This window comes from Microbacterium sp. CJ77 (assembly GCF_002911615.1).
In the GTDB taxonomy this organism is placed as follows: Bacteria; Actinomycetota; Actinomycetes; order Actinomycetales; family Microbacteriaceae; genus Microbacterium.
On record NZ_PQBR01000013.1, the window covers coordinates 1 to 56,476 of the forward strand.

The window sequence follows — 56,476 nt, forward strand, 5'->3', positions numbered from 1 at the left end:
TCTTGCTGACGACTGACCTCGAAGTCTGGGTGTCCTTGCTGTTGATCTGTCGTCCGTCAGGAGGCGCATCACCCTCGTGGTGCTGGCCGGGCGGGCGTGACCTCATAGGAGCCTGATCGCAACAGTCCCATCACAGTCCCGTCCACCCGACCGGCCAGTGTCACTCACCCTGTCCTGATCTGGTTGGAGCGAGCACTATGAGCATGCAGCAAGTCCCCTCTCACCGTCGAGTCGTTGTCGGCGTCGACACTCACAAACACGTCCACGTCGCCGTCGCGATCGATGAGCTCGGCGCGGTCCTGGATCGCCGATCTTTCGCGGCGGATTCCGGTGGCTACGGCCAGCTGATCGACTGGGGCGAATCGTTCGGCGGGAAACTCACCTTCGGGATCGAAGGCACCGGTTCCTATGGTGCAGGCCTGGCCGGCGCAGTGCGCCGTCGTGGAATCGGGACGCTGGAGGTGATGAGAACGGACCGTCGCGACAGGCGACTACGAGGCAAGTCCGACACCATCGATGCCGAGAACGCAGCCAGGGCAGTCCTCGCGGGCCTGGCGACGGCCATCCCGAAGTCAGCCGATGGAACAGTGGAGATGATCCGTCAGATCAAGGTCGCCAAGGACGTCGCCGTCAAGGCGAGAACATCCGCGATGATCAGCCTCAAGCAGGTCATCGTGAACGCCCCCGACGATCTGCGTCAGGAGCTGCAACCGCTATCGAAGATGGCGCTCATCCATCGCTGCGCGGCGCTTCGTCCGGGCCAGGTGACCACAATCATCGCGTCGACCAAGCACACGTTACGATCGATCGCCCGTCGCTGGGAAGTACTGGATGCCGAGATCTCCGGGCATGAGAAGCTCCTGGCAGAGCTGACCGCGCAGATCGCTCCCGACCTCGCGAAAGCCTTTGCGGTCGGTCCTGACACCGCGGCCGAGATGCTGATCGTTGCCGGCGACAATCCGGAACGGATCCGTTCGGAGGCCGCGTTCGCCCGGCTCTGCGGTGTCGCCCCGATCCCTGCATCGTCAGGGATGACCACCCGACACCGGCTCAATCGGGGCGGTCACCGGCAAGCAAACGCCGCACTCTACCGTGTCGTCATCGTTCGCATGCAGCACCACGAACCCACTAAGGCCTACGTCGCCCGCCGGATCACCGAAGGAAAGACGAAGTCCGAGATCATCCGGTGTCTGAAACGTCTTCTCGCCCGCGAACTCTGGGCCGCGATGCGCCCCATCCGCGAAGCCCGACCACCCCTCCAAATCGCGGCTTGACAGATATAGGAGCATCAACGCCCTCGCCGAGAGCGTCGTCGGCCTCTACAAGACCGAGTGCGTGAAGATCGACGGCCCGTTCCGCAGCGCCGACGACCTGGAACTGGCCACGCTGTCCTGGGTGCACTGGTTCAACGAGAACCGACTGCACTCCTCGATCGGATACCTCACACCCATCGAGAAAGAGAACGAGTACTACCGTGAGATCAACTCCCAGCACCAGCCGGCGCTGGGAGAACTCGCCCTCCACTAAACCCGGGGCGATTCAGCGGATGGATGCTGCGGGGCGGGGATTCCGGGGATGGATGCAACGGGTCTTTTGCGTTGGCGGACGTGCGGGATCAGTAGGGCTTCAGGAAGAAGTTGGCGGCGGGATCGGCGATCCCCGCCGTGAAGGCCTCGAGCGAGTCGGCGCGCGAGTCGATCCGCCAGTCGTTCGTGACCCGTTCGCCGCCGGTGATCGTGGTGACGGCCAGGTTGAACCACGACAGTCCGATCAGGTCCGAGTTCTCGGGGCGGGTGAACGCGTCGAGAACGTCGGCCACCCAGGCGGCCTTGTTTCCGCCGGTTTCGGATGCTCCGATTTCGGCCAGGATGATCGGCTTGTCGGTGATCTGGCGCAGCTGGGCGAGGGTCGGTCCGAACGTGTAGTCGAAGGTGAACTGCTGGTTCGAGGCGTATGGGGGGCGGAGGTATCCGGAGATTCCGATCCAGTCGACGTACTCGTCGCCCGGGTACAGGGCGGTGAGGAACTCGACCGACTTGTTGCGGCTCGGCAGGTTGTTGATGATGTTGGGCGCCCAGGTCCAGATCACGAACTGGTTGGCGCCCTCGGCCTCGAAGATGTCGTGCACGTGCCGCCAGACCGCGACGTAGTCGCCCGGCCGGTTGCCGTTGATCGCGCTGCCGTTGCCGAAGGTCTCGGACCACGGGTACCAGATGCCGTTCATCTCGTGATTGAGACGGATGCCGAGGGGCAGTCCGGTCGCCACGATGTCGCGGGCGTACTGACGCAGGTAGTCGTCGAACGCCCCGGGGACACCATTGGCGGGATCGCCGAGGATCCGCGGCAGCGAGTAGTCGGGCTCTTCCACCGCGTCGTTCTGCGCGGCGATCGGCCGTGACTCCCAGGTGAGCATGGGGAGCAGACCGCGTTCCCAGGCCCGCGTGACTGCGTCGCCGCGGTAGGTCTGATCCCAGCCTCCGAAGTATCCGACCATCGACTGACGTGTGCCCGCCTTGAGCGCCGCGTCGTCGAAGGTCGCGAAGTTGAACGGCGCCTGGGCCGTGTACATGCCGAAGTGCCGCTGCGTCGGGTTCAGGAGGGTCTCGAGCGCGGGCGCGGTCACCGGTGCGACGCTCGGGGCGGCGGGAGCCGGCGGAGGCGCGACGGGCCGCGGTTGCACGGGCGAGGTGACGTTGCGGTAGATGACGACCCGGTCGGGCCCCTCGGGCTCCGTTTCTTCCTCCGGGGTCGGGGTCGGGGTGGGCGTCGGGGTCGGCGCCGCCGTGGGGGTGGCGGACGGTTTCGGGGTCGCCGTGCGCTCGGCGGCCGCCTGGGCCGCGTCGAGCTGTGCCTGCAGCGCGGCCTTCTCGGCCTCGCTCGCGGCGAGCTGCTCTTCGAGCGTCAGCGGGCGGGGCCCGGCACCGGGGCTCGCCCAGACGGCCGCGCTCGTGACGCTCAGCGCCAGGATCAGGACGGCGCCGCCCAGGGCCGCACCTCGGGCGGATCTCGGGGTGGCCGCCCACCAGCTACGGGGTCCGCTAGACAATGAAGATCGCCTCCAGTGCGAAGATGGCCAGGCCGATCACGTACGGCCAGGCGGCTTTGGGGTTCAGGCGTCGCCGGGGCGGCGCGATCTCGGCGGCGCTCCCCGCGGTGCTCTCAGCGATGGCGGCCACCTCGGTGCTCGTGACGGTTGCTGCCTCGGCGCTCACGGGTGTGGGCCCGGTTGCCGAACGAGCCCGGTCCTGCCGGAGTGCGACCCGCGTCGGCGCCTCGACCATCACCTGGCCCTCTTCACCGCGGCGCAGGGGGCCGTACGGGACCGAGGTCGGTCCCGTCTGCGGGGCGGAGGGCGAGCGCCGGGACGAGGCATCCGTCCCGTCGGGCTCGATGCCGAGCTTCGCGAGTTCTTGATGCATACGGTCGCTCTCGGGGTCCGTTCCGAGCAGCTCATCGTCGCTCGTCGGCGCCGCACCACCGGCATAGGCACCCGCTCGGGTCCCCCAGCCGCTCGCGTGACCCATCCGGAAGAATCCGATGAGGCGGATCGGCATCAGGAAGGCCGTCGAGGTGATGATGAAGATCGGCAGCCGCAGGAAGTCGCTCGGGCGTTCGGCCAGGTGCCGCAGCTGGCGGATCGCCATGCTGAGCACCGACGAGAGCACGATCAGTCCGACCACCCAGATCAGCCCCGAGCTCATGCCGAACTCGTTCAGGATGGCGACATAGAAGTTGTGCCCCTCGCCGACCGCGGCGCGGTAGATCCAGCCGCCGATGACCCCGGCGAGCAGGAACGGAAGCACGATGTCCATCACCATGAACATGGTGAGCAGGGGCGCGTGGCCGAGCATCCACGGCAGCATCCGCAGCGTGTTGTACTGGCTGCCGCGCGCCCACCGCAGCTGCTGCTTGTAGAGCTTCTTCACCTTCAGCGGGGCGTCCGTGTAGACGAGGCTGGTGTGCTGGTAGACGGTGCGGTAGCCCTCTTTGAGGGTCAGATTCGTGAGCGTGCGGTCATCCGAGATCTCCAGGAACACGCCCATGAACTTCTCGTTCATGAACTTGTCCATGACGCGGACCAGGATGTCTCGGCGGAACGCGATCGTTCGGCCCGGGAGGCAGCCGACCTGGCCGAGAACGCTCTGTGCCGGCATCGAGTACAGCGATCGGGTGTTCTCGAGCCAGTCGGCCCACCGGGTGATCCAGCTGCGCTCGGGATCGAGGATGCGCTGGCGGGTGGTCGCGCCGCCGACACGCTTGTCGCCGAACGGCTTGACGAGTTCTTCGAGGGTTCCGGGCGCCCAGACCGTGTCCGAGTCGACCAGCACCGAGATCTCGTACTGGGACAGTTCGACACCGACCTTCACCGCGTTGCGCTTGCCGGCGATCGGCGTGTGCACCCAGCGCACCTTCGGGGCGAACTCGGCGCACACCTCTTCGAGGCCGAGGTTTCGAGCGCCGTTGATCACGACGATGATCTCGTCGGGCTCCTGCTCGATGATGCGCCCGAGGACGTCGCGGAACAGGTCGAGTGGCTCGTCGACCACCGGGATGATCACGCTCGTGGTGGCCTCGTGCCGCTCGGCGAAGGGCCGATAGCGCTGGCTGATCAGAAGCTTCGTCAACCACAGGCCCCAGATCAGGAACGAGTAGACCGCGAACAGGTACAGCTCGGGATACCCCTCGAGCATGTGCCTGACCTGCAGCAAAAAGATGAACATTCCGCCCCCTCGAATAGGTGCTTGCGTCCCGCGGCGCTGGGGGTTGGTGCTGACTTTCTCTGTCTCGAGTCTTCGATCAGGCTGAAGCGACCTGCAAGAAGGCACCGGGGGTGTTTACACGATCGAAACGGATGCCTCTGGGCGCATATATCTGGCGCGAACAACGAATCACCAGGCCAGGAGGTCTTCTTCGACGGCGGCGCGTAGCACGACGCGACCCTCGCTCCCAGACACCGTTCACGCGGCCGTCAAGAGCCGGAATCATGCCGGAATCATGGGGATTCTCGCTCTGTCCCCCACCCGGCGGACAGGCTCTCAGAGGCCTCGTCCACCGTTCGGAGGACACTGTAGCCCATTCGGGGGACACGTGCGAACTCCGGAATGTTCGCGTCGCGGAGCAGTGTTCTCGAGCGGGTCGCTTCGACCCCCTCGGCGGCCGGCCTCATGTTGTCCGAACCCAGACCTGACGGTCCCTGAGCCTGTCGAAGGGAGCATTGCGACCCCAGCGAGTGGGACCGTGCCCTGCACGGACGACGACTGCGGGCACAATAGAGCCGTGCCACGTTCGAGATCGACTCGCGTCCTCCGGGGTGCGAGCGCGGCCACGATCGCGACATTCGTCGCGCTGGTCTCGCACGTGTCGGGTGGCGGCGAGGTCCCTGGTCCACTCGGGATCGCGGCGCCGTGGATCCTCTCGGTCATGGTCTGCACGCTCCTCGCCGGCCGAGTTCTCTCGCTCACGCGCCTGTCGATCGCGGTCGTGATCAGTCAGGCGCTCTTCCACGTCCTCTTCGTCCTCGGCACGACTCCCGGCGCCGCGGTGACAACCGGGCACGTGCACGACCACGCCGCGATGCTCGACACGGCGCTCGACACGACGCTCAACACGATGGCGACGGCCGCGCCCCTGACGGCGTCGGGCACCTCCGCCGCTCTCGCCGCGGGTTCCACCATGTGGTTCGCCCACGCCCTCGCGGCCGCGGTCACGGTTGCCGCCCTGTACCGCGGCGAGCGCGCCCTGCGGCGCCTGCACGACCTCGCCCGGCACGCCCGAAGCTGGCTCGGCCGTCTCGTGACGGTTCTCGAAACGCCCACGCCGGAGCATCCCTCCCTCGCGCCCGCGCGCGCGCGTCGCATGGTTCTGCTGCATCCGCTCGACCATTCCGCGTCGTCGCTGTCGCGGCGCGGACCACCCGCCCTCCCCGTGATCTGACTTCTGCACGTCGCCGCACAGAGCGGCGACGCGTCCATCACGTGCCGCGGATGATCCGTGGCGACGTCCGCGCACCCCTCATGATCGAGACCGCGCGGACGGGGAAGGAACGCATGTCTTCGCGAAAGACAATCCTGCGCGGCACCGCAACCGTTGCTGCGGCGATGCTCACGGCAGCCGTCGTCGTCCTCGGCGCGGCTCCGACTGCGCAGGCCCACGACGAGCTGCTCGACAGCACGCCCGCGTCGGGTGAACGTTTGAGCACAGCACCCGCGTCGGTCTCGCTGACCTTCTCGGCCGACGTCCTCACCCTGGGAGCGGTAATCATCGTCGTCGACGCTGATGACCGCGACTGGGTCACGGGCGACATCGCCGTACAGGGTGGTGTCGTCTCGGCGCACATGGCCGAGGGGATGCCCGCTGACGGCTATGAGGTGCGTTGGCGGGTCGTTTCGGGCGACGGGCATCCGATCAGTGGGGTCATCCCCTTCACGGTCGGTGACGGCGCTCCGATCGTCCGACAGCCGGTGGCATCGGACGCGGCGACGGGCCCGACCGCGGAGACGAACGCGCAGGCAGACAGCCAGATCACACAAGAGCCGGGACTCGCGCGAGTCCTGGTCGTGGGCGCGATCGGAGCGGCCATAGCTGCCGTCGTCGTCGCGCTCGCCTTCTTCATTCATCGCCGCCGGTCACGCACGGGCGGCACCGACACGCCGTCGACGTGACGGCCGTCGAATCTCCGAAAGGTCTCTTGTGATCACTCGTACGAATGCGCGCTTCGGCGCGCTTGCACTCATCGCCGCTCTCGCCCTGACGGGCTGCGCGACGACCCCATCCACGAACGCTGCCACCGAAGCCGACGGCGTCACGATCACCGACGCGTGGGTGAAGTCGGCCGACGCGGGAATGTCGGCCGCCTTCGGTGAGCTCTCGAACACCGGCTCAGAAGACGTGACGGTCGTGTCCGCGACAACGAAGGCGTCGAGCATGATCGAACTGCACGAGACGGTCGAGAACGACTCGGGCGAGATGGTCATGCGCGAGAAGGATGGCGGCTTCGTCATCCCCGCCAGCGTATCCTTCATGCTCGAGCCGGGCGGCAACCACATCATGCTGATGGACCTCACCGCCCCTCTCGTCGCCGGCGACGACGTCACCGTCACCCTCACGTTCGCGGATGACTCGACGCTCGAGTTCACCGCTCCCGTCAAGGACTACTCGGGCGCGAACGAGACGTACGAGGGCGACGAAGACATGGACATGGGCAACTGATGTCGCCCGACCGGGATGCACGTCCCGGTCGTCCCGGCTCGACCCGGCGGCAGTTCCTCCTCGGAGGGGCTGTCGTCGGGGTCGGCGCGGCCGCGGCGATCGGAATCGACTACGCGGTCGCCGGGGCGGCCGGGGCGGCCAGCGTTCCCCTGAACGGTGAGGTGACGGTGCCGTTCCACGGCGCCCATCAGGCGGGGATCGACACGGATGCGCAGAGTCACGCGACTTTCGTGGCCCTCGATCTGCTTCCCGAGACGGATCGCCCGAGCCTCGGTCGGCTCATGCGGATCCTGACCGACGATGCCTCCCGCCTGACCCAGGGCATCCCGGCCCTCGCCGATTCTGAGCCTGAGCTCTCGGTCGCGCCCGCGCGCCTGACCGTGACGTTCGGCTTCGGCCCGGGCTTCGTCGCGCGGGCGGCCGGAGCCTCGCCCGCGTGGCTGCGGCCCCTGCCCGCCTTCGCGATCGATCGGCTCGATCCGGCGTTCGGCGATGGCGACCTGCTGGTTCAGGTTGCGGCCGACGATCCGCTCACCGTCGCGCACACGACGCGCATGCTGCTGAAGGACGCGCGCAGCTTCGCGACCGTCCGGTGGACGCAGACCGGATTTCGGCGGGCGCACGGCACCGTCAAGCCGGGAACGACCATGCGCAACCTGTTCGGGCAGGTCGACGGCACCAGCAACCCGTCGCCGGGCACCGTGGAGTTCGACCGCATCGTGTGGAACCGCGACGGATGGCTCGCGGCTGGCACCGGCATGGTGCTGCGCCGCACCCACATGAACCTCGACAAGTGGGACCGCCTTGACCGCAGCGGCCGCGACCAGTCCGTGGGGCGGTACCTCTCGAACGGTGCACCGTTGACGGGAACGGACGAGTTCGACGAGCCCGACTTCGAGGCGAAGACCGCGATCGGGTTTCCCGTCATCCCCGAGTTCTCGCACCTGCGCCGGGCACGCAGCGAGAATCCGGACGAGAGGATCTTTCGGCGCGGGTACAACTACGACGATCCCCCGCCCGCAGGTCAGATCTCGGACTCGGGCCTGATCTTCGTGTCGTTCCAGGCCGATGTCGACCGCCAGTTCGTGCCGATCCAGCGTCGCCTCGCCGACCTGGACCTCCTGAACGAGTGGACAACGCCCGTCGGTTCGGCGGTGTTCGCGGTCCCTCCCGGGTGCGCGGCGGGTGGCTACATCGGCGAGACCCTGCTCGGCTGAGGCGCGATCCTCCGCGCCCGGGCGTACATCTGGAAGGAACGACGAGCGCTCAGAGGGCCGTTTCGGCCACATCCGGGCTCACAAGCCCCAACGTTCCTTTCAGATGTACGCCGGGGCCGCCCGCCGCGGACGAGAGGGGGCGGCGCCGAACTCACCGACCGAGTGGGGTCCAGCCCGACGGCAGGGGCCCGTCCGGGTCGCCGCGCTCGCGATCGACCGCGGCGGACCATCCCTGCGCGGCATCCACCGCGTCGAATCCGCCACGCGCGAGCCGAAACCCGACGTCCTCGTGGGTCGCCCGCGGGGGCCCACCCCGCCGGGTCGAGGCCCGTACGCTCCACGCGTCGTCGGCGAATCCGCCACCGCGGAACACCCGGTAGTCGGCGTAGCGGGCGGGGTCGAGCAGGTCCCAGCACCACTCCCAGACATTGCCGAGGGTGTCGAACAGACCATTCAGGTTGGGCAGCTTGCCGCCGACGTTCTGCGGGGTCGCCGTCCCATCGCCGCTCGTCCACGCCACCTCGGCGAGCGGTCCGTAGTGCGCACCGGTCGACCCGGAGCGGCACGCGAACTCCCACTCGGCCTCGGTCGGCAGACGGTAGCCGTCGGAATCGACGTGCCAGGAGACATCCTGACCCTCGAACGAATACGCGGGGTCGAGGCCTTCCCATTCCGACGCTGCATTGCAGAATCGGATGGCACGCAGCCAGCTCACCTCGACCGCCGGGCGCCGGGGGTGGACGGATGTCTCACCCAGGATCTCGGCCAGCTGCTCCTCGGTCACGGGATACACCCCGATCTCGAAAGGCTCGAGGTCGACGGTCCGGCGTGCTTTGCGTCGCGCATCGTGGAGCGTGACACTCCCCGCCCCGATCCGGGCCATCTGGATGTCGTCCACGGGCCTCCGTCCGACCGGGATCGAGCAGCTGGTTTCTGCGGTTCAGGCTCCGGCGGCGTCCGACCCGCCCGGGGCAGACACGGGCGCAGCGACGGGCGCGCCCGCCGACCCCTCGGCGATTCCGCGCCCCAGCGCCTGCCCCTGGATGATCGCGCTCAGGTCGAGACCCGTCGCGGCCTTCACGCTCTCGAACGTCGCCGAGAGGCTGGTCGACTGCTCGCGCGCCATGTGGGTCCCCGCGGTGTCGCCGCCGACCAGCGTGATGTTGCCGATCTTCTGGTAGCCCTTGGCGAACTCGGCCATCAGCTGCGGCAACTGACCGATGATCTCCTTGGCGAGGATCGCATCCTGGTTCTCGCGCAGCGCCTCGGCCTCGGCGGCGATCGCCTCGGCCGTTGCGGTACCGCGCAGGCGGATCGACTCGGCCTCGGCCTCGGCCTGCACACGCACGGCCAGGGCATCGGCTTCCGCCTGCACCCGAACCGCCGCGGCCTCGGCGGACGCCGCGGCCTCGCGGGCCTTGGCCTGCGCGTTGACGGCGTAGGCCTCCGCGTCGGCGCGCTCCTGGGCGACCTTGCGCTCGGCCTCGGCGTTCTTCTGGCGCTTATAGGCCTCGGCGTCGGCCGCGGTCTGCTGCTGGTACGCCTGGGCTTCGGCATCCGTCTGCTGCTTGTACTTGTCGGCGTCGGCGACCTTCTTGACCTCGGCGTCGAGGCGCGCCTGCGTGTTGTTGGCTTCCTGCAGGAGGACGCCCTGCTCGGCCTCGGCGCGGGCGAGGTTCTCGGACTGCTCGGCGAGCGCGTTGGCGCGGCCGACCTCCGAGAGAGCCGCGGCCTTGTTCTTGTCGAGCGCGGTCTGCTCGATCAGGTTCGCCTCGTCGGCGGCGAGCTGACGCTTCTTGACCTCGCGCTGCGCGTCGATCTCGGCGACATCCGCCTGACGGCGCACGCGCTGCACCTCGACCGCACCGAGCGCCGAGATGTAGTTGTTCTTGTCGGTGATGCCCTGGATCGCGAACGAGTCGAGCACGAGCCCCTGCGCGAGCAGGTCGCCCGAGATGCCCTCGGCGATCTCGTCGCTGAGCTTCTGACGGTCCTGCATGACCTGTTCGACCGTGAGCTTCGCGACGACCCCACGCAGCGCACCCTCGAGCTGCTCCGTGGTGAAGATGACGATGGCCTCGTCCTGCGACGCGAAGCGTTCCGCGGCGCGGCGCACCTGATCGGGCGTCGAGCCGATCTTGACGAGCGCGACGCCGGTGAGGTCGATCGTGACACCGTTGATGGTTTGCGCGGTCGGCTCGAACTTGATCTGGCGGGATCGGAGCGAGACCTTGTCGGATCGCTGCGTGAGCTTGTTGACGAGAGCGCCGCGACCGCTGATCACGGTCATCTTGTTGGCTTCGCCCTCGGTGCTGTCGCGGGCCTTCTTTCCGACGATGACGATGGCCTCGTCCGCCCGCGGCACCTGGTACCAGAGGCGGAACAGGATCAGCACGATGATCAGGACGACGAAGACGATTCCGGCGCCGACGGCGAGGGCGATGAGGGCGAACAGATCCATGCGGGTGGGTCTCCTTCTTCAGGCCTGCCGCGTGCACGCCCTGCCATCCAACCTATGCGTATAGGGAATTTCGCGCTTCCCCGACTTCCGCCGCGGTCCCCGAGCCCGTGGAAGGGACCCCGGTCGTTGAGCGAACGCAGCCCCACGGTTGCTGAGCCTGTCGAAGCGCCCCACTCGACCCGCGCGCGAACGATATGCTCGTGCCGCGAGCGCACCCGGACGCCCGCCCCATTTGACCCGAATGGATGGCTCGAGTGCTGTCACGCAGACAGTTCCTGCTTCAGAGCGCGCTGCTCGCCGCCGCGACCGGCCTCAGCATCGACGTGCTCGCGCCGCGTCTCGCGGCGGGAGCGGCCGCGGCTAGGACCACCGACATCCCGACGACGCTCCTGCAGACGATCCGCCAGGGCTCGATCGTGAAGGGTCAGTACCGGGGTCTGACGACCGGCCCGGGCGAGCCGTACATCCCCCGGCTCGACGTGCTGCGAGCCACCCCGAGCATGGCGCGCAAGGCATGCCGCCGGTCGCTGCTCTACATGGGGCATCTGTCCGACCTGCACGTGATCGACGCCCAGTCGCCGGGTCGCATCGAGCCGATGATCGTGCAGGACCACTCGGCGTGGGGCTCGGCGTTCCATCCGCACGATCCCCTCAGCCCACACGCCACGGCCGCGATGGTGCAGGCGTTCTCGGATGCCCGCTACAGCCCGCTCACCGGCGCCCCGATGGGCGCGGCGATCGTCACGGGCGACAGCGCCGACATGCATTCGCACCTCGAGCTGCGCTGGTACATCGACCTGATGGACGGCCTCGCCGTCGTCCCCGCCAGCTCCGGCAGGGCATTCCAGGGCGTGCAGGCGTGGGCGGATGCCACGTGGGCCTATCGTCCGGGCGACCCGGCGGGCGGAGCGTTCGGCGACTACGGCTTCCCGCGCCTGCCCGACCTGCTCGCGCAGGCGATCGCCAAGCCCGTCGAGTCCGTGGGCCTTCCGGCGCCCTGGTACGCCGTGTACGGCAACCACGACACCCTCCTGCTCGGTACGTTCGACCTCAGCCCGCAACTGCACGCCATGGCGATCGGCGGACAGAAGTCGTACACGCTGGATGGCACGGCGGGAAGCATCCTGAACGGCTACTCGTCGAGCGGCAGCGTGTTCCAGCAGGCGGTCGACGCGCTCGGCCTCGCGCTCGGACGCCCCGGTTTCCGCAGCGTCACGGCGAACCCCGAGCGGTACCTGTTCGAGCAGCGCGAGTTCATGGCCGAGCACTTCCGGACCCAGTCGGCGCCGGGGCCGATCGGGCACGGGTTCACGCAGCACAACCTCGACACCGGCGAGACGTGGTGGCAGACCGACCTGACCCCGCACATCCGCGCGTTCGGTCTCGACACCTGCAACCAGGTCGCGGGTCCGGATGGTGCGGTGCCCGGGGCGCAGTTCCGATGGCTCGAACGCGAACTCGAGAGGGCACAGACCGAGCAGAAGCTCGTGCTGATCTTCAGCCACCACAACAGCCTGACGCTCGAGAACCGCGCGCAGCGTCCGGGCGATACCGAGGTCCTGTACGGCGCCGAGGAGTTCGTCGATCTGCTGCTGAAGTATCCGGTGGTGATCGGATGGCTCAACGGGCACACGCACCTCAACCAGATCCTCGCCCACACGTCTCCCACGGGCGGGTTCTGGGAGATCACGACGGCCTCGTGCATCGATTTTCCGCAGCAGCAGCAGGTGGTCGAGATCGTCGACAACCGCGACGGCACGATGTCGCTGTTCACGACCGTGCTCGATCACGCCTCGCCGGCCGTGCCGGGGACGAGCGGCAGTGTCGCGGATCTCGCATCGCGCAGCCGCGAGTTCGCCGCGAACGACTGGGCCGAGACGCCCATGATGCGCCGGGGTTCGCCGCTCGATCGCAACACCGAGCTGCTGCTGCGGGCCCCGTTCGATCTGTCGACGATCACGGATGCTGCGCTCGAGAGTCAACACATGACCGAGCACGCTCGACTCGTCGCCTACGAGACGGCGAGGGGCCTGTGAGCGCGCGGCGAGCGTGGGCGCCCGTGGTCTTGGCTGCCGCGCTGCTGCTCGCGGGCTGTTCGCAGATCGCGGCGATCGCTCCGGTCGGCGGCAATCACCTGGCCGAGGTCCGGTACGCGGCGATCGACGTGCTGCTCGATGCCGACGTGCAGATCCTGACGGCGCCCGTGTGCGCGCAGGCGCCCTCCGGCGAGGTCTCATGTCAGGGCGAGACCGCGGACGGCACCGACATCTCGGTCCTCTCCCCCGCCGATGACCAGACGGTCGTTACGGTGACGGTCGGTGACGATGAGCTGTACTCGGGTTCGATCATGGACGTCCTCGACGAGGCGGCGAGGAACGGATGACTCGGCTCTTGGCTCGTTCGTGGCCCGTATTGCTCGGCGCGATCGTCGGCAATGCGCTGCTGCAGGCGACGCTCGTGGCGCCGTTCGTGCGACCGTCACTCACGGTCTTGTTCGTGGCGCTGTTCGTCGCGTCGTTCGTTGCGTTGGTGGCGGCGTTGGCCGTGATCGTCGCGCGGCTGCGCGTCGCCGCCCTCGGCGCGGGTGCGGGTGGCGCCTGGCCGCGATGGTCCGACTCGGCCGCATCCGCCGCAGTCGTGGCGGCCGTTGCTTTGGCTTCGCTCGCGTCGACCTGGCTCACGCCGGTCGCAGTCGTGGCTGCGATCATCGTGCTTGCGGGCATCGCTGTGGGCCGCGGTGCTGCGGGGTTCGCGACGTTCCGTCACGCGCCGGTGCGTGCGATCCTTCTCACCTTGCTCACGATCGTTGTGCTGGTCGTGGTCGGCCCTCCGGGTCTCGGAACCCTGCTGGCAGGCTTCTTCATCACGGGTTGGCCGGGCGCCGCGCTGACGTGGCTCGGCTTCGGCACGGCGGGCGTACTGCTGCTCACGGCCTGGACGGCCCTGGCGCTCCGGTCGTCGAGCGAGAGCAAAGCCCGAGTCGAAACGCCGCGACCTCACGGTCGCTGAGCCTGTCGCAGCGGCACGCTCGACCACGGGCATCCGTCGTCCGTTCGGGAGGATCTGGTCACTCGGGAGGGAGGATGTCGGGGATTCGGCCCTCCCGAGTGACCAAGCCCTTCGGAGCGAACGGGCGGCCGGCGGGCCAAGGCTCGCCACGGTCGGTGGCACCTCCGCGACCGCCGCGGCGCATCCTCAGCCGCTCAGGCGCATCCGCGGTCGCTGAACTGTCGAAGCGACCAGCCCGAGCCCGCACCGCTCACACCCGCAGCACCAGCGCCTCCAGCGCCTCCAGCCGCGCATGGGGATCCCCCGCGATCTCGACCGTGCGGACGGGCTCACTCACGACATCCGGATCGTCGACAAGTTCCCGAAGCACCTCATCCATCCCAGCCCGCAACGCGAGGTGCTCGTCACTGCCCACGTGAATACCATCGCGCGCCTCGAGAGGCAGCACGACCAGCAGGTCAACGTTCGCCATCGCCGCCGCCGTTATCCGCACCGCCCGCGCGAGCAACTCGTCGTCGAGGGGCACACCCGTCAGCTCGGCGGTCGCCAGAAGATAGGCGAGGAAGTCGATCGGTCCGCGTTCCGCGATGACCGCGTCAGCGGGAGCGAGTTCACCGAGCCGCTGAGCCGCGATCCGCAGTTGTGCGGCGAACATGCCCGCGCTCGGCGAGTCATCCGCTTCGTCGAGCATCTCGAACGGATCGGACAGAACGACGAACTCCGGATGCCTCAACACAAAGTCCGAGATGAGGGTGCTCTTGCCGCTTGCATGAGTTCCGGACACCACGATGCGCATAGCGAGACGTTACCGACGTGTCAGCGGAACGGGTTCGGGGTGTCGGAGCCCGAGGCATCCGCTGCTCCCGCGGCATGACCCAGATCCCAGGCATCGCCGCGACCCTCGAGCTCGCGAGAGAGGGCGTCGGCGTCGAGAATGCGCTTGGCCAGACGGACCCAGTCGCCCCAGTGCGCCTCGACGGCGGGAGCATCGTCCGAGGTGCGGAGGGCCCATTTTTCGGGCGCCTCGGCCGGGGCGAGCGAGAGGGTGCCGGTTGAGATGAGGTTGCGACGGGGGTCGGGCATGACGGGCTCCGTGAGGGGGTCAGGTGGGTCGGGCGGGCCGCTTCGGCAGGCTCAGCGACCGGAGGCCGACGCATCCGTAAACAAAAAAGAGCCCGGCCCCCGCGAGCATAGAGCGCGCGGGAGCCGGGCCCCCCAACGTGCGACAACGGCCAATGTGGAGATGGGGGGAATCGAACCCCCGTCCATCACTGTGATTCTGCGCCTTCTACGGGCGTAGCTTGTGCTGACGTTCTGCTCGGCTCCGACCTTTGCCACAAGCATCTAGGTCGACGAGCCCAGCCTGAGAAAAGTCCCGCGTGACGTTCAGGCGCCGTCACACAGCAAGATCCCTAAATGACGCCAGGGTCCGTGTCGGGATCACACACGGTCTGACGGACTATCGGGCTCGCTTACGCAGCGAGGGCGAAGTCAGTGCGCTTGGTTTCGGCACTTATTGTTTTGCAGAGATCGTTTACGAGATAACCCTGCATCCTCGGCCCGCTTCTCGCAGGTTCGCAGGCGATGTCGAAACCGATCATCCCCATGGTCCTTCTTTCGAAGGGGCCGTTGTCGCACGCTGTTGAGTTTCCACACTCGGGATGTGTCTTGCCGACACCCGAGCATCTCAGTTTACAGCCTCGCCGGGCCCCTGGCCACCGCCGGAGCAACTCGGGCTCGCACCACACAGAACACAAACGACTTCCGCGGGCACTGGCGGACACCCGGTCCCACTCAACCCCCGTGGGGGCCGCTCGAAGGTGAGAGAACTCTCATGCGAATGCCTCGTTTCGGCGCGTGAATACGCGGATTTTCGGCCTCGGATGTCGGAGGTCGTTCGTAGAGTATCGAACATGAGTTCGAATCAGACCCTGGACGTGGAGGCGCTCGACGATGCCTCCGTTCTCGGTCTGGTCGAGGGAATCGTGGCGTTGCGCAAACAAGCAGCACAGGTCCACGCGGCCGAGGTTCGGTTGCTCGCGACGGCGGGCGAACTCGCGGCATCCCGTTCGGCGGCGTTGCGTTCGGATTCGCGGGAGCGTGAGATGCACCTGCGCTCGATCGCGGCGGAGCTCGCGCTCGCGGTGCGCGCCTCCGACCGGACGGTGCAACGCCAGATCAACGACGCCGTCGTCCTCGCCGAGGACTTCACCCCGGTGCTCGAAGCCCTCGAAGAGGGCCGGATCTTCGTGGGCCACGCGCGCGTGATCCTCGACGCGGGCACGCCGATCCAGGACCCCGAGGCCCGCCTCGTGTTTGCCGCCGACGCGGTCGCACGGGCCGAGAACCTCTCCCCCGCACGCCTGCGCCCCGCGGTCGAGGCTCTCGCCGAACGCCTCCAACCCCGCACCGTCACCGAACGGCACCGCGACGCCCGCGCCGACCGTGCGGTCACGGTCACCGACCGGCCCGACGGGATGGGCGAACTCATCTACATCGGCCCCGCCACCCTCGTCCACGGCATCTACGACCGCCTCACACAGCAAGCACGCGCCGTCCGCAACGCCGCTCAGCCGGGCGCGTCGTTCGGGCCCGCCGCCGTGGATCCGAGCGCGGGCCGGGGCACGGGTGCCGCCACGACGGATGGTGCGGGTGTCGATACCTCTGACCGCACACCCGAGCTCGCCCCCGACTCGCGCACGATCGACCAGCTCCGCGCCGACGTCTTCGCCGACATGCTGCTCACCAGCGCGCCACAAGACGACCCCACCCTCGACTCGGCCGCCGATCCGTCGCTGGGGTTCGGCGGGCTCGGCGCCATCCGGGCGATCGTGCACGTCACTGTCCCCGCGCTCGCCCTCGCCGGGTTGAGCGACGAGCCGGCCGAACTCGTCGGACGTGCGCCGATCGACATCGACACCGCCCGCCGCCTCGCGGGCCGCGCGACCGGGTGGGATCGAGTGCTCAGCGACCCCGTTCACGGCGGGATCCTCGCCGTCGACCGGTACACCCCCAACGCCGACCTCAAACGCTTCCTCCGCGCACGCGACGAACACTGCCGATTCCCCGGATGCCGCCAACCCGCCCACCGCTGCGACATCGACCACGGCCACGACTGGGCCCACGGCGGCACGACGTGTGCTCACAACCTTCATCACCTCTGTCGACGCCACCACACCCTCAAGCACGCGACCCCGTGGCAAGTCAGGAATCTCGGCGGCGGCGTCCTCGAATGGACCAGCCCGACCGGCGCGATCTACATCGACGACCCACCCTCGCGCGTCCGCTTCGCCCCGACCGGACCCCCACCACCCTTCTAGGCACCACCCCGCCCACCGGTCGTTGAGCCACCAAAGCGAGTCGAAATGCCCGCGCAGCCCGCACACACTCTGACCCTGCCCGACCAGACGGGCACACCGGCCCACCGAACTGTCACAAAACGCTGCATCCAAGCGACAAATCGAGCGTTCGGTGACAGCTCGATGCCACAATCCACGCCCAGACACGCGGCACAACGCTGCGCAGTCACAGCGCGCGGCCGAAACCGCCCATCGCGTATCCAGCCCGAACGCCTAGAGTCGCAGGCATGAGCGACGTCATCATCACGGTCCGCGGCGAACACGAAACCCGCGTCGCCCCCGAGGAGGGGGTCGTACACCTCAGCGTTCGGTGCGACGGACCCGAGCGCGGCCCCGTCGTCGAACGCATCGCCGCCATCGCGGCACCGCTCCGCGAAGAGCTCGCGGCGCGCCAGGCATCCGGCGAGGTCAGCGAATGGTCCAGCCAGCGTGCGAACGTCTGGGCTGAACGCCCGTGGAACAACGAGGGCAAACAGCTCCCCCTCGTCCACCACGCGAGCGTCGACGTCGTCGCCACCTTCACCGACTTCGCCGCCCTCTCGTGGTGGGTCTCGGCCGTCGCCGAACGCGAGGGCGTGCAGGTCAACGGCGTCACGTGGCAACTGACCTCCGCCACCCGCCGCACCGTCGAGGCCGAGGTCGCCGCCCGCGCCGTGCACACCGCCGTCTCGCGCGCCACCGCCTACGCCAACGCCATCGGCCACGCATCCGTCTCCCCGCTCGAGATCGCCGACATCGGCCTGCTCGGACGCCCCGAAGCCGACCCCGGCCCGCGCATGATGCGGGCAATGGCGACGGATGCTTCGCCCACCCTCGACTTCCAGCCCCAGGACATCACGGTCACGGCCGGCGTCGAAGCGCGGTTCGCCGCCCGCTGACTCGCCCGGCCACCTCCCCACACGCAAACCGGCCGTCCCCGCCGTGCCATCCGCACGACCAAGACCGTGACACGCCGTCTCACACACCCCGGCACGGCGTGTCGAGGCATCCGTCGTGCGGACGGCACACGGCCGAGCTCAGAGAACCGTCCGGCCATGGCTAGGGTGTCACCATGAGCGTCGCGACCGAGCCTGTCCCGCCCCGGCCCGGCATTCCTGAACGCCTCAGCCGGATGATCCAGCTGCAGACCGTCAGCGCCGAACTCGACAGCCGCGGACCGGACGCCTTCGAAGCATTCGTCGACCTCCTCGCCGAGCTCTACCCCCTCATCCATGAGCACCTCGAACTCGAGCGCATCACCGACTTCGGCCTGCTATTCCGATGGCCGAGCACGAGCCGCTCGAAGCATCCCGTCGTCCTCATGGCGCACTACGACGTCGTACCCGTCGACCCGAGCGATGCCTGGACCTTCCCGCCCTTCGAGGGACGGATCGCGGATGGCTGGGTCTACGGTCGCGGCACGCTCGACGACAAGGGACCCCTGCTCGTCACGCTGGAGGCCGTCGAGAACCTCCTCGCCGCGGGCTTCACCCCCGCCCGCGACGTGTACATCTCGCTCGGAGGCGACGAAGAAGTCTTCGGTGAGGCCGCCCGGGTCATCGCACAGACCCTCCGCGACCGCGGCATCGTGCCCTGGCTCGTCCTCGACGAGGGCGGCGCGATCGTCGACGCACCCCTGCCCTTCGTCGCGGGACAGGCGGCGATGGTCGGCGTCGGCGAGAAAGGGATCCTGACCCTGCGCCTGACCTCCCGAGGCGACGGCGGCCACGCATCCGCTCCCCCGACCCTCACCGCGGTCGGACGCGTCTCACGCGCCGTCGACCGGCTCGGCCCGCGCACGTTCCCCGCCCACACCCCACCTGCGATCGCACGGATGCTCGGACTCTTCGCCGACGGCACACCCCAGCCCGCACGGACCCTGCTGCGCGTGCTGTCGAGGTTCCGCCCGCTAACGGCACAGGTGTTCGCCGCGCTCGGCGGCGAACCGGCCGCGCTCGTGCGCACGACCATCGCCGCGACGATGCAGGACGGCGGCACCGCCGCGAACGTGTTGCCCTCACAGGCATCCGTCACCCTCAACCTCCGGATCGCCCTCGGGTCCACCGTAGCCGCGACCGTTCGCCGTGTGCGCCGCCGCATCGGCGACCCGCTCGTCACGGTCGAGGTGGTCGAGGGCAGCGAACCATCGCCCGAATCCCCGACCGACAACACGCAGTTCGCGCTCATCACCGAGGCCGTCGCCGCCTCTCACCCCGCGGCCCGCACGGTGCCCTACGTCATGATGGCGGCCACCGACTCGCGCCACTTCCACCGCTTCGCCCCCGCCGTCTACCGGTTCGCACCGCTCGCGATGTCGTCCGCGCAACGCGCCTCGATCCACGGCGTCGACGAGCGGGTCGAGATCGCCGAACTCGAGCGCGGCGAGCTGTTCCACCGCACCCTTCTGCAGCGGATACAGTGATCGCACCCGAACAGAGAGAGCACCGATGAACCCTCGTGCCGGAGCGCTGGGCGCGCTCGCCAGCGTCGTCGGATTCCTCGCGTTCGTCGAGTTCACGAGCGGCATCCTGCAGGGGTACTACACCCCGATGCTCACCGACATCGCGCGCAACCTCGACATCCACGACGCCGACGTCAACTGGCTCGAGGGTTCGCAGCTCATGCTCTCGGCACTGGTCGTGCCGGCGCTCGCGAAGCTCGGCGACATGGTCGGACACAAACGGATGCTTCTGGTGTCGACCGCCGTGACGGCCGCTGCATCCCTCGTCCTGCCCTTCACCGACTCGTTCGCCATCTTCCTCGCGGCGTGGGCGCTGCAGGGGTTCTACGTGGTCTGGCTGCCGCTCGAGATCGCCCTGATCTGGTCGCGCTCGCGCTCGATGCCGGGCCGCGCGATCCTCACCGCCCGTGCCGCGGGACTCCTGGTCGCGGCGCTCGAGTTGGGCGCGATCAGCGGTGCGCTCATCGGCGGGGCGCTCGTCGATGCGCTCCCCCTGACCGTCGTCCTGCTCATCCCGGCCATCGCCGTCGTCCTCTGCTTCTTCGTCATCCTGTTCGGGGTCAAGGAATCGCCCGAACCTGTCGGCGGGCGCTTGGACACCGTCGGGCTGGTCCTCATCTCCTTCGCCCTGATCGCATTCACGGGCGGCCTCAGCTTCCTGCGCCTCAACGGCGTCGGCGACGTGCTGTCGTGGGCCCTCGTCGCCCTCGGCATCCTGCTCGTCATCCCCTTCGCGCTGTGGGAACTGCGCCACGACGACCCGCTCATCGACGTCCGCATGTTCCGCTCCCCCGCCCTCGGCCCGGTGTTCCTCACCGCGGGACTCTTCGGTGTCAGCGTCCTCGGGGCCCAGGCGCCGCTCTCGACCTTCGCGCGCACCGACCCCGAGGTCTACGGGTACGGCCTCGGCACGGCCGGCTTCACGACCTCACTCATCATCGGCGTGTACCTGATCGCGATGATCATCGGCGCCCTGCTGTTCTCACCCATCGCCCGCAAGATCACGCCGCGTCTGACGCTCATGGGCGCCTCGACCCTCGTAGGCGTCGGATTCCTGATGTTCCTGCCCTTTCACGACACCTACGCGCAGGTCCTGACCAACATGATCATCGTCGGCTTCGGGTCGGGAGCGCTGGTCGCAGCCCTTCCCGCGGCCGCGGCATCCGCCGCCCCCGCCACCCAGACCGGCGTCGCCACGGGGCTGACCAATTCGGTCAAGACGGTCGGCGGCGCGATCGCGTCGTGCGTCTTCGGCATCGCGCTCATCCAGGGCGCGACGGGCGCCGCGGCCGAGGGCACCGCCGGATCGTTCGCGGGCTACGTCACCGTCTGGGTGGTGTGCGGCACGACGGCCCTCGCCGCCGCCGTTCTGCTCGCGTTCGTGCCCAAGCAGGCCTTCACCGACCGCGCTGTTGCCGCGGCCGAAGCCGAACCCGTCGTCCGGTAGCGGAGAGATCTACTCGCCGAGGCGATTCTTCGTGCGCATCGCGCGCTCGGCCTCGCGCTTGTCCTGACGCTCGCGCAGGGTCTGGCGCTTGTCGAACTCGCGCTTGCCCTTCGCGACCGCGATCTCGACCTTGGCCCGACCGTCCGAGAAGTAGAGCTTCAGCGGAACGAGCGTGTAGCCGCCGGCCGAGACGGCGTGGGAGAGCTTGACGATCTCTTCCTTGTGCAGCAGGAGCTTGCGTGTGCGCTTGGTGGCGTGGTTCGTCCAGTGCCCCTGCGAATACTCCGGGATGTGCACGGCGTCGAGCCACGCCTCGTTGCCGTCGATGTACGCGTAGCCGTCCGAGAGATTGGCGCGACCCATCCGCAGCGACTTGACCTCTGTGCCCGTGAGCACCAGACCCGCCTCGTACGTCTTCTCGATCGAGTACTCATGGCGCGCGCGACGATTGGTCGCGACGACCTTCTCCCCGCGTTCCTTGACCATGGTGTTCCTCGCTGACGTTGCCGAACCGACGTTGCCGTGCCGACAGCGCCGAACCGACGTTGCCGTGCCGCCCGTGCGGCAGCCGGTCAGTCTATCAGGGCAAGGGTCCCGAGCGCCTACGCGCGCAGCCAGCGCCGGATGGCGAAACCCGCCGACAGCGCTGCGAGCACGACGCCGAGCGCGATGATCACCGGAATCACGATCCAGAGTTCGCCCGCACCCACCCATGTGGTGATGAAGGCGACTCGATCGCGCAGGTAGCCTTCGACCCCGAACTCGATGCCAGCCCAGATCGCGACGCTCGCGAGGGCCGAGCCGACGAGCGCCGCGAGCACGCCCTCCAGGATGAAGGGGGTCTGAATGAAACGGTTGGATGCTCCCACCAGTCGCATGATGCCGAGCTCTCGCCGTCGAGCGTATGCCGACAGGCGAATCGTCGTCGCGATCAACAGCACCGCCGCAACCAGCATGAGCCCCGCGATGCCGACGGCGATATAGGTCGCCACGGTCAGCGCCTGGAACAGCGGCTCGAGGTATTGCAGCTGATCTTGCACCTGCTCGACGCCCTGCATCCCGCTGAATGCCTCGACGATGACATCCGACTGGGACTGGTCGACGAGGTTCACGTAGAAGGTCTGGTTGACCTGGTCGGGTGTGATGACGTCGGCGTATTCCGGGCCCAGCTGCTCGATCGTCGCCGCGTATGCCTCATCCCTGTTCTCGAAACGCGTCTCGCGAATCAGGGGCTGCAGCGCGGGCGATACCAGCGCTTCGCTGACGGCGTCGACCTGTTCCTGCGTCGCCTCGCCGTCGGCGCACGTCGCGCCGGTCGAGATCGAGGTGCACATATAGACGGCGACCTGGGCACGCTCGGCCCAGTAGTCCTTCATCGTTCCGATCTGCATCTGCATCAGGATCGCGGCGCCGACGAACGTCAGAGACACGAACGTGACGAGCACGACCGAGATGACCATCGAGGCATTGCGCCGCAGGCCCGAGAACGCCTCGGCCAGGATCAGCTGAACCCTCACGAGGTCGAACCCACGGTGTCGTCTTCATCGCGTTCGCCGAGGCCCAGGCGATCGGCGATGCCGACCTCGGGCAGGTCGGGCAGGTCGATGACGATCGGCCCGGTGAGCGAGGCGCGGGGCGGCTCGGCATCGTCGGCCTCGTGTTCGGCCACGGGTGGATCAGCGGGAGTGAGCGGCTCTGCCGAGGGCTCCAGGTCGTACTCGGCCATCGAGCCGGTCGGAACGGACGCGGCATCCCTCGACCCTGTGGCCCCACCATCCGGCGCACCTGCCGGAGCAGCGGACTCGTGAACCGCGGCAGACGACGCGACCTCGGTGGGAGGTGCCGATTCGGCATGCGCTGCCGACCGACCCAGGGCATCCGCTCCGACCGCCTCGGCGACCAGATCGACGGCGGTCGCGGCGACCTCGAGCGGCCCGGTCGCGGGACCCGCATCACCCGCGGCCACGCGCTGCTGCAGTTCGAGCACGGCGGTGAGGGCGGCGATCGATTCCGCACCGCGTGTGACCTCGGGTGCCAGACGCGGCAGCTGCGACCTGTCGCCGTAGCCGCCGTGCGTCTCGTCGCGCACGATCTCGCCCGCCGACAACTCGATCACGCGGCGCTGCATCTGGTCGACGAAGCCGGCCTCGTGCGTCGCCATCAGCACCGTCGTGCCACCCGCATTGATGCGGGCGAGCAACTGCATGATGCCGATGGATGTCGCGGGGTCGAGGTTTCCCGTCGGCTCGTCCGCGAGCAACACCTGCGGGCGGTTGACGATCGCTCGGGCGATCGCGACGCGCTGCTGTTCCCCACCCGAGAGCTCGTGGGGCAGACGCTTCTCTTTTCCCGCCAGTCCGACGAGCTGGAGCGCCTCGGGCACGGCCTGCTGGATGAATCCGCGCGACGAACCCGTCACCTGCAGCGTGAAGGCCACGTTCTGGAACACGGTCTTCGAGGTCAGCAGCCGGAAGTCCTGAAACACAGCGCCGACGTGGCGGCGGAAGTAGGGCACTTTGCCGTTCGAGAGCGTGGAGACGTCGCGGCCGAGCACGACGACGCGGCCGGCGGACGGGACATCCTCACGCAGCACGAGCCTGAGGCACGTGGACTTCCCGGACCCGGATGCGCCGACGAGAAAGACGAACTCGCCGCGTTTCACCTCGAAATCGACTCCGGCGAGTCCGGGTTTCGATGAACCGCGGTAGGTCTTGGTGACGCTTTCGAACCTGATCATGGCGATCCGAGCCTAAGCGCGTCCGCGCCGTGGCCCCCGAGCGACACCCGGGCGCGGCGGATGGATCGGGTTCAGTCGTCGACGGGACGCTTGCGCCAGCGGATGCCCGCCGCGATCAGCCCGTCGAGGTCGCCATCGAAGACCGCCGCGGGGTTCCCGACCTCGTACCCGGTGCGGAGGTCCTTGACGAGCTGCTGTCCGTAGAGGAAGTACGACCGCATCTGGTCGCCCCAGCTCGCGGTGATGACACCCGCGAGCTCCTTCTTCTTCGCCGCTTCTTCTTCGCGCTGCAGCAGCATGAGGCGCGTCTGCAGCACGCGCATGGCAGCGGCACGGTTCTGGATCTGCGACTTCTCGTTCTGCATCGACACGACGAGCCCGGTCGGAAGGTGGGTGATGCGCACGGCTGAGTCGGTCGTGTTGACCGACTGACCGCCCGGGCCCGACGAGCGGAACACGTCTACGCGGATGTCGCCCTCAGGAACATCGACCTCGACGGCCTCCTCCATGACGGGGATGACCTCGACCGCGGCGAACGACGTCTGGCGCTTGTCGGCCGAACCGAACGGGCTGATGCGGGCGAGACGGTGCGTGCCCGCCTCGACTGACAGGGTGCCGTAGGCGTAGGGGGCGTCGATCTCGAAGGTCGCGGACTTGATGCCCGCACCCTCGGCGTAGGACGTGTCCATGACCTTGACGGGGTACTTGTGACGCTCGGCCCAGCGCAGGTACATGCGCATGAGCATCTCGGCGAAGTCCGTCGCGTCGTCCCCGCCGGCGCCGGAGCGGATCGTGACGACCGCGCCCCGCGGGTCGTACTCGCCGTCGAGGAGCGTCTGCACCTCGAGCTGGCCGATCGTCTCGGTCAGCTCGGCGAGCTCCTTGCGAGCCTCTTCGGCGGACTCCTCGTCGTCCATCTCGAGCGCGAGCCCCACGAGCACCTCGAGGTCGTCCAGGCGGCTCTCGACGGAATCGATGCGCGCGAGCTCGGACTGACGGTGGCTGAGCGCGCTCGTCACCTTCTGTGCGGCATCCGGGTCGTCCCAGAGATCCGGCGCGCCGGCGGCATCGCTCAGCCGCTCGATCTCTTTCCGGAGTGCGTCGACGTCCACCACCGCCTGAATATCGGCGAAGGTGGCACGGAGGGCCTGAATTTCGGCGGAGAGATCGAAGTCGAGCATGACAGTCCAGACTAACGTGGATGCACGTGACCTATCGCCCTCCCTCGCCTCCCCCGGGCGACGGTTCTCGTCGAGAGACCGCGGCGGTGCTCGGGCGCTTCGCCCCGATGATCTACGGACCGACCGTGCTCTTCGCCGTCGGCGAGGGCGCCGTGCTGCCACTGCTGCCCGTGCTGGCGGCGCGACTCGGCGCCGACATCGCGGTCGCCGGGCTCGTGGCATCCGCTCTGGTCGTCGGTCAACTGGTCGGCAACCTGCCCGCCGGATGGGCCGTCGCCCGCATCGGCGAGCGCCTGTCGATGGCGATCGCGCTCGGGATCGCCATGCTCGGTGTGGCGGGCGCGCTCGTCGCCCCGAACATCGGGGTGCTCATGGCATCCGTCCTGCTGATCGGGCTGTGCGCCGCGGTCTTCGGGCTGGCGCGGCACTCGTTCATGACCACGCGCGTGCCTCTCGCCTACCGGGCCCGCGCCCTGTCACTGCTCGGCGGCACGTTCCGCCTCGGCATGTTCGTCGGCCCGTTCATCGCCGCCGCGCTGCTCGCGATCTTCGGCACCGAGGACGCGACGCTCTGGTTCTTCGGCATCTGCCTGATCGGCACCGCCCTGCTCGTGCTGCTGGGCCCGGATCCCGAGGCGCGACTCGCGGCCGAAGAGGCGCGCGGGGACGAGATGGATGACTCGGGTGCCCACGCGACGGAGCCCGGCGGCGTCGAGCGGACCGATATCGAACCGGAAGACACGGGCGAGGCCGTCACGGGTGCGATCCCGACATCCGAGCGCATCGGCGTGCTCCGCACGATGTGGCACAACCGGGGCGTGCTGGTGCGGCTCGGTCTGGCCGCGGCATCCCTGTCGTCCGTGCGGTCGGCGCGTCAGCTCGTGCTGCCGCTGTGGGGCCTCTCGATCGGGCTGGATGCCTCGACCATCGCACTCGTCGTCGGCATCTCGGGCGCCATCGACTTCGCCCTGTTCTACGTCAGCGGGCAGATCATGGACCGGTTCGGGCGCCTCTGGGCCGTGCTGCCGTCGATGGTGCTGATGGGCGGCGGGTTCCTCGCCCTGTCCGTGACGCACGACCTCGACGACGCGTCGATGTGGTTCGCCGCGTTCGCCATGGTGCTGAGCGTCGGCAACGGCCTCTCGAGCGGCATCCTGCTCACACTCGGAGCGGACGTCGCGCCCAAGTCGAACCCCGCACCGTTCCTCGGTTCGTGGCGCACGCTGACCGACGCGGGCGGCGCGGTGACCCCGCTGCTCGTCTCGGGTGTGACCGCCGTCTGGTCGATCGGAGGCGCGGTGGCCCTGATCGGCGTGATCGGTGTCGTGGGCGCGGCCGCCTTCGCACGGTACGTGCCGCGGTTCGTCCCCCGCGTGCGCTGACGCAGGCCCCGCACCCCCAGGCCCCACACCCCCAGGCCCCGCGCTCTGGGGGGGGTGCTACGGGGCAGCACATGAGCGAGCTCAGTCGTCGGCGAACAGCGCCAGCGTGGCGGCCCCGACGATCGGGCCGTCGCCACTCAGCCCGCTCGGCACGACGCGGACGCGCCGGGCGTACGGCAGGACGCTGGACTCGTCGGCGAATCGCTGCACCAGGTCGACGTAGTCACGGGCGACGTTCGAGAATCCCCCGGCGACCACGGCGATATCGAGGTCGAGCAGTGTCGACGCGCCCGAGATCGCCTCCCCGACGGCGCGTGCCGAGCGTTGCACCGCGGCGTGGGCGATCGGGTCGCCGCTGGCGTAAGAGACCGCGAGTTCCTCACCCGTGGCGCCATCCCACCCCTGTTCGCGCGCCCAGGCGACGGTGCGCGGTCCCGAGCCGAGCGATTCGACCGTGCCTGCGAACGGGTCCGCGTCGAGGCGCTCGCGTAACCGCAGCTGACCGATATGCCCGGCGTTGCCGCTGCGGCCGAGAGTCGGCTGGCCGTTGACGATGAACCCGCCACCGACACCCGTCGACACGATGAGCGCGAGCGCGCTCAGCGCCCCGCGTGCCGCGCCGAAGCGATACTCGGCGAGCGCGATACAGCTGCCATCCAGCGCCATCCGCACTGGCAGGGGTGCGAATCTCGCGCCGATGACGGAGCGGACCTCGGCCCCGTCCGCGCCCGGCATGTTGAGAGGCGCGATCGTGCCTGTGACCAGGTCGATCGGTCCCGCCGAGCCGACGCCGATCCCGATCACATCGCCGTCCGCGGGCCGGGCCTCGAAGGCACGCGTCGCGGCGCTCAGCACCGCCTTTTCGAGCCCCGACCGCGTGATCGTGGTGCCGGTGGGCTCGCGGAAGGATGACCCCGGCACCCGCCGCCCGCCGCGGTCGATGAGCGCGGCCTCGACCTTGGTGCCCCCGATGTCGATCGCCAGGGCGAGGTCACGACCGGAGGACCCGGATGGTTCGGGCAGGCGTGCTTTCACCTGCCCAGCTTGGACCGGCCGCGCCCCGATGCAAAGACAGGCTCTTGGCGACCCGTCAATCGACCGCTGTCCGGCTGGTCGCGGTCGCGTCGAGCGCGACTCCCGCGGGAACGAACACCGAGAACAGAATCGGATGCCACGTCGCCGCCACCGTCACCCGCGCCGAGACGCCGTCCGGCGTCGTCGCCGACACCAGCGAGACCCCCGACCCCGCGATACCGACCAGGGCACTCGCCTGCGATCGCACGCCCTCGTCGGTCAGGATCGCGCGCGGCTGACCGTCCTGCAGTACCAGCGCAAACCCGTCGGCACCGGCCAAGGCCGCGGCATCCGCCACCGAATCGACACGCTTCTGCGCGAGGTACAGGCTCGCGGCGTTCGCCCCGACCAGGATCAGAGCAATCGCGAGCACCGCGTATCCCAGGGTCAGGAGCATGACGGAGCCCTCGTCATCCGGGTCGACGTGTGAGTCGGAGCCGTGGCGCCCGACACGTCGTGCGATGCCCGTGAGCGTGTCACGCATACGTCGTATCGCGACGTTCATTCGGCCCGCCAGAACCGTGAGACCTTGTGTACAGCCGTCGCCGACACGGGCACGCTCGCGATTCGGTCGAGACCCAGGACCGGCGGCACGAGGGGCAACGGCACCCGCGCGGCCACCGAGACGACCATCGTCGCCCCGGCGCGCGGACACTCACCGCCCGCCGGGAAGCACGCGAAACCGACGTCCATTCCGCTCGCGTCGATGCCGTACTCGTCGGCGGTCGTCCGAAGGATCGCGGCCGCGCGGGCATCGGCGCTCGCTGTATCCGGTGCCATCGCGATGGCCCGCGCCAGGTGTCGAGCCCCCGATTCGACGCCCAATGCGTGCGACTGGATCACGCCGAGGGACGCGATCAGGTACACCAACGGCACGAGCAGAAGCAGCCCGACGACGATGAACTCGAGGGGCGCCGAGCCACGCTCGTCGTCTCGAAGCGCGCACCGCTCATCACTCCCGAGCGAACCCCGCCGCGACCGTCCTGCACGCCGGACTGTCCCCCTAGTCCAGAGTCTCCGCGGGTGCATACGCGCTCACCTCCAGCGCCCACGGCACACCGATCAGGCCGACCAGCGGCAGCGTCGTCCGCACCGTCACCTCGACCGCCGGGTACCCGAGGCGGTCGCTGTCTCGCGCCGAGACATCCTCGGCGAATGCCCCGCCGACCGTCCTCGTGATGATCTCTCGCGTGCGCGCGACACCCTCCGAGAGGCTCGTGTCGGCGAGCGCCGCCCGGTGTGCGCCCTCGACCGCGGCGTCGTGCACCACGTTTCGCACGTAGACGGCCACGCCGAACTGGATGATCGCGAGGGTCAGAACCGTCAGGACCACCCCCACGAGCACGAACTCGACGGGCGCGGAACCACGCGAGTCGAGAACGAGGCCGCCGAGCCGGCGATTCCGCAGAGCCATCAGCGGGTCAAAGACCCGAGACGCGCGCGATCGCCTGCTGGAACAGCTGGCCGAGGGCCGGTCCTGCGAGTGCCCAGATCAGCACGACCAATCCTGCTGTCATCAGCGTGATCAATACCCAGCCGGGTACGTCACCACGCTCGTCGTGCACGGTGTCCGCAAGGCGGCGGCGGGCGGCGAGCACTCCGCGGGTGATCGTCGAGGCGGCTGTTGCATACATGTCGGTCCTTTCGTTGAGCGGTCAGCCGAGCCCGAGGCGCAGCATGAAGACGCCCGGATAGACGGCGTAGATCACGGACAGGGGAAGGATGAGGAAGACGAGCGGTACGAGCATCAGGATCTCGGAGCGCCCGGCCCGCTCGATCAGCTCGTGTCGCGCAGCCTCGCGCGCATCGTGCGCCTGAGCCTGCAGGACGTGTACGAGCGGGGCACCACGATCGAGCGCCGCGACGAGTTGATCGACGGCCCGAGAGAAGGCGGGAAGCTCGAGCCGACGCGACAGCGCCCCGAGCGACTCGCCGAGCGACGACCCGGTGCCGGCCTCGAGAACGACCCCGGCCAGTTCGCGCGACAACTCCCCGCTGCCGATCGATCCGACACGACGAAGCGCATCGAGCAGGCTCTCGCCCGCGGCGAGACACAACCCCAAGAACTCGAGCACCGGCGGGAGCTCCTCCTGGAGCCGCGCCCGCCGGGCCGCGGCGGCGCGCTGCAACAGAACATCGCACAGCACGACCCCCGCCAGCGCCGCGATAGCGGGCACGGCCACGACGACCGGGGTGAACCCCCCGGCGAGCGACACCCCGATCAGCACGACCGAGCCGACGAGCAGGCCACCGATGCCCCACGCCAACTGCCGCGCCCGGAATCCCTCGACGCCACCCGCACGACCGGCCTGCGCCAGCCTCCGCGCGATGGTCGCCGAACCGCCGAAGAGTGCCGCGAACCGGATGCCCGCTGCCGCGAAAGCACGTCCGATGGTCGGTGACGCCCAGGCATCCGTCGTCAGCCACGGGGTCATGCCCCGGGGATCCGTCACGTCGCGCACATACGGCGCGATGCGGCGCTCGAGCGGAAGCGCCCGCCACCGTGGCAACAGTGCGATCAGAAACCAGGCGCCCAGCCCGAACGCCGTGCCGAGCACGACCGCGAGCGCCAGGGAACTGAGCGGAGCGGCGCCGAACACTCCCGCGTTCATGCGAGCCACCGCCGCGGCTCGGGAAGTCGTCCCAGGCCGAGCATCAACCGGTAGGCCAGCAGCGAGACCAGCCCGCCGGCGACCACGAGCGCGATTCCCTCCGGACTCGCGTACGCGCGCGCCCCCTCGGGCCGCAACGACAGCAGCGCGAGGATGACCCAGGGCGCGACGACCCCGAGCAGGGCGGCGCCGCGAATCCACGACTGCCGCGCCTCGACCTCGGCTCGCAAGGCCGCATCGGCGCGGACCGCCGTCGACAGTGCCCGCAGCACCCCGGGCAGCTCGGTCCCGCCGACGTGCCGCGCCATCCGGAGCGTCTCGACGATGCGGTCGGCGATCGGGTCGGCGAGCAGGGCCTTGAGGCGCAGCGCGCTCGAGTCGAAGTGCCCGGACGCCGCCATGTCGCGCGCAAACGTCGCGAACGCGGGACGCAAGAGCGGCGGCGCCGAGACCGCGAGATTCGCGACGGCATCGGGCAACGACATGCCCGCCCGGACAGCCGAGATGAGGTGGTCGCAGACGTCCGACCACAGCCCCCGACGCGAGCGGATGAGTTGGGTGCGCCGACCCCGCAGCCACAGCACCGGCGCCACCCCACCGAACAGCGCCGCACAGACGGCGAGGATCGGCACCCCGAGCAGCAGCCAGGCGAGCGCCGCACCGATGGCCGCCAACAGCAGCGACACGGCGACGACGACGCGTGGTCGCACGTGCGACATGCCCGTCTCCTCGAGCAAGCGAGACAGGGCGCTCGACCCGGCACGCGCTCCCGCGCCCTCCGGTGGCTCGGGGCGCTTGGGCCACAACCACGGCGCGATGGCGAACAGCAGGCCCGCGGCGAGCACCCCACCCCAGAGGAAGGTCACGTATCGCCCCCGACCCGCTCGACCTCGATCGCTCCCCCGACGATGCGCCCGGTCGTCGCGGCGATCTCACTCACCCGACGGCGTCCGTCGGCATCGCGGGAGCAGTGCACGACGAGGTCGACGCCCGCGGCGATCGCGGGCAGGACGAAGGATGAATCGATGTTCCGGCCTGCCAGGAGGGGCAGAGCGGCGAGTTTGGCCAGCGCATCCTTCGCGGTGTTCGCGTGAATCGATGCCATGCCGGGCACACCGGTGTTGAGGGCCAGCACGAGGTCGAGCGCCTCGGCGTCACGCACCTCGCCGACGACCAGACGGTCGGGCCGCATGCGCAGCGCCTCTTTCACGAGGCGCCGAAGCGACACCTCGCCCGTGCCCTCGAGGCTCGGCTGCCGACCCTGCAGCGCGACGATGTCGGGCGCATCGACGCCGAGCTCGAACGTCTCCTCCACCGTGACGACACGGTGATCCGCGGGGCACGCGGCGATCAGGGCCGCGAGCAGCGTGGTCTTGCCCGCGTGGGTAGGACCCGAGACCAGGATGCTTCGACCGGCACCGACCGCCCCGCGCAGCAGATCGGCATCGGCGTGACGGAGCGACCCGAGCCCGACGAGCGCGTCGAGGTCGCGGTAGGCCGGCGTGAACTTGCGGATGTTCACGGACCAATGCCGGCGGGTGATGTCGGGGATCACGACGTGGACCCGCGAGCCATCCGGCAGCGATGCGTCGACGAACGGCTGACTCAGGTCGACGCGCCGACCGGTCGGGTGCAGCATCCGTTCGACCAGGTCGCGCACCTGCTCGTCGGTCAGGCGGACCGCAATCCGCTCCGAGACACCGGCCCGGGCCACGAAGATCCGGTCGGGCGCGTTGATCCAGACCTCTTCGACCCCCGGATCGTCGAGGTATGGCTGCAGCGGCCCGAACCCCGTGACCTGAGCCAGCGCGCCGCGCACGCACGCCGCCTCGTCCTCGACGAGCGGTAGGCCCCGGGCCAGGGCGACATCGTTGTGCCTGCGTACCTCGGCGAGCGCGAACCGATGTGCGGCCGCAGGATCGAGGGCCGGATCGATCCGCTCCGCCCGCAATCGATCCCGCACCCGCGCCGCCACGACCTGCTCTGGAGACGCATCGATGGATGCCATCGCGGCAGGAAGAGCGGGGCCGCGATGGGCGGAATCGAGGGCGGACGGCACCAGGGCATCCTCGCAAGATGCCCGCGGAGGCATCCGGAATTATCCACAGGCGGCCGACGGCACGTCGAGCGCGACGCCTGGGGGTATTGGGATGACCTATATAGCAGGTCGGCAAAGGTCGTTTGCTCTCGGCACCCCTGCGACCTAGCGTCCACAGTGACATCCACAGTGAGACAACGGAAGGACGTCACCCGCGATGCACAAAGCCATGCAACTCGACCATCCCGCTCCCCTCTCCACGCGTCCCCTGGCATGGCGCGATGTCGCCACGCCGGCTCCCGGCCCCGGCGAGCTGCTGATCCGGGTGGCCGCCTGCGGCGTATGCCGTTCCAATCTGCACATGATCGTCGGCGACTGGGCCGGCGCCGGGCTGCCCGCGATCTCGCCGATCGTGCCGGGGCATGAAGTGACCGGCACGGTCGCCGAAGTCGGGCCCGATGTCGAGGGGTTCGCGCCCGGAGACCGGGTCGGAGTGCAGCCGCTCTGGTGGACCTGCGAGGAGTGCGAGTACTGCACGTCGGGCCGAGAGCAGTACTGCCTGCGTCGGCGCATCACCGGCGAGATGGTCGACGGCGGCTACGCCGAATACATGATCTCGACGGCAGCGCACACGTACCGCGTCCCGCCGGAGTTGGACCTCGTGGCGGCCGCACCGCTCTTCTGCCCGGGGATCACGGCCTACGGCGCGATCTCGCGGCTGGACCTGAAACCCGGAAGCAAGCTCGCCGTGTTCGGTCTGGGCGGCGTCGGCCATATGGCGGTGCAGTTCGCGCGACTCGCCGGCGCCGAGGTCACCGCGGTCGCGCGCGGCCTCGACCACCTCGAGGTCGCGCGTGAGCTCGGCGCAGAGCACGTCGTCGATGCGTCACAGGTGGATCCGGCGAGTCAGCTGGCCGGGACGATGGACGCGGCGGTCATCTTCGCGCCATCCGACACCGTCGCGCAGCAGGCGCTGGCCTCCGTCAAACGCGGCGGGACCGTCGTGCTCGGGGTCATCGCCTCGTTCGGCACGATCACCTTCGCCGAGGGCAAGACGATCATCGAGTCGATGCTCGGATCCCGTGCGCAGATGAACGAGGTGCTCGCCCTCGCGGCGGCCGGTGAAGTCCGTACGGTCATCGATGCATTCCCGCTGGCCGACGCCGAGAGCGTGCTCGATCGGCTCGCGGCCGGCTCGCTCCGCTCGCGTGCCGTCCTTCGGGCCTGAACCGCATTCTGCTCAGCCCGCCGACAGCCGATCGGTCAGGGCCGTGATCTGCGCCGAACCGAACGTGATTCCCGGGAACCAGTCGGGCAGCACGATCCGTCCCTCGGCGATGGCCGTATCGAGAAGCCTGTTCATCGTGTCCTTGCCCGCGGTGAGTTCGTAGGTCGCGACATGCGTCGCGTGCGGGGGCAGCAGCGGGTCGACCAGCGATGCCAGCGCTTTCCAACGATGCGCGGCCGCCAACTCCCCGATCTCGACGTTCTCGCGCACGTGCTCGTGGTACCAGGCCTCGAACTCGGCCGTTGAGATTCCCTCCGGCGGGGCGCTGAACACCAGGTACAGACTGTCGGCATCGAGAGTGTGTGCCGAACGAACCTCGTCGATCGCCGCGAGGTCGTATACGGCGAACCGGGTGCGCGCGATGAAGTCCGGGCGTTCGCCCCGTGCGACGACCGCATCCATCAGCTCCAGGGTCTCCGCGTGGTCGCCGTCGACTTCGTAGAGTCCGCAGTACGTGTACACCGTCGGGGATGTCTTGCCCGCTCCGACGCTCGGCTGCAGGGCGTAGAGACGACCCGACGCGACGCCCTCGACGCGGAGCAGGGCATCCATCTCCCCCTCATGCCACGCCTCGAAGTCGGCGGGATCGACCTCCTCCGGGGGAAGCGCGAACACCGCTCGCAGGGGGTTCCATGTGCTCGACATCATCTGTCTCCTTCGACGAGATCTGGGGTGCGGATGCGACCCACCAGGCGTGAGCGCACCGTCCATCGGCATCCGCACCGCCAAGTCACAGGGTGCTGGCTGTGCGCCCCGGGAGCAAAGAGCGAAACCTGTTGTCCTGCTTTTGCTCCGCAAATGGCTGCCCCGGCGATTCCGCACATCGCGGGCAGAGGGCGCCTAACGCAGGATGAGCGGATTGAGGTTGACTCCGTTCGCACCCGGCACCGCGAGGGGGGCCAACACCAGCGCTCCCGCGACCCGCGTGCCGGGTCCGATCTCTGATCGCAGCCGTGCGAAATCGCAGTTGTCCACGAGCGGAAGGCCTATCGCCCACCCGAGGATATGGGCGGAAGCGTGCGCCTCCTTCGCGTCACGCGAGTCCAACATGTCCCAGGCGAGAATCGACACGGGGTGGTCAGCGATCCATCGTGCCGCAGATTCCGCCAGTCCCCCGCCCGCGTCCTCGTCCGTCCCGGGCCCTCCCAACAGATGACCGACGTGCGCCTCGAAGCGGTCGCGTCCCATGTCGACGCAGAGCGCATCACCGGGTTCTACGCGCACCCCGGCCCCCTCGAGCGCCTCTTCGATGTCCGACCCGGTGACGGGGCGGTCGGCCCAGGCCGTGCCCCGCAGAGTCGGGATGTCCACGTACAGGGCCCGCGCGAGGATGCCCGAATCCCCCAGGGTGTCCACGCCGCCCTGGTCGCGCGAGTTCACATAGCGCCCGCCGTAGAACGTCCCGCCGACCGCGACATGGTTCAGCGCGTCGAGATGGGTGTTCTGCAGCCCGTGCGGATCGAGCCGGAGGTGCGACAGCCCCCACCCCAGACCGTCCGGGCTTTCGACGTACTCGGACCTGTGGTCGAACGTGGGGTTTTCGGGTGTGGTGTTGAAATCGTCGGCACGCACCGGGCGCGCCAGGCTGATCGTTCGCCCCGACACGATGCATGCCGCGGCCCGGGCCGCGGCGGCATCATCCAGCAGGTTGAGCGTGCCGCGCGCGTTCGCCGCGCCATAGCGGCGGTTGCGCGAGGCCTCCAGCACCCAGTCGGGAACGATCGCTGAGCGCGAGATCTCTTCGTCGTGATCCATCGCGCCACCATACTGTGCACGAAGAAAACTGTGTGTGCGGTGCATACCACTCTTCGACAGGTCGACGCGAACCGCGGGGATGACAGACTGCCGGGGTGCAAGAGATTCGCTACACGATTCGACAACTGCAGCATTTCGTCGCGGTGGCGGATGCCGGATCCATCAGCCGTGCGGTGGAGCTGACCCACACCTCGCAGCCCGGGATCTCCCTCTCTGTTTCGGAGCTCGAGCGCGGAATCGGCGTCAAGCTCTTCGTCCGACAGCGCACGAAGGGAATGTCCCTCACGCCGGCCGGCACCGACTTCCTGAGGTTCGCGCGCGAACTGCTCTCTGCGGCAGAGATGCTCCAGACACGCATGGATACCGAGAAGGGCAGCTTGAGCGGGAGGCTCCCCATCGGATGCTATTTCACTCTCGAAGCCATGCTGTTGACTCCGTTGATCGCCGGCTTCCACGACGAGGCACCCGGCATCGCCCTGGACGTGCAGGACGGCACGCAGCCCGAGCTCGAGCGAGGCCTGCGAGAGGGCGCGACCGAGCTCGCGATCCTCTACGACGACCATCTCGCCACCGATCTGACCAGCATCGTCATCGATATCGTCCGACCGTACGTGCTGCTGCCGCCCGATCACCGATTCGCGCAGGACGATCAGGTGAGCCTCGTCGACCTGGCGGACGAGCCCATGATCCTCTTCGATAGCGCGCCGAGCAGTCAGAACTGGGAATCCGCGCTTTCGCGCATCGGCATCGAGCCTCGCGTCACGATGCGCACGCGCAATTTCGAGTTCGTGCGCTGCCTGGTCGGGCGCGGACTCGGCTACGGCTTCCTCATGCAGCGCCCCGTCACGGATGTGACCTATGAGGGCACGAGAGTGGTTCCCAAGTCGATCCAGGAGCCCATGCCGACGACATCTGTCGTGCTCGCGTATCTACGGGGCGCACCGCTCTCGCCGCGCGCCCAGCGTTTCATCGAGTTCGCTGTGCAGGAACGCTCCGAGACCCTGCTCCAAGCACACGGCGAGTCCGCCCGGCGACGACCCCCGATCACCAGCGCGTGATCGGGCTCCCGCGGCGCCGATAAGGAAAGCAAAGGTCCCTGTTCAGTAACGCCGTGTTGATGGGGCCCACCGGCCTGATGCAGTCTGAACGCACACCCCATCCCGATGGGGCGAGGGCATCGCCCTCCGGAGTCGCAGATGATTCCGGAGAGCGGCGCGACAACCTCTTTCACCGGAGTCGAAGCTGACTCCGGACGACGCGATGGCGCGCTGCTTGCGTGCGTCACGGAAGGTTTGGAATGACGATGAACCCAGCTCGTGCCACCGGCCCCGGTTCCATGCCGACGCGCTTCGCCACCACCGGCCGGATCACGGCATGACGTCGGTGGCGACCGGCGTCGACCGGAGGCTGCTGCTCAGCACGCAGTCGCTCCGCAAGGCGTTCGGGCAGACCAAGGCGCTCACCGACTGCACGTTCCGACTCGCCGCGGGCGAGGTGCATGCGATAGCGGGCGAGAACGGCTCGGGAAAGAGCACACTGGTGAAGATCCTCAGCGGCGTGCACCAGCCCGACTCCGGTGATATCGACTCGGACGGGACCGCCGTCCGAGGTTTCCGGAGCCCGCGGGCCTCGCAGGAACGCGGCATCGTCACCGTCTTCCAGGAGATCCTGGTCGCCCCCGCGCGCTCGGTGCTCGACAACATCTGGCTCGGGGCGGAGACACCCATCCGCGCGGGGATCTCGTCCGCCGAGAAGAAGGCGACCGCCTCGATGTGGGTCGAGCGGCTGCTCGGCACCTCGATCGATCTGTCGATGCCCGCCGAGGACCTCTCGCTGAGCGATCGACAGGCGTGCTGCATCGCCCGGGCGCTCGTGCGCAATCCGCGGGTGCTCATCCTCGACGAGGCGACCTCGGCACTGGACGTCGGTACCCGCGACCGCCTCTTCGAGATCGTGCGCGAACTCGCCGCCCGGGGCACGGGGGTGGTGCTGATCACGCACCGCATGGACGAGATCGAGGCTATCGGCGATCGCATCACGGTCATGCGATCGGGCGCCACCGTCGGCACCTTCGAGCGCGGAGACTGGCGCCCGAGCCAGGTCGTAGCCCTCATGTCGGGCACGGGTGAACGCGAGCAACGGGAGCGCGCCCGCGATCGGGCTCGCCACCTCGGACCCGTGCTCCTGCGGGCGAAGCAGCTACGGCTCCGCGCCGGAGGGGAGCCGTTCGACGTCGAGATCCGGGCCGGCGAACTCGTCGGCCTCGCGGGGCTCGAGGGCCACGGGCAGGAGGCGTTTCTGGAGGCGTTGCGCGGAACGGGTCCCGCGCGCGGCGATGTCGAACGCATCATCGGCGAGAAGACATCCCCGATCCGCTCGATCTCGGATGCCTCGAATAACGGCGTCGCCTACGTTCCTCGCGAACGCGGCCGCGAATCGATGTTCGGCTGGATGTCGATCCGCGAGAACTTCGGCATGCCGACCCTCGACAAGGACACGGTCGGGGGCTGGCTGCGACCGGCCTCCACATCTCGACGACTGGATCACTACGTCCGGCGCATGGGGATCGTGCTGGGCGATCCCGAAGACCGCATCACGACGCTCAGCGGTGGAAACGCCCAGAAGGTCGTCATCGCACGGTGGCTCGCGGCAGAGCCGAAGGTGCTCCTCCTCAACGACCCGACACGCGGCATCGACGTCAACGCGAAACGAGACCTCTACGAGCTGCTGACAACCCTGGTGACCGCAGGCTTGGCGGTCGTGATGCTCTCGACGGACGTCGACGAACATGTCGACCTGATGGACCGCGTGCTGGTGTTCCGCGAGGGCGAACTCTATCGGGAGATGCCCGCGGCGGAGCTGTCCCGGAGCGCCCTGGTCTCGGCGTACTTCGCGGATCCGGAAGAAATGCAGGGGGGCGCCCGATCATGACCGACACCATCCTGACCACGTCCCGGGCGGGTCGCCGAGGATTCAGCGTCCGTGACTTCCTGCGCCGCAACAGTTACGTCATCGCGCTGCTGCTCGCGGTGATCCTGCTGGTGGCGAACCTGATCATCCAGCCGAACTTCGGCTGGGTCCAGCAGCTCGCGACATTCGCCCCGCTCGCAATCGCCGCTATGGCGAGCACCCCCTCGATCATCAGCGGTCGCGGCGGATTCGATCTGTCGATATCGCCGCTGATGACCTTCTGCTCGGCCGTGTTCATCATCGTCCTCGTGCCGAACGGCCTCGGCGGCATCGAAGCCGTCCCCCTCGTGCTGCTCGTCGGAGCAGTCATGGGCGGGATAAATGGACTGCTCATCGTGCTCCTGCGCGTTCCGCCGATGGTGGTCACGCTGGCGATGTATTTCGTCCTCATCGGCGTGAATCTCAAGTTCATCCCGAACCCCGTCAGCATGACGGGGAGCTGGGTCTCGAGTCTCTCCGGAATGGTCGGCCCGATTCCCGGCGGGCTCATCATGATCTCCATCCCGCTGCTCATCTGGGGCGCTATCGGGTTCATCCCCTACAAGAGGATGCTCTACGCGGTCGGCAGCGACGACGCCGCCGCGTTCGCGAGCGGAGTGAACGTCGCGTTCGTCCGGCTGATGGCTTACGTCTTCGGGGGCCTCTTCGCGGCGATCGGATCGTTCGCCCTGGTCGCGCTCGTCAGCTCTGCGGACGCGGGGCAGTCCTCGTCGTACACCCTGGTCGCCGTCGCCGCCGTCGCGCTCGGCGGGACCTCGCTCGTCGGCGGGCGTGGCGGTGTGCTCGGCTCGCTGCTCGGCGCGGCCGTCATCTACTTGCTGCAGAGTCTGCTGCGCGGGCTGGACGTCAACCCCACCTGGCTGCAGCTGCTCTACGGCGTCGTGCTCATCCTTGCCGTCGTGCTCGGCGCGCAACTGACTCGCAAGAAGAAGGAATCCGCATGAGCTCCTCCATCGCACCAGCGTCGCGAACCGCCTCGCCCGGATTCTCGGGCACGCTCAGACGGGCCGCAGCGATCCAACGCCGATTCCCTGTGCTGCAGGTGCTTGCGCTCATCATCGTCTATGTCGTCGGTGCCGTCACACTCGACGGATTCTTCAGCTTCCCCGCCCTGCAGTCCATCCTCGTGCTGGCGGCGCTCGCGGGATTGGCATCCGTCGGACAGACGCTGCTGATCATCATGGGCGGATTCGATCTGTCGGTATCGGGTTTCATCGTCGCCGGCGCACTCTCGGTCACGAGTCTCAGTTCGATCTACAACGTCGACGTGGGGGTGGCACTGGGCATCACGGTGATCGCCGCGACCCTGCTCGGCGGCGCAGCCGGTCAGATCTGTCATCGACTCAGCATTCCGCCCCTGGTCGTCACACTCGGTACGGGCGCGATCGCTCTCGGTGCCATGCAGATTCAGACCGGCGGAGCCCTCGCGGGCAGCGCACCTCAGTGGCTCTCGATGCTGTCTTCGCCGATCCAGTCCACGTTCGGCATCCCCTTCCCGCCGGTGGTCGTGATCTGGGTCGTCGTGATCATCGCCGTCGCACTGTTCCTGCACCGCACGGTACCCGGTCGGCACATCCTCGCCACCGGCGCCAATCCCCTGGCGGCAGAGAACTCGCTCGTGAAGACGCGGACGGTGTGGACCCTCGTGTTCGCGTTCAGCGCCGTGGCGTCCGTCCTCGTGGGCGTCCTGCTCGCGGGGTTCTCCGGCAGCGTCGACTCGACGCTCGGCAACCCTTACCTGTTCCAGTCCGTCGCGACCGTGGTCGTCGGGGGCACGGTGTTCGGCGGTCCTGGCGACTACACCCGTACGGTCATCGGCACGTTGTTCCTGTCGGTCCTCATGATCGTGCTCATCGGGCACGGAGCCGACACGGCCGACCAGCAGCTGCTCTACGGCATCATCATCCTCCTCGCCGTGACCCTGTACGGACGCGAGCGACGAATCCGAGATCTCGTCTGAACTCGACCCATCCCGATCCCCTCGAAAGCTGCACGCAGCTTTCGTTGCACAACAAACAAGAGAAAGAGAGACAACGGTGTCCTATCAGAAGTCCATCTCGCGTCGACAGACGCGGGCACTACGTCCGGCCGCTCTCGTGGCCATCGCCGGCGTCGCCGTGCTCCTCGCCGGGTGCGGCTCGGGCGGCGCGACGGTCGGGAGCAGCAGTGCTCCCACGAGTTCCGGAATGGCCAGCGAGTGCGGCGAAGTGCCCAACATCCCGCCCAACTTCGTCGACGGCGCCGACGCGGAGCTCACCGACGCCACGAAGGAGCTGTTCAGCGGCTACCCGGGTCCCGTGCGTGTGAGCCCCTACGCGGACATGGAGGCCAAGCCCGGACCGTGGCGCATCGGGTTCAGCTCGTTCGCGCCCAACTCCGCGTGGGTCACCAACCTGTTCCAGGGCATGGAGGATGCGTTCCAGAAGGCCAAAGAGCTCGGTCTCGTGGAAGGCGAGCTGGAGATGAGCATCCTGCCGGACGCCGCGACGCAGACTCCCGCCGACCAGATCGCCGGGTTCCAATCGCTGGTGCGCGACGGCGTCGACGGCGTCATCATGCTTCCGATTGCCGCGGACCCGCTTGCACCCGCGCTCACGGAGGCCGGCGAGGCGGGCATCCCCACGGTCATCATGGGCAACACCAGTCCGTCCGAGTACGCCATCTCGGCCAACCCGCTCAACATCGCGGGCGGCACCGCCGAAACGATCAAGGCCCTCGGCGGCAAGGGTGACATCGTGGTGGTTCGCGGCATGCAGGGCGCCGCCGCCGAGACCTACGGTTACGACCAGATCAAGACGATGATCGATGCGTGCCCCGACCTCAACATCATCGGTGAGATCAACGGCAACTGGAACAACGCGACGACGAAGACGGCGATGCAGCAGTTCCTCGTCTCACACCCGGGCCAGATCGACGGGGTCCTGCAGAACGGCATCATGGCCCAGGGCGTCATCCAGGCATTCGAGCAGGTCGGACGCGACGTGCCCATCGTGAACATGGTCGGCGGCCAGGCAGGCGACCTCTCGTACTTCGCCGACCACCTCGACGAGGGCTACGTCACGGGCGGAAGCGCGTACAACGGCAACCAGCAGGCATGGGCCGCGATGCGGATCCTCCTGAACACACTGGCCGGAAACGGCCCCAAGGTGACGGACATCCCGATCCAGGTGCCCGTGGTCACAAAGGACAACGTCAAGTCGCTCGTGCCCGAGGGCGCAACGCTGAACGACCTCGGGGACCCGCTCGGCTCGCCGAACGACTTCGCCCCGCAGTCGTACCTCGACCAGTTCTTCACCACGACGGGTGGCCCCGGCAAGGACCTCGTCGAGTAGCTCGACGGTGCCGGCGGGTGTCGCCGGACGCGATCGCCGAGATCGCTCCGGCGGCACCCATCTGCTCGGCACCGGCCGCGCTCGCTCAGACATCACCGAAGGAAGACATACCCATGACCGCAATGCACATCAGCGAGAGCTTGCACCACCTGATCGACTCCGACGCCGAGTTCGAACAGCTCGCCGACGGATTCGTCTTCTCCGAGGGACCCGCGTGGAACGACGTCACCGACGAGCTGATCTTTCACGACATTCCAGGCGACGCGCGGTGGCGTTGGACGCAGGCGCGCGGCGCGGAGCTCCTGGAGTCGCCGGATTTCAAGGGCAACGGCGCCGTGTTCGAGCCCGGCGGCGGACTCCTCGTCTGCGAGCAGGTCACGAGCTCCCTCGTGCGCATCTTTCCCGACGGTCGGCGGGAGATCCCGGCGTTCCACTATCGAGGCAAGTACCTGAACAGTCCGAACGACGTCGTCACGCACTCGGACGGAAGCATCTACTTCACCGATCCCAACTACGGCCGCTGGCCGGTGGCCGTCGGTGTCGGGCGCGAATGCGAGCTCGACTTCCAGGGGGTCTTCCGCGTGCCCCCCGGTGGCGGGCCCGTTCAACTGGTCGTCGAACCGGGCGAGTTCGAGCAGCCCAACGGCCTGTGCTTCTCACCGGACGAGAAGACCATGTACATCAACGACCGCACGAATCTGAAGGCGTTCGACGTCGCCACCGACGGCGCGCTGGTGCGCGGGCGCATCGTCTGCGAGGACATGGGGAGCACCGGGATACCCGGCACGGGCAATCCCGACGGGATGAAGACCGACGAGCTCGGAAACGTCTGGTGCACTGCTCGCGACGGGATCTGGATCTTCTCACCCGAGGAAGAACTGCTGGGCATCCTCCCCACCCCGGAGGTCGCGGGAAACCTGGTCTGGGGTGGTGCCGACCTCCGGACCCTGTTCGTCACCATGACGACGAAGCTGTACCGGGTGCAGACGAAGGTCGCGTCGTGTCGACTGCCGTATCACCGACCGGATCGGTGGGACTCGTGAGCGCGACGTCGCAGACCGAGGCGCGAATCGGGCGTCTCGAGGATCTCGTCGAGATCCGCGCGCTGGTGTTCCGGTACCGAGAACACCTCGACCGACGGGACATGGCGGCCTATGCGGCTCTGTTCGCCGCCGACGGCATCTGGTCCGGACGGACGGGCACCGCCCGGACACCGGGCGGCATTCGGGCGATGCTCGAGGAGCGGCTCGCTCCCAATCCGCCCGCACCCGGGCGCACAACCGTCCACTTCGTCACAGAGCCCGTGATCGTGCTCGACGGCGACACCGCGACGGGCGAATGCCTCTGGACCTTGCTGGGGCGCAGCTCGGACGACACTCCCGAGATCATCCTGCTGGGTCACTACGAGGATGAATACGTCCGCGAAGACGGCGCCTGGAAGTTCGCCAAGCGTACGGCGCACGTGGATGTGCCGCGGTGAACCGCGGGAACGCAGAGCGATCGTCGATGGACGCCGAGACGCGTGCTCGACGACTCGAGGACATCGAGCAGATCCGACGACTGACCGCCGCGTACAAGCAGGCGCTGGACGGCAAGGACGTCGTGGCCTACGCGGAGTTGTTCGCCGAGGCCGGCACCCTCTGGTGCACGCCCGAGCTGCAGGCCACGGGGCGGGCAGCGATTCGCGCTCTGGTGGACGGCATGAGCGGTAATCTGCTGACGAACGAGGTCGGCTCCGACTTCCACGCCACGGCGAACGCGCTCATCGAGGTCGACGGTGACCGCGGGACCGGTACCTCGACGTGGCTGTATTTCACCGTCAGCGCCGACGGTGACCCTCGGCTCACCAAGATCGGCCACTACGACGACCACTACATCCGTGAGGACGGGTGCTGGCGCTTCCACCGGCGCGACGCGATCACCGATATCCCATTCGAGTGACCGCTCACGCGCGGCACGCCAACACGAGAAAGAGGAGGACCGCCAGTTGAGTCCGCTCATCAACGACCCGGCGACGTTCGTCGCCGAATCCCTCCGCGGGTTCTGCTCCGCTCATGCCGATCGTGTGGCGCCCGCGCCGGGCGGGGTGGTCAGGCGCGTGCGAAGGCCCGGAAAGGTGGCCATCGTCGCGGGCGGCGGATCGGGGCACTATCCCGCATTCGCCGGCTGGGTGGGGCGCGGTTTCGTCGATGCAGCCGTCTGCGGCAACATCTTCTCCTCCCCCTCCGAGAAGCAGATCCTGGACGTCGTCCGGCTTGCCGACGAAGGGGGCGGGATCCTCTTCGTCCCGATCAACTACGCGGGCGACATCCTCCATTTCGGCGGCGCACAAGACAAACTCCTGATGAGTGGTGTCGACGCGCGCACCGTCGTCGTCGCGGACGACATCGCGTCCGGGACGCCGGATGCACCGGAGGGGCGCCGGGGCATCGCCGGCAGTCTGATCGTCCTCAAGATCGTCGGCGCCGCCGCAGAGCGCGGAGGCGGACTCGACGAGGCGGAGCGTGTCGCGAAGTCAGCCGTGAAGGCGACGAGGACATTCGGAGTCGCCTTCTCGGGATGCACCCTCCCGGGCGCCCCGGCTCCTCTGTTCACCGTCCCGGTCGGCCGCATGGCAGTCGGGATGGGCATTCACGGAGAACCGGGGATCGCCGAGCAGGACATCGGAACGGCGGCGGAAGTCGCGGATGTCCTGATCGACGGTTTGCTCGCGGAACGCCCCGCAAAGGTCGGTCAGCGGCTTGCGGTGGTCGTCAACGGACTCGGCACGACGAAGTACGACGAACTGAATCTGGTGTTCGCCCGCGTGCGTCAGCGTCTCGAGGAAGCCGGGATGAAGCTCGTGGCTCCGCTCGTCGGCGAGTACATGACGAGCCTCGACATGGCGGGACTCTCGGTGAGCATCACCTATCTGGATACCGAGCTCGAGGATCTGTGGCTCGACCCCGTTGACTCGGTCGCACTCGCTCGGCCGCTGCTCGACCCCGAAGCGGGTCGGGAGCCCGACTACCCGATCGACCAGCGTCTCGACTCCGGCGTCGCCGCCGGCACGACGGAGTCGAACCGATCGGCGCGCGACATCGTGCATCGACTGAGCACAGCCTCCGCCGCCATCGAACTCGCCGCGGACGAACTCGGTCGCCTCGACGCGATCGCGGGCGACGGCGACCACGGAATCGGGATGGTCGCCGGTGTCAAGGGTGCGCTGGCGGCGGCGCGGCGCGCCGTCGATGCCGGGGCGGGTGCCGGAACGGCGCTGCGGCTCGCGGGCGAGCGTTGGTCGGCGGTCGCCGGCGGGACATCCGGCGCGCTGTGGGGGGCGGGGCTGGTCGCCGCCGGCGCCGTGGTCGGCGACACGGAAGCGCCCAGCTCGACGACCGTCGGGGCCGCCGTCAGTGCGTTCGCCGTCGCCATCGTCGCACGCGGAGGGGCAGAGCCGGGCGACAAGACCATGGTGGATGCAATCGTGCCGTTCGTCGCAACGCTGCGGGAGCGGATCGACGAGGGTGAGAACGTCCACAGCGCGTGGGGGGCGGCGGCTGCGGCAGCGACCCGGGCAGCCCGAGACAGCGCTGCTCTGTCACCGCGAAAAGGTCGGGCGCGCATTCACGGAGCGCGATCGGTCGGAACACCGGATGCGGGCGCGACGTCTTTCGCGCTGCTGGCTGAGGCCGCTGTATCGGCGCGATAGGAATCGGTCACTCGGGGACGAGCCGTGAACCCCCGCGCCACCTCATGAGCGGCGACGGATGCCGGGACGCGTCCAAGCCGTGACGCCGGCGTCGCGCCGCAGAACGCCCAGGCACGCGAGCGTGAGGGCGAGCTGAGCTATCCCCGTGCCGATGTAGAGCGTCTGCAGCAGCGAAAACACCGGCACCAACGCGACCTCGACATAGATCCAGATCACCATGCCGAACCCCGCGACCGCGTTCGCGAACATAGCGTAGGGACGACGCAACAACAGCAGAACGAACGCCAAGCCCTGCGTCCCGCCCACCACGACCAACAGGATCAGGCCGACGCTCACATAGGTGAACACGCTGTCTTCGATCCACCAGGTCGGCATGCCGAGCGACCACGGCGTCATCAAACCGATCCCACCGACCACCGCCGAAAGCGCGTTGAATCCCGAGACGACCAACAGCAGGATGCGCCACAACCGAGATGTGTCCATGGCCCGACGCTATGCGGTGTTCCCGAACGCGAGTACGGCCGAAGGTCCCGTCCCCCTCGACGCACTCCGATCACGCGAAGCCGAGGAGCGGTGGCAGGGCGAGCACGACGAACGCCGCCCACACGGCGAACACGGGCAGGTACGACGTCTGCCAGCGCACCAGGCGCGACACGGGTGCGCGCCCGATCAGCAGCCGAATCGACAGCCAGGCCGTTACCGCCAGGTTGACGATCAGCAGCGCGTTCAGACCGATCGCGGCGACGCGGTTGGGTGTCAGCCCGAGGTCGCCGATCCGGGCGACGAGCGAGCCGAACACCAGAGCATCCAATACCAGTGCCGCGACGACGGTGACCAGACGGATGACGTCCATCGCACCCGCGCGCGCCGTTTCGGGTCGAGCCGACAGGCCATACAGAACCAGGCCGAGCACGACCAGCAGCAGCGCGTCGAACCCCGTCAGCAGCTCGCGGTCGAACTCGCGACCGATGCCGGCAACGGCATACAGCACCACGGCCACCCCGAGCATCGCGGCGAACAGGGGCGTGAAGATCGCCGTCAGCACGGGTGCGATGTTCTCGATCACGCTCTTCTTGGCCTCGACGAGCCAGGCCGCGACGATCACCGCCGCCGCGCCGCCGGAGGGCAGCGTCCACTTCTCCAGCCCGCTGATCGATTCGGGCGCGATCGGCGAGATCACCAGCACCGTCAGCCCGATCAGCACGCCGCCCCCGAGCGCGATCAGGACGAGGTAGATCGCCCACTCCCCCGTGAACCGGATGAAGTCCATTCGCCGAGCACTCGATCGCCACTCCGCACTGACATAGGCGGCGCCGACGACGAACCACAGAACGACGGGCAGGTGTATCGCTATCAGGGTCGCGGTCGCCGACGAATCGTCGAAGGGGAACACGTTCACGCCGATCGCGAGGACCGCCACGATCGCGCCGATGACGAGAGCCCGCCCGCGCGTCATCCCCCGCGTCCAGGCGAGGTACCCGGCCAGCACCGGCAGCACGAACAGGCTGACGTTCCGCGGGAACCACGACGCCATGCCGCCGCCGCTCTCTGCCGCGACCCGGCCCACCTGGATCGATACGGCAGCGAGCAGCGCGAACGCGATCATCACGGACAGCGGATGCTTCGACCGCCCGTCGCCCGCATCCGCCTCCGGTGCGAGCACCAGGTGCTTCCACAGCCGGTCGCCATGCTCCCGGGCGAACTCGGCGGTCAGACGATCCGCCGCACCGAGGCGTTTGAGCGCGATCAAGAATGCCTCGTCCTCGCTCAGGCCCGACGCGGTGAGGTCCTCCGCCTGATCGCGCAGGTGCTCCTCGAGCTCATCGAGGTCCGCGGCGTCGATCACCCGGCCACGCGCGAGCGACGCGCGCCACTGTTGCACACCCTCGTCCAGCGCACCCACGTCAGGCCCCCGCCATGGCGATGTCGCCCGGTGTGCGGCCCGCGAGCCCGCCCGGAGCGGCGATACCCCAGATGCCGCTCAGCGTGCGGGTGGCGGTCGCCCACTGTCGGCGCTGCTCGACGAGCTGTGCACGACCGGCATCCGTGATCCGGTAGTTGCGGCGTCGGCGTCCCTCGGGCGACACGCCCCACTCGGCCTCGACGTGCCCGAGCCGGTCGAGCCGGTGCAGCAGCGGGTACAGCATGCCGTCCGTCCATTCCAGCTCACCCCCCGACAGCTCGCGGACACGTTTCAGGATCGCGTAGCCATAGCTGTCTCCGTCGCTCAGGATCGCGAGCACCAGCGGGGCCGCCATCGCGGCGACCAGATCTTTGTCGATGTTCATGAGGCCTCCTACCCTCGAAGCACTATACATTGCTGTGCTATGCATGTGGTTCTACGTATCCCGGTCGCCCCTTCCCAGGAACCTGCCGCCCGGGCCGGTAGACTGTTCGGACCCGCGGGAGTGGTGGAATTGGCAGACACGCAGGATTTAGGTTCCTGTGCTTTCGGGCGTGTGGGTTCAAGTCCCACCTTCCGCACTGGGCCGATTCTTCACATCTTCGTGAGGTCGGCGACCCGCCCCAGAACGACGGGAAAGTAACTCGTGCAGCCTGCAGCCCTCATCCCCTGGCTCGACCCCGCGGCGATCATCGACTGGGCGGGCCCTTGGTCACTCGTCGTGGTGTGCTTCATCGTCTTCGCCGAGACGGGCCTGCTGATCGGGTTCCTCCTGCCGGGCGACACCCTTCTCGTCATCGCGGGGCTGCTCTCGCACTCGACGGCTGTCGCACCCAACGGTGTCTTCGGCCTGTCGGTGTGGTGGGTGGCCCTGCTGATCGGCCTGTCCGCGTTCGTCGGTGGTGAAGTCGGGTACTTCATCGGGCACAAGGCGGGTCCCGCCGTGTTCGAACGCAAGGAATCCGGCCTGTTCAGCGTCAAGAACGTCGAGCGCACCAACGCCTTCTTCGAGCGCTTCGGCGGAATCACGATCATCCTGGCGCGCTTCGTGCCGATCGTGCGCACCTTCGCGCCGGTCGCGGCGGGCGTCGGCCACATGCACAAGGGCAAGTACACGCTCTACAACCTGATCGGCGCCATCCTCTGGGGTTTCGGGCTGACGATGTTCGGCTACGTCATCGGATTCATTCCGTTCGTGCGCGACCTCGTGACCGAGTACATCGACGTCATTCTGCTCATCGCCGTGGGCGGCACCGCGCTCGTCACCGCCTACCACTACTTCAGTGAGCGCCGGAAGGCCAAGAAGGCCGCCGCGGCGGGCGAGGATGTCGTCACGGATGCCGTCGAAGCACAGGAACTCGTACTCGAGCCCGAGGTGTTCGACAAGGCCCCCGAGATCGGCCACCACGACACCGACGGCCACCCGCGCCCCGGCGCCTGACGCGCGTCCGCGCCTGGCGCACCCGGCGAGACCGGGTCAGGACGCTCTCGCGGACTTCTTCTTCGCCGCCGGCTTCTCGGCGGGTTTCGACGGAGACTTCTTGGCCGGAGCATCCTTCTTCGCCCCACCGTCCCCGCGCGCGGCACGTGACCTCTCGACGCTGGCACGCAGCGCATCCATCAGGTCGATGACCTCGCCACCCTTCTCCTCGGACTCCTGCTCCCCGAAGGTCGCCGCGGTGTCGAGCGTGTCGCCCTGCTCGATTTTCGCCTCGATCAGGGTCTTCAACTCGCGCTGGTAGTCGTCGACGAACTCGTCCGGCCGGAAGTCGTCGGCGAAACTGTCGACGAGGCTGGCCGACAGCTCGAGCTCCTTGGCAGAGATCTTCACGGGCTCATCGAGCGCAGGGAACGACGCCTCGCGAACCTCGTCGGCCCACAGCAACGTCTGCAGCACGAGCACTTCGCCCCGGACTCGGAGTGCCGCGAGCCGGGTCTTCTGCCGCAACGTGAACCGCACGATCGCCGTGCGGTCGGTCTCTTCCAGCGTCCGCCGCAGCAGCACGTAGGCCTTGGGCGACGACGAATCGGGCTCGAGGAAGTACGAGCGGTCGAGCATGATCGGATCGACCTGATCCGAGGGCACGAACTCGACGACTTCGATCTCGCGACTGCGCTCGGAGGGCAGCGAAGCGATGTCGTCCTTCGTCAGCACCACGGTGTGCTCGCCGTCGTCGTAGGCGCGGTCGATGTCGGCGTACGGCACGACCTCGCCGTCGATCTCGCAGATGCGCTGGTACCGGATGCGTCCGCCATCCTTCGCGTGCACCTGGTGCAGCGACACGTCGTGGTCCTCGGTCGCGGCGTAGACCTTGACGGGCACGTTGACGAGGCCGAACGCGACGGCACCCTTCCAGATCGCTCTCATGGCACCAGTCAACCCGTTCCGCTGTCGCAAATCGACCCCTTGACTCGGGCCCGGCATCGATGTGCGACAGCGGAGAAACTCGGGAGTGCACGGGTACCCTGAGCGCATGGCCGGGGAGCAGGTGGTGCGCGTTGCGGGGCGTCGCCTGCGCGTGTCGAACCTCGACAAGGTGCTCTACCCCGCCACGGGCACGACCAAGGGCGAGGTCATCGCGTATTACACGCGGATTGCGCCCTTCCTCATTCCGCACGTCACCGGGCGACCCGTGACCCGCAAGCGGTGGCCGGATGGCGTGGGCACGGCGGAGCATCCCGAGTCCTCGTTCTTCGCGAAAGACCTGGAGGCCGGAGCCCCCGACTGGGTGCGGCGCACCCGCATCGAGCACTCGGGCGGGCCGAAGGACTACCCGCTCGTCGGCGATGTCGCGACGCTCGTGTACCTCGCGCAGGTCGCGAGCCTCGAGCTGCACGTTCCCCAATGGCGCTTCACGGCGGACGGTGCCCGCGGCAACCCCGATCGGCTGGTGCTCGACCTCGATCCCGGTCCGGGCGTCGGGCTCGCCGCGTGTGCGGAGGTCGCGCGCTGGTGCCGCGACATCCTCGGCGGGATGGGCTGGGACGCCTACCCCGTCACGAGCGGCAGCAAGGGCATCCACCTGTACGCGCCCCTCGACGGCGCCCAGACGAGCGACCAGATCTCGGCATTCGCGAAAGAACTCGCGCGTGCGGTCGAGGCCGATCATCCCGACCTCGTCGTCAGCGCGATGAGCAGGGCCGCGCGCCCCGGCCGCGTCTTCATCGACTGGAGCCAGAACAACGCCGCCAAGACGACGATCGCGCCCTACTCGCTGCGCGGACGTCCTCACCCGACGGTCGCCGCGCCCCGCACGTGGGCCGAACTCGATGACCCGAACCTGGCGCACCTCGAGTTCGCCGAGGTTCTCGAGAGGGTGGAATCGGATGGCGACCCACTCGCCGCACTCGGCTTCCACGCCGGGGGGCGCTCCGCGGACGACGGACCCCTCGCCGTCTACATCGCAAAACGCGAGGCGGGCAAGACCCCCGAACCGGTGCCGTCCAATGCACTCGGGGCGTCCGACGCCTCCGGCGAGCGCCCGCGCTTCGTCATCCAGGAGCACCACGCGAGCCGCCTGCACTGGGATCTGCGCCTCGAGCGCGACGGCGTGCTCGCCAGTTGGGCGGTCCCCCGCGGCATCCCGCCGACCGCCGCCCGCAACAACCTGGCCGTCCAGACCGAGGACCACCCGATCGAATACCTCGAGTTCGAGGGCACCATCCCCGCGGGCGAGTACGGCGCGGGCTCGATGACGATCTGGGACGACGGCCGCTACGACCTCGAGAAGTGGCGCGACGACGAGATCATCGCAACTCTCGAGGGGCGCCCCGGCGGACCCCTCGGAAGGGTCCGGATCGCGCTCATCCGCACGAACGGCAACGGTGAGAAGTCGACCTGGCTGCTGCACCGCATGAAGACGGATGCCTCGGGTGCGCCGCAGCCGGACGGTCGGGCCGTCGTGCCCCTGGACGAGGTCGACGACGAGGCGCCGCACGCGTCGGACGGACACGGGGACGCAGACGCCGTCACAGAGCGGGAGAGCTCGGCCGACGAGCCCGCCGCGCGGGAGGCGCCCACGCCGTCCGCGACCCGCGCGAGCTCCGACATCCCGCCCGGCGAACGGTTCAGCCCGATGCTCGCGACGGGATCCACGCCCGGTCTGGCCGCGGCGGCGATCCGCCGCTGGTCGGCGCGCGGGGGCGCCGCGCCCTGGGTCGAGTTCAAGTGGGACGGCATCCGCGCCCTCGGCGTGTGGGACGGCGCGACGTTGCGCCTGATCGGTCGCCGCGGCACCGACATCACGTCGCGGTACCCCGAGATCACCGCCGAATCGCTCGGCCTGCCACCGGTACCCGCGGTGCTCGACGGCGAACTCGTCGCCCTCGACGACTCCGGACGCCCCAGCTTCTCGCTGCTGCAGAACCGCATGAACCTCGTGAAGGCGAACGAGATCGCCGCGGAGGCCCGCCGCACCCGCGTGACCTTCTACGTGTTCGACCTGATCGAGCACGACGGAGCGGATATTGCGACCCTCCCCCTACGCGAACGCCGCTCGCTGCTCGACCGCGTCGTCGCGGAAGCCCGGCCGCCCCTGTCGGCACCGCCGGTCTTCGACGACCTCGACGCGGCACTCGCGACGGCGCGCGAGTTCGGGCTGGAGGGCGTGATGGTGAAGGATCCCGCGTCGGCGTATCGCCGAGGCATCCGCACGGAATCGTGGCTCAAGGTCAAGCTCACACGGACGCAGGAAGTCGTGATCGGCGCCATCCGTCCCGGCCGGGGTGGCCGGAGTGGGTCGATCGGGTCGTTGCTGCTCGGCGTGCCGGGCCCGGACGGTCTGCAGTACGTGGGGCGGGTGGGGACGGGCTTCAGCGACGCGACTCTCACGCGCCTCGCCGACGCGCTCAGTCCGTTGCGGTCGGACACGAATCCGTTCGTGGGCGTTCCGGCGGCGGATGCCTCGGACGCCCTGTGGGTGCGGCCGGAGCTCGTCGCCGAGGTGGAGTTCGCCGAGTGGACACGCGATGGTTCGCTGCGTCACGCCCGCTGGCGCGGCCTGCGCCCCGACAAGACCCCCGCAGATGTGGTGCGGGAGGCCTGACACACCACCGATTCGGGGTGAGAAGAGGACTTCGGCACCGGATGAGGATGATCGAGCCCCGATGTTCCTCCCCCGGCGCCTAAGTCCTCGGTGGGGGTGCGACTGCGTAGCGCCCGGCGGTGTGACCGGGCTCCGTCAGGCGTGCGCCGCTGTGTCGCGGTCGGCGTAGCCCGCGGGCTCGAACTGGAACGTCGAATGCGCGACGTCGAAGTGGTCGGCCAGGCACGACTGCAGGCTCGCGAGAAGCTCGGCCGCTCCCCCGTGCTCGAGCACGTCGGCGTCCACGACGACGTGGGCGGTGAACACCGGGGCTCCGCGGGTCAGCTGCCAGACGTGCACGTCGTGGACGTCCGCGACTCCCGGCGCACCCAGAATGTGATTGCGGATCTCGGCGATGTGCGTGCCCTGCGGCGCCGATTCCGACAGCACCGAGAACACCTCGCGCAGCAGCCCGATCGCTCGGGGCACGATCATCGCGGCGATCAGCAGCGACGCGATCGCATCGGCCTGCACCCACCCCGAGACGACGATGACGATCGCGGCCACGATGACGGCGGCGGATCCGAGCAGATCGCCCATCACCTCGAGATACGCCCCGCGCACGTTGATGCTGCTGCGCTGCGCCGAGCTCAGCAGCCACAGCGCCACGGCGTTCGCCACCAGGCCGACGATCGCGATGACGAGCATCACGCCGCCCTCGACCTCGGCGTCACCCGGTGCCATCAGTCGCCCAACGCCCTCGATTGCGATCCAGACGGACAGGACGATCAGGACGGCCGCGTTGATCAGCGCGCCGAACACCTCGGCACGCTGATAACCGTATGTCCGGCGATCATCCGCCGGCCGCGACGCAACGGCGTTGGCGACGAGCGCGATGACGAGCGCCGCCGTGTCCGTGAACATGTGTGCCGCATCGGCGAGCAGGGCCAGCGATCCGCTCAGCACACCACCGGCGATCTGCACGACCATGACGGTCGCGGTGAGCGCGAGCGACATCGCCAAGAGTCGACGGTTCGAGGCGTTGCGGATGCCTCCCCCGGCCGGCGCGTGATCGTGCATGCCTCCAGGCTAGGCCCGAGATTGCACCGTTCCGCGCCATTTCGCCTAGCCGGGAATGACTCCGATTCTCATACGCTCGCGCCTCGCCGGATCTCAGACCGAGAGGGTCGACAGCAGCGGCACGAGCGCCAAGAACGCGCGAGCCCGGTGCGATGCCGCATTCTTCTCGGCGGGTGAGAACTCCGCGGCCGAGCGCTCGGCGCCCGACGGCTGCCCGTCCGGGACGAAGATCGGGTCGTAGCCGAATCCGTTCTCACCCGACGGGGCGGAAGCGAGGCGCCCCGACCACCGACCCTCGACCACGTGCTCGGCGGCCGCTTCCCCGTCTTCCGCGGGCACGACGAGCGCGATCGTCGAGATGAACTGCGCGGTTCGGTGCGGATCCGCGACGTCCGAGAGTTGGTCGAGCAACAGGGTGAGGTTGGCCGAGGCATCCTTCGCGTGTCCCGCCCAGTAGGCGGAGAACACCCCCGGCGAACCGCCCAGGACGTCGACGCAGATCCCCGAATCGTCGGCGAGTGCCGGCAACCCGGTATGCGCCGCCGCCGCGCGGGCCTTGATCAGAGCGTTCTGCGCGAACGTCACACCGTCCTCGACGGGCTCGGGTCCGTCGTAACCGATGACCTCGAGGTCGGGACGCGTCTCGCGGACGATCGCGCCGAACTCCTCGACCTTGTGCGGGTTGTGCGTGGCGAGCACGATGCGCCGTGACATCCGCTACTCCGCCGTCGATCCCGCGAGCGCGGCGAGCTGGTGCTCGCGCAGCGATGCGCACCCGGCCACTCCGAGGTCGAGCAGGGCATCGAGCTCGCGCTTGTCGAACGGCGCGCCCTCGGCCGTCCCCTGCACCTCGACGAAGAGGCCCCGCCCCGTCACGACGACGTTCATGTCGGTGTCGGCGCGGACATCCTCGACGTACGCCAGGTCGAGCATCGGCTCGCCGTCGATGATGCCGACCGAGACGGCCGCGACCGAGTCGTGCAGGGGCTGCGAGCGCTGCGCGATGAAGCTCTTGCGCTTGCCCCACTCGATCGCGTCGGCGAGGGCGACGTACGCGCCCGTGATCGCGGCCGTGCGGGTGCCGCCGTCGGCCTGCAGCACGTCGCAGTCGATCACGATCGTGTTCTCGCCCAGTGCCTTGGTGTCGACGACCGAGCGCAGCGCGCGGCCGATCAGGCGCGAGATCTCGTGCGTGCGCCCGCCGATCTTGCCCTTGACGCTCTCACGGTCGTTGCGGCTGTTCGTCGCACGCGGCAGCATCGCGTACTCGGCCGTGACCCAGCCCTTGCCCTTGCCGACGAGCCAGCGCGGCACGCCGTTCGTGAACGAGGCCGTGCAGAGGACCCTGGTGCCGCCGAACGAGATGAGCGCCGAACCCTCGGCGTGGGCGCTCCAGCCGCGCTCGATCGTGATGGGACGCAGCTCTGCGGGGGTGCGCCCGTCGGCGCGCGCGATCTCGGTCATGTCTGTCTCGTTTCGTTCGGAGAGTATGGGTGAGTTGCGGGGTCGTCAACCGACCGACGGCAGGTCGATCGCGCCCGTGTGCACGAGCTGAACGGATCGCACCTCACGACCCATCAGCCGGTTCGCGAGGTCGATGAAGGCCTCCGGTGATCCGCCCGTCGCCTCGTAGACGTGCGTCCCGGGCTGGTCGGACGAGGTCAGCAGGTCACGGGTCACGAGCTGGCGGTAGACGTCGTTGGCCGTCTCGTCATCGCTCGCCACGAGCGAGACATCCGGTCCCATGACGTAGCTGATCGCTCCCTTGAGGAACGGGTAGTGCGTGCAGCCGAGCACGAGCGTGTCGATGCCCGCGTGCCGGAGCGGTGCGAGATACCCCTCGGCGATCTCGAGCAGCTCGGGCGAGCCGGTCACGCCCCGCTCGACGAAGTCGACGAACGCCGGGCACGCCTGCGCGAAGACCGTCAGGGCGTCGTTGAGTTCGAGCATGTCCTGGTAGGCGCCCGAGCCGATCGTGCCCTCGGTGCCGATCACGCCGATACGTCCGTTGCGCGTCGTCGCGATCGCGGTGCGGACGGCGGGACGGATGACCTCGACGACGGGCACGTCGTAGCGCTCCCGGGCATCGCCCAAGACGGCCGCCGAGGCCGTGTTGCACGCGATCACGAGCATCTTCACGCCCTGGTCGACGAGCGAGTCGAGCACCTCGAGAGAGTAGCGCCGCACATCGGCGATCGGCTTCGGGCCGTAGGGCGAGTGCAGGGTGTCGCCGATGTAGACGAGGGATTCGCGGGGCAGCTGATCGCCGATCGCACGTGCCACCGTGAGCCCACCGACGCCGGAGTCGAAGATTCCGATCGGCGCGTCGTTCATGGTTCCCCAGCCTACCCGGGGCGGATGCTCGCGGCCCGCGTCGGTAGAGTGACCGGATGACCGACCCGGCCAGCGGCCACAGCAGCGCCCTATACACCGATCGCTACGAGCTCACGATGGTGGGTGCCGCGCTTCGCGACGGAACCGCCCGCCTCCCCTGCGTCTTCGAGGTGTTCGCGCGCCGTCTGCCGGGTGGGCGACGCTACGGGGTGGTGGCCGGTACCGGGCGGCTGCTCGGGCTGCTGCGCGACTTCCGCTTCGGCGACGACGAGCTGGCGTTCCTCCGCGATGAGCGGATCGTGGATGCCGAGACACTCGCGTTCCTCGAGACCTATCGGTTCCGCGGTTCGATCTCGGGCTACCGCGAGGGCGAGCTGTACTTCCCCGGCTCGCCCGTGCTGACCGTCGAGGGCACCTTCGCGGACGCGGTCGTGCTCGAGACCCTCGCGCTGAGCGTCCTCAACCACGACTCGGCGATCGCGACCGCGGCGGCCCGCATGTCGACGGCCGCGGGCTCGCGCCCCCTGGCTGAGATGGGTTCGCGTCGCGCGGGCGAAGAGTCGGCCATCGCGGCGGCCCGCGCCGCCTACATCGCGGGATTCTCGGCGACGAGCAACCTCGAGGCCGGCCGCCGCTGGCAGGTCCCCACGATGGGCACCGCCGCGCACGCCTGGACCCTCCTGCACGACACCGAAGAACAAGCCTTCCGTGCCCAGGTCGACGCGCTGGGCCCGAGCACGACGCTGCTCGTCGACACCTACGACATCCGCCGCGGGGTCGAGACCGCGATCCGCGTCGCGGGCACGGAGCTCGGCGGCATCCGCATCGACTCCGGAGACCTCCCCATCGTCGCGACCGACGTGCGTGCTCAGCTCGACGCGCTCGGCGCGACCCGGACCCGCATAACCGTGACGAGCGACCTCGACGAGTACG

At 68.7% G+C, this 56,476-nt stretch carries 55 protein-coding genes, 1 tRNA gene and 1 other RNA gene (1 of these 57 cut by a window edge); 28 read left to right on the top strand and 29 right to left on the bottom strand.

Annotated elements, in window-relative coordinates; translation table 11 throughout:
- The first annotated feature begins 197 nt into the window (after positions 1-197).
- Both C2868_RS08835 and C2868_RS08840 read left to right on the top strand, forming a co-directional pair.
- The gene (locus tag C2868_RS08835) at positions 198-1,274 is read left to right on the top strand and encodes an IS110 family transposase (protein ID WP_100812876.1); all 1,077 of its coding nucleotides are present in this window, start codon (positions 198-200) and stop codon (positions 1,272-1,274) included.
- Positions 1,275-1,287: 13 nt separating this feature from the next.
- The gene (locus tag C2868_RS08840; RefSeq protein ID WP_100813972.1) at positions 1,288-1,527 is read left to right on the top strand and encodes an integrase core domain-containing protein; all 240 of its coding nucleotides are present in this window, start codon (positions 1,288-1,290) and stop codon (positions 1,525-1,527) included.
- Between the two features lie 88 nt (positions 1,528-1,615).
- On the opposite strand, the gene C2868_RS08845 is transcribed toward C2868_RS08840, so the two are convergent.
- Positions 1,616-3,046 carry a glycoside hydrolase family 26 protein gene (locus tag C2868_RS08845; RefSeq protein WP_232711154.1) on the bottom strand — a complete coding sequence of 477 codons (1,431 nt, stop codon included), beginning with the start codon at positions 3,044-3,046 and terminating at the stop codon, positions 1,616-1,618.
- Positions 3,039-4,721, bottom strand: coding sequence for a glycosyltransferase family 2 protein (locus tag C2868_RS08850; protein ID WP_100810508.1), 1,683 nt, complete (start codon positions 4,719-4,721; stop codon positions 3,039-3,041). Before C2868_RS08850 ends, C2868_RS08845 begins: the two co-directional genes overlap by 8 nt.
- A gap of 556 nt (positions 4,722-5,277) precedes the next feature.
- Here C2868_RS08850 and C2868_RS08855 point away from each other — a divergent pair.
- The 4 genes from C2868_RS08855 (at position 5,278) to C2868_RS08870 (ending at position 8,426) form a co-directional block, all read left to right on the top strand.
- Positions 5,278-5,934 carry a hypothetical protein gene (locus tag C2868_RS08855; protein ID WP_100810507.1) on the top strand — a complete coding sequence of 219 codons (657 nt, stop codon included), beginning with the start codon at positions 5,278-5,280 and terminating at the stop codon, positions 5,932-5,934.
- 113 nt (positions 5,935-6,047) lie between these two features.
- Positions 6,048-6,662 carry a copper resistance CopC family protein gene (locus C2868_RS08860; RefSeq protein WP_232711153.1) on the top strand — a complete coding sequence of 205 codons (615 nt, stop codon included), beginning with the start codon at positions 6,048-6,050 and terminating at the stop codon, positions 6,660-6,662.
- Positions 6,663-6,690: 28 nt separating this feature from the next.
- Entirely contained in the window at positions 6,691-7,209 is a 519-nt protein-coding gene (locus C2868_RS08865; protein ID WP_198519521.1) for a copper chaperone PCu(A)C, read from the top strand.
- Complete coding sequence (locus C2868_RS08870; RefSeq protein WP_100810506.1) at positions 7,209-8,426, top strand: Dyp-type peroxidase; 1,218 nt, start codon at positions 7,209-7,211, stop codon at positions 8,424-8,426. Before C2868_RS08865 ends, C2868_RS08870 begins: the two co-directional genes overlap by 1 nt.
- Before the next feature lie 151 nt (positions 8,427-8,577).
- On the opposite strand, the gene C2868_RS08875 is transcribed toward C2868_RS08870, so the two are convergent.
- Both C2868_RS08875 and C2868_RS08880 read right to left on the bottom strand, forming a co-directional pair.
- Complete coding sequence (locus C2868_RS08875) at positions 8,578-9,309, bottom strand: formylglycine-generating enzyme family protein (protein ID WP_374935773.1); 732 nt, start codon at positions 9,307-9,309, stop codon at positions 8,578-8,580.
- A gap of 57 nt (positions 9,310-9,366) precedes the next feature.
- Entirely contained in the window at positions 9,367-10,887 is a 1,521-nt protein-coding gene (locus tag C2868_RS08880; protein ID WP_100810504.1) for an SPFH domain-containing protein, read from the bottom strand.
- A 254-nt stretch (positions 10,888-11,141) separates the two neighbouring features.
- Between C2868_RS08880 and C2868_RS08885 the strand changes: the two genes are divergently transcribed.
- The 3 genes from C2868_RS08885 to C2868_RS08895 are packed head-to-tail and all read left to right on the top strand — an operon-like array spanning position 11,142 to position 13,896.
- Positions 11,142-12,923, top strand: a complete 1,782-nt coding sequence (locus C2868_RS08885) for a TIGR03767 family metallophosphoesterase (protein ID WP_198519520.1) — start codon at positions 11,142-11,144, stop codon at positions 12,921-12,923.
- A gap of 23 nt (positions 12,924-12,946) precedes the next feature.
- Positions 12,947-13,270 carry a hypothetical protein gene (locus C2868_RS08890; RefSeq protein WP_146048032.1) on the top strand — a complete coding sequence of 108 codons (324 nt, stop codon included), beginning with the start codon at positions 12,947-12,949 and terminating at the stop codon, positions 13,268-13,270.
- On the top strand, positions 13,267-13,896 hold the full coding sequence (locus C2868_RS08895) for a hypothetical protein (RefSeq protein WP_146048033.1): 630 nt from the start codon (positions 13,267-13,269) through the stop codon (positions 13,894-13,896). The genes C2868_RS08890 and C2868_RS08895 overlap by 4 nt, the downstream gene beginning before the upstream one ends.
- Before the next feature lie 250 nt (positions 13,897-14,146).
- Here C2868_RS08895 and C2868_RS08900 read toward each other — a convergent pair whose 3' ends face one another.
- The 3 genes from C2868_RS08900 to ssrA form a co-directional block, all read right to left on the bottom strand.
- Positions 14,147-14,692, bottom strand: a complete 546-nt coding sequence (locus C2868_RS08900; RefSeq protein WP_100810500.1) for an AAA family ATPase — start codon at positions 14,690-14,692, stop codon at positions 14,147-14,149.
- Positions 14,693-14,712: 20 nt separating this feature from the next.
- Positions 14,713-14,979, bottom strand: a complete 267-nt coding sequence (locus C2868_RS08905) for a hypothetical protein (RefSeq protein ID WP_100810499.1) — start codon at positions 14,977-14,979, stop codon at positions 14,713-14,715.
- A gap of 152 nt (positions 14,980-15,131) precedes the next feature.
- Positions 15,132-15,501, bottom strand: a transfer-messenger RNA (tmRNA) gene (gene ssrA, locus C2868_RS08910).
- A 308-nt stretch (positions 15,502-15,809) separates the two neighbouring features.
- Between ssrA and C2868_RS08915 the strand changes: the two genes are divergently transcribed.
- From C2868_RS08915 to C2868_RS08930, 4 genes are all read left to right on the top strand, one after another.
- Positions 15,810-17,216, top strand: coding sequence for an HNH endonuclease signature motif containing protein (locus C2868_RS08915; protein WP_157813894.1), 1,407 nt, complete (start codon positions 15,810-15,812; stop codon positions 17,214-17,216).
- Positions 17,217-17,482: 266 nt separating this feature from the next.
- A complete protein-coding gene (locus C2868_RS08920; protein ID WP_100810497.1) occupies positions 17,483-18,133 on the top strand; it encodes an SIMPL domain-containing protein in 651 nt (216 codons plus the stop codon).
- A 173-nt stretch (positions 18,134-18,306) separates the two neighbouring features.
- Positions 18,307-19,656 (top strand): M20/M25/M40 family metallo-hydrolase, encoded by a 1,350-nt coding sequence (locus C2868_RS08925; protein ID WP_100810496.1) that lies wholly within the window; start codon positions 18,307-18,309, stop codon positions 19,654-19,656.
- 25 nt (positions 19,657-19,681) lie between these two features.
- Positions 19,682-21,142: an MFS transporter gene (locus tag C2868_RS08930; RefSeq protein ID WP_100810495.1), complete on the top strand. Its 1,461-nt coding sequence runs from the start codon at positions 19,682-19,684 to the stop codon at positions 21,140-21,142.
- A gap of 9 nt (positions 21,143-21,151) precedes the next feature.
- Here the strand turns inward: C2868_RS08930 and smpB are convergent, their stop codons facing one another.
- From smpB to prfB, 4 genes are all read right to left on the bottom strand, one after another.
- Positions 21,152-21,628, bottom strand: a complete 477-nt coding sequence (smpB, locus tag C2868_RS08935) for an SsrA-binding protein SmpB (protein ID WP_100810494.1) — start codon at positions 21,626-21,628, stop codon at positions 21,152-21,154.
- 116 nt (positions 21,629-21,744) lie between these two features.
- Positions 21,745-22,659: a permease-like cell division protein FtsX gene (gene ftsX / locus C2868_RS08940; RefSeq protein WP_100810493.1), complete on the bottom strand. Its 915-nt coding sequence runs from the start codon at positions 22,657-22,659 to the stop codon at positions 21,745-21,747.
- A complete protein-coding gene (gene ftsE, locus C2868_RS08945) occupies positions 22,656-23,879 on the bottom strand; it encodes a cell division ATP-binding protein FtsE (RefSeq protein ID WP_100810492.1) in 1,224 nt (407 codons plus the stop codon). Before ftsE ends, ftsX begins: the two co-directional genes overlap by 4 nt.
- 71 nt (positions 23,880-23,950) lie before the next feature.
- The gene (gene prfB / locus C2868_RS08950; RefSeq protein ID WP_100810491.1) at positions 23,951-25,060 is read right to left on the bottom strand and encodes a peptide chain release factor 2; all 1,110 of its coding nucleotides are present in this window, start codon (positions 25,058-25,060) and stop codon (positions 23,951-23,953) included.
- Positions 25,061-25,080: 20 nt separating this feature from the next.
- Here prfB and C2868_RS08955 point away from each other — a divergent pair, with 20 nt between their 5' ends.
- Positions 25,081-26,442 carry an MFS transporter gene (locus tag C2868_RS08955; RefSeq protein WP_374935772.1) on the top strand — a complete coding sequence of 454 codons (1,362 nt, stop codon included), beginning with the start codon at positions 25,081-25,083 and terminating at the stop codon, positions 26,440-26,442.
- An 81-nt stretch (positions 26,443-26,523) separates the two neighbouring features.
- Here the strand turns inward: C2868_RS08955 and C2868_RS08960 are convergent, their stop codons facing one another.
- The 8 genes from C2868_RS08960 to C2868_RS08995 all read right to left on the bottom strand — a co-directional run bounded on the left by C2868_RS08960 (position 26,524) and on the right by C2868_RS08995 (position 32,136).
- Positions 26,524-27,477: an ROK family protein gene (locus C2868_RS08960; RefSeq protein WP_232711152.1), complete on the bottom strand. Its 954-nt coding sequence runs from the start codon at positions 27,475-27,477 to the stop codon at positions 26,524-26,526.
- A 55-nt stretch (positions 27,478-27,532) separates the two neighbouring features.
- Complete coding sequence (locus C2868_RS08965) at positions 27,533-27,913, bottom strand: hypothetical protein (protein WP_100811280.1); 381 nt, start codon at positions 27,911-27,913, stop codon at positions 27,533-27,535.
- 104 nt (positions 27,914-28,017) lie between these two features.
- Positions 28,018-28,545 (bottom strand): TadE family protein, encoded by a 528-nt coding sequence (locus C2868_RS08970; protein ID WP_258034425.1) that lies wholly within the window; start codon positions 28,543-28,545, stop codon positions 28,018-28,020.
- A complete protein-coding gene (locus C2868_RS08975) occupies positions 28,520-28,930 on the bottom strand; it encodes a TadE/TadG family type IV pilus assembly protein (RefSeq protein WP_100810490.1) in 411 nt (136 codons plus the stop codon). Before C2868_RS08975 ends, C2868_RS08970 begins: the two co-directional genes overlap by 26 nt.
- A 7-nt stretch (positions 28,931-28,937) precedes the next feature.
- The gene (locus tag C2868_RS08980; RefSeq protein WP_100810489.1) at positions 28,938-29,150 is read right to left on the bottom strand and encodes a hypothetical protein; all 213 of its coding nucleotides are present in this window, start codon (positions 29,148-29,150) and stop codon (positions 28,938-28,940) included.
- Between the two features lie 21 nt (positions 29,151-29,171).
- On the bottom strand, positions 29,172-30,128 hold the full coding sequence (locus tag C2868_RS08985; protein ID WP_100811278.1) for a type II secretion system F family protein: 957 nt from the start codon (positions 30,126-30,128) through the stop codon (positions 29,172-29,174).
- Positions 30,125-30,994, bottom strand: a complete 870-nt coding sequence (locus tag C2868_RS08990; RefSeq protein WP_100810488.1) for a type II secretion system F family protein — start codon at positions 30,992-30,994, stop codon at positions 30,125-30,127. The genes C2868_RS08985 and C2868_RS08990 overlap by 4 nt, the downstream gene beginning before the upstream one ends.
- Positions 30,991-32,136, bottom strand: coding sequence for a CpaF family protein (locus C2868_RS08995; protein WP_100811277.1), 1,146 nt, complete (start codon positions 32,134-32,136; stop codon positions 30,991-30,993). Before C2868_RS08995 ends, C2868_RS08990 begins: the two co-directional genes overlap by 4 nt.
- 247 nt (positions 32,137-32,383) lie before the next feature.
- Between C2868_RS08995 and C2868_RS09000 the strand changes: the two genes are divergently transcribed.
- Positions 32,384-33,394, top strand: coding sequence for an alcohol dehydrogenase catalytic domain-containing protein (locus C2868_RS09000; protein ID WP_100810487.1), 1,011 nt, complete (start codon positions 32,384-32,386; stop codon positions 33,392-33,394).
- Between the two features lie 12 nt (positions 33,395-33,406).
- Here the strand turns inward: C2868_RS09000 and C2868_RS09005 are convergent, their stop codons facing one another.
- Complete coding sequence (locus C2868_RS09005; protein ID WP_100810486.1) at positions 33,407-34,102, bottom strand: hypothetical protein; 696 nt, start codon at positions 34,100-34,102, stop codon at positions 33,407-33,409.
- Positions 34,103-34,294: 192 nt separating this feature from the next.
- Positions 34,295-35,209 (bottom strand): cyclase family protein, encoded by a 915-nt coding sequence (locus C2868_RS09010; RefSeq protein WP_157813893.1) that lies wholly within the window; start codon positions 35,207-35,209, stop codon positions 34,295-34,297.
- Positions 35,210-35,304: 95 nt separating this feature from the next.
- Between C2868_RS09010 and C2868_RS09015 the strand changes: the two genes are divergently transcribed.
- The 9 genes from C2868_RS09015 to C2868_RS09055 all read left to right on the top strand — a co-directional run bounded on the left by C2868_RS09015 (position 35,305) and on the right by C2868_RS09055 (position 45,202).
- Positions 35,305-36,267, top strand: coding sequence for a LysR substrate-binding domain-containing protein (locus C2868_RS09015; RefSeq protein WP_100810484.1), 963 nt, complete (start codon positions 35,305-35,307; stop codon positions 36,265-36,267).
- A gap of 316 nt (positions 36,268-36,583) precedes the next feature.
- Entirely contained in the window at positions 36,584-38,140 is a 1,557-nt protein-coding gene (locus C2868_RS09020) for a sugar ABC transporter ATP-binding protein (RefSeq protein ID WP_181003408.1), read from the top strand.
- Entirely contained in the window at positions 38,137-39,123 is a 987-nt protein-coding gene (locus C2868_RS09025; RefSeq protein ID WP_100810482.1) for an ABC transporter permease, read from the top strand. Before C2868_RS09020 ends, C2868_RS09025 begins: the two co-directional genes overlap by 4 nt.
- Positions 39,120-40,139: an ABC transporter permease gene (locus tag C2868_RS09030; protein ID WP_100810481.1), complete on the top strand. Its 1,020-nt coding sequence runs from the start codon at positions 39,120-39,122 to the stop codon at positions 40,137-40,139. The genes C2868_RS09025 and C2868_RS09030 overlap by 4 nt, the downstream gene beginning before the upstream one ends.
- Positions 40,140-40,215: 76 nt before the next feature.
- Positions 40,216-41,511, top strand: coding sequence for a substrate-binding domain-containing protein (locus tag C2868_RS09035; protein WP_100810480.1), 1,296 nt, complete (start codon positions 40,216-40,218; stop codon positions 41,509-41,511).
- 113 nt (positions 41,512-41,624) lie between these two features.
- Complete coding sequence (locus C2868_RS09040) at positions 41,625-42,554, top strand: SMP-30/gluconolactonase/LRE family protein (RefSeq protein WP_157813892.1); 930 nt, start codon at positions 41,625-41,627, stop codon at positions 42,552-42,554.
- Entirely contained in the window at positions 42,512-42,991 is a 480-nt protein-coding gene (locus C2868_RS09045) for a nuclear transport factor 2 family protein (RefSeq protein ID WP_157813891.1), read from the top strand. The genes C2868_RS09040 and C2868_RS09045 overlap by 43 nt, the downstream gene beginning before the upstream one ends.
- Before the next feature lie 26 nt (positions 42,992-43,017).
- Positions 43,018-43,452: a nuclear transport factor 2 family protein gene (locus tag C2868_RS09050; RefSeq protein WP_146048034.1), complete on the top strand. Its 435-nt coding sequence runs from the start codon at positions 43,018-43,020 to the stop codon at positions 43,450-43,452.
- A gap of 46 nt (positions 43,453-43,498) precedes the next feature.
- Positions 43,499-45,202, top strand: a complete 1,704-nt coding sequence (locus C2868_RS09055) for a dihydroxyacetone kinase family protein (RefSeq protein ID WP_100810476.1) — start codon at positions 43,499-43,501, stop codon at positions 45,200-45,202.
- Between the two features lie 42 nt (positions 45,203-45,244).
- On the opposite strand, the gene C2868_RS09060 is transcribed toward C2868_RS09055, so the two are convergent.
- From C2868_RS09060 to C2868_RS09070, 3 genes are all read right to left on the bottom strand, one after another.
- The gene (locus tag C2868_RS09060) at positions 45,245-45,685 is read right to left on the bottom strand and encodes a hypothetical protein (protein ID WP_103663177.1); all 441 of its coding nucleotides are present in this window, start codon (positions 45,683-45,685) and stop codon (positions 45,245-45,247) included.
- 70 nt (positions 45,686-45,755) lie between these two features.
- Positions 45,756-47,105 (bottom strand): permease prefix domain 1-containing protein, encoded by a 1,350-nt coding sequence (locus tag C2868_RS09065; RefSeq protein WP_100810474.1) that lies wholly within the window; start codon positions 47,103-47,105, stop codon positions 45,756-45,758.
- A gap of 1 nt (position 47,106) precedes the next feature.
- Entirely contained in the window at positions 47,107-47,490 is a 384-nt protein-coding gene (locus C2868_RS09070) for a PadR family transcriptional regulator (protein WP_100810473.1), read from the bottom strand.
- Between the two features lie 114 nt (positions 47,491-47,604).
- Between C2868_RS09070 and C2868_RS09075 the strand changes: the two genes are divergently transcribed.
- Together C2868_RS09075 and C2868_RS09080 are read left to right on the top strand one after the other, a co-directional pair.
- Positions 47,605-47,686 (top strand) — tRNA-Leu (locus C2868_RS09075).
- Between the two features lie 65 nt (positions 47,687-47,751).
- Positions 47,752-48,546, top strand: a complete 795-nt coding sequence (locus C2868_RS09080; RefSeq protein WP_100810472.1) for a DedA family protein — start codon at positions 47,752-47,754, stop codon at positions 48,544-48,546.
- A gap of 36 nt (positions 48,547-48,582) precedes the next feature.
- Here the strand turns inward: C2868_RS09080 and C2868_RS09085 are convergent, their stop codons facing one another.
- Complete coding sequence (locus C2868_RS09085; RefSeq protein ID WP_100810471.1) at positions 48,583-49,473, bottom strand: Ku protein; 891 nt, start codon at positions 49,471-49,473, stop codon at positions 48,583-48,585.
- A 106-nt stretch (positions 49,474-49,579) separates the two neighbouring features.
- Here C2868_RS09085 and C2868_RS09090 point away from each other — a divergent pair, with 106 nt between their 5' ends.
- The gene (locus C2868_RS09090; RefSeq protein ID WP_100810470.1) at positions 49,580-52,150 is read left to right on the top strand and encodes an ATP-dependent DNA ligase; all 2,571 of its coding nucleotides are present in this window, start codon (positions 49,580-49,582) and stop codon (positions 52,148-52,150) included.
- Positions 52,151-52,285: 135 nt separating this feature from the next.
- Here C2868_RS09090 and C2868_RS09095 read toward each other — a convergent pair whose 3' ends face one another.
- The 4 genes from C2868_RS09095 to murI form a co-directional block, all read right to left on the bottom strand.
- A complete protein-coding gene (locus tag C2868_RS09095) occupies positions 52,286-53,209 on the bottom strand; it encodes a cation diffusion facilitator family transporter (protein WP_100810469.1) in 924 nt (307 codons plus the stop codon).
- Positions 53,210-53,302: 93 nt separating this feature from the next.
- Complete coding sequence (rdgB, locus tag C2868_RS09100) at positions 53,303-53,923, bottom strand: RdgB/HAM1 family non-canonical purine NTP pyrophosphatase (RefSeq protein ID WP_100810468.1); 621 nt, start codon at positions 53,921-53,923, stop codon at positions 53,303-53,305.
- 3 nt (positions 53,924-53,926) lie between these two features.
- Positions 53,927-54,673: a ribonuclease PH gene (gene rph / locus C2868_RS09105; RefSeq protein WP_100810467.1), complete on the bottom strand. Its 747-nt coding sequence runs from the start codon at positions 54,671-54,673 to the stop codon at positions 53,927-53,929.
- Positions 54,674-54,718: 45 nt separating this feature from the next.
- On the bottom strand, positions 54,719-55,543 hold the full coding sequence (murI, locus tag C2868_RS09110) for a glutamate racemase (protein ID WP_100810466.1): 825 nt from the start codon (positions 55,541-55,543) through the stop codon (positions 54,719-54,721).
- A 56-nt stretch (positions 55,544-55,599) separates the two neighbouring features.
- Between murI and C2868_RS09115 the strand changes: the two genes are divergently transcribed.
- Positions 55,600-56,476: the 5' portion of a nicotinate phosphoribosyltransferase gene (locus C2868_RS09115; RefSeq protein ID WP_100810465.1), read on the top strand. It continues 482 nt past the right edge of the window; 877 of the gene's 1,359 nt are visible here — the first part of the coding sequence; the start codon lies at positions 55,600-55,602; its stop codon lies off the right edge, out of view.

Bases quoted from the DNA above. Each gene is read 5' to 3' on its own strand.
- C2868_RS08835 (WP_100812876.1), top strand. From the start codon at position 198: ATGAGCATGCAGCAAGTCCCCTCTCACCGTCGAGTCGTTGTCGGCGTC.
- C2868_RS08850 (WP_100810508.1), bottom strand. From the start codon at position 4,721: ATGTTCATCTTTTTGCTGCAGGTCAGGCACATGCTCGAGGGGTATCCC.
- C2868_RS08860 (WP_232711153.1), top strand. From the start codon at position 6,048: ATGTCTTCGCGAAAGACAATCCTGCGCGGCACCGCAACCGTTGCTGCG.
- C2868_RS08870 (WP_100810506.1), top strand. From the start codon at position 7,209: ATGTCGCCCGACCGGGATGCACGTCCCGGTCGTCCCGGCTCGACCCGG.
- C2868_RS08875 (WP_374935773.1), bottom strand. From the start codon at position 9,309: ATGGCCCGGATCGGGGCGGGGAGTGTCACGCTCCACGATGCGCGACGC.
- C2868_RS08880 (WP_100810504.1), bottom strand. From the start codon at position 10,887: ATGGATCTGTTCGCCCTCATCGCCCTCGCCGTCGGCGCCGGAATCGTC.
- C2868_RS08895 (WP_146048033.1), top strand. From the start codon at position 13,267: ATGACTCGGCTCTTGGCTCGTTCGTGGCCCGTATTGCTCGGCGCGATC.
- C2868_RS08900 (WP_100810500.1), bottom strand. From the start codon at position 14,692: ATGCGCATCGTGGTGTCCGGAACTCATGCAAGCGGCAAGAGCACCCTC.
- C2868_RS08905 (WP_100810499.1), bottom strand. From the start codon at position 14,979: ATGCCCGACCCCCGTCGCAACCTCATCTCAACCGGCACCCTCTCGCTC.
- C2868_RS08915 (WP_157813894.1), top strand. From the start codon at position 15,810: ATGAGTTCGAATCAGACCCTGGACGTGGAGGCGCTCGACGATGCCTCC.
- C2868_RS08920 (WP_100810497.1), top strand. From the start codon at position 17,483: ATGAGCGACGTCATCATCACGGTCCGCGGCGAACACGAAACCCGCGTC.
- C2868_RS08925 (WP_100810496.1), top strand. From the start codon at position 18,307: ATGAGCGTCGCGACCGAGCCTGTCCCGCCCCGGCCCGGCATTCCTGAA.
- C2868_RS08930 (WP_100810495.1), top strand. From the start codon at position 19,682: ATGAACCCTCGTGCCGGAGCGCTGGGCGCGCTCGCCAGCGTCGTCGGA.
- smpB (WP_100810494.1), bottom strand. From the start codon at position 21,628: ATGGTCAAGGAACGCGGGGAGAAGGTCGTCGCGACCAATCGTCGCGCG.
- ftsE (WP_100810492.1), bottom strand. From the start codon at position 23,879: ATGATCAGGTTCGAAAGCGTCACCAAGACCTACCGCGGTTCATCGAAA.
- prfB (WP_100810491.1), bottom strand. From the start codon at position 25,060: ATGCTCGACTTCGATCTCTCCGCCGAAATTCAGGCCCTCCGTGCCACC.
- C2868_RS08955 (WP_374935772.1), top strand. From the start codon at position 25,081: ATGCACGTGACCTATCGCCCTCCCTCGCCTCCCCCGGGCGACGGTTCT.
- C2868_RS08965 (WP_100811280.1), bottom strand. From the start codon at position 27,913: ATGCTCCTGACCCTGGGATACGCGGTGCTCGCGATTGCTCTGATCCTG.
- C2868_RS08970 (WP_258034425.1), bottom strand. From the start codon at position 28,545: ATGCACCCGCGGAGACTCTGGACTAGGGGGACAGTCCGGCGTGCAGGA.
- C2868_RS08975 (WP_100810490.1), bottom strand. From the start codon at position 28,930: ATGGCTCTGCGGAATCGCCGGCTCGGCGGCCTCGTTCTCGACTCGCGT.
- C2868_RS08980 (WP_100810489.1), bottom strand. From the start codon at position 29,150: ATGTATGCAACAGCCGCCTCGACGATCACCCGCGGAGTGCTCGCCGCC.
- C2868_RS08985 (WP_100811278.1), bottom strand. From the start codon at position 30,128: ATGAACGCGGGAGTGTTCGGCGCCGCTCCGCTCAGTTCCCTGGCGCTC.
- C2868_RS08995 (WP_100811277.1), bottom strand. From the start codon at position 32,136: ATGGCATCCATCGATGCGTCTCCAGAGCAGGTCGTGGCGGCGCGGGTG.
- C2868_RS09000 (WP_100810487.1), top strand. From the start codon at position 32,384: ATGCACAAAGCCATGCAACTCGACCATCCCGCTCCCCTCTCCACGCGT.
- C2868_RS09005 (WP_100810486.1), bottom strand. From the start codon at position 34,102: ATGATGTCGAGCACATGGAACCCCCTGCGAGCGGTGTTCGCGCTTCCC.
- C2868_RS09010 (WP_157813893.1), bottom strand. From the start codon at position 35,209: ATGGATCACGACGAAGAGATCTCGCGCTCAGCGATCGTTCCCGACTGG.
- C2868_RS09020 (WP_181003408.1), top strand. From the start codon at position 36,584: ATGACGTCGGTGGCGACCGGCGTCGACCGGAGGCTGCTGCTCAGCACG.
- C2868_RS09025 (WP_100810482.1), top strand. From the start codon at position 38,137: ATGACCGACACCATCCTGACCACGTCCCGGGCGGGTCGCCGAGGATTC.
- C2868_RS09030 (WP_100810481.1), top strand. From the start codon at position 39,120: ATGAGCTCCTCCATCGCACCAGCGTCGCGAACCGCCTCGCCCGGATTC.
- C2868_RS09040 (WP_157813892.1), top strand. From the start codon at position 41,625: ATGACCGCAATGCACATCAGCGAGAGCTTGCACCACCTGATCGACTCC.
- C2868_RS09050 (WP_146048034.1), top strand. From the start codon at position 43,018: ATGGACGCCGAGACGCGTGCTCGACGACTCGAGGACATCGAGCAGATC.
- C2868_RS09060 (WP_103663177.1), bottom strand. From the start codon at position 45,685: ATGGACACATCTCGGTTGTGGCGCATCCTGCTGTTGGTCGTCTCGGGA.
- C2868_RS09070 (WP_100810473.1), bottom strand. From the start codon at position 47,490: ATGAACATCGACAAAGATCTGGTCGCCGCGATGGCGGCCCCGCTGGTG.
- C2868_RS09085 (WP_100810471.1), bottom strand. From the start codon at position 49,473: ATGAGAGCGATCTGGAAGGGTGCCGTCGCGTTCGGCCTCGTCAACGTG.
- C2868_RS09090 (WP_100810470.1), top strand. From the start codon at position 49,580: ATGGCCGGGGAGCAGGTGGTGCGCGTTGCGGGGCGTCGCCTGCGCGTG.
- C2868_RS09095 (WP_100810469.1), bottom strand. From the start codon at position 53,209: ATGCACGATCACGCGCCGGCCGGGGGAGGCATCCGCAACGCCTCGAAC.
- rdgB (WP_100810468.1), bottom strand. From the start codon at position 53,923: ATGTCACGGCGCATCGTGCTCGCCACGCACAACCCGCACAAGGTCGAG.
- rph (WP_100810467.1), bottom strand. From the start codon at position 54,673: ATGACCGAGATCGCGCGCGCCGACGGGCGCACCCCCGCAGAGCTGCGT.
- murI (WP_100810466.1), bottom strand. From the start codon at position 55,543: ATGAACGACGCGCCGATCGGAATCTTCGACTCCGGCGTCGGTGGGCTC.